Annotated in this window: 49 protein-coding genes and 1 riboswitch (1 of these 50 only partly in view); of the genes, 34 read left to right on the forward strand and 15 right to left on the reverse strand. The window is 62.8% G+C overall.

Going from position 1 to position 57671, the window contains the following annotated elements; all coding sequences use genetic code 11:
- Positions 1-2173, forward strand: partial view of a TonB-dependent receptor gene (locus FXN63_RS03315; protein WP_246165017.1) — the 3' portion only. It extends 383 nt beyond the left edge of the window; only the last 2173 of its 2556 coding nucleotides appear in the window; its start codon lies beyond the left edge, outside the window; it ends in the stop codon at positions 2171-2173.
- Between the two features lie 30 nt (positions 2174-2203).
- Complete coding sequence (locus FXN63_RS03320; protein WP_148812819.1) at positions 2204-3403, forward strand: PepSY-associated TM helix domain-containing protein; 1200 nt, start codon at positions 2204-2206, stop codon at positions 3401-3403.
- Here the strand turns inward: FXN63_RS03320 and FXN63_RS03325 are convergent.
- The 3 genes from FXN63_RS03325 to FXN63_RS03335 form a co-directional block, all read right to left on the reverse strand.
- Complete coding sequence (locus FXN63_RS03325) at positions 3324-5741, reverse strand: molybdopterin-dependent oxidoreductase (RefSeq protein WP_148812821.1); 2418 nt, start codon at positions 5739-5741, stop codon at positions 3324-3326. The genes FXN63_RS03320 and FXN63_RS03325 overlap by 80 nt on opposite strands.
- A 194-nt stretch (positions 5742-5935) precedes the next feature.
- Positions 5936-7117, reverse strand: coding sequence for an NAD(P)/FAD-dependent oxidoreductase (locus tag FXN63_RS03330; RefSeq protein WP_148812824.1), 1182 nt, complete (start codon positions 7115-7117; stop codon positions 5936-5938).
- A 234-nt stretch (positions 7118-7351) separates the two neighbouring features.
- Positions 7352-8011 carry a GntR family transcriptional regulator gene (locus tag FXN63_RS03335; RefSeq protein WP_148812826.1) on the reverse strand — a complete coding sequence of 220 codons (660 nt, stop codon included), beginning with the start codon at positions 8009-8011 and terminating at the stop codon, positions 7352-7354.
- 290 nt (positions 8012-8301) lie between these two features.
- Here FXN63_RS03335 and FXN63_RS03340 point away from each other — a divergent pair, with 290 nt between their 5' ends.
- Positions 8302-9363 (forward strand): sensor domain-containing diguanylate cyclase, encoded by a 1062-nt coding sequence (locus tag FXN63_RS03340; protein WP_148812838.1) that lies wholly within the window; start codon positions 8302-8304, stop codon positions 9361-9363.
- A 4-nt stretch (positions 9364-9367) separates the two neighbouring features.
- Here the strand turns inward: FXN63_RS03340 and FXN63_RS03345 are convergent, their stop codons facing one another.
- A complete protein-coding gene (locus tag FXN63_RS03345) occupies positions 9368-10375 on the reverse strand; it encodes a zinc-binding alcohol dehydrogenase family protein (protein WP_148812840.1) in 1008 nt (335 codons plus the stop codon).
- Positions 10376-10484: 109 nt separating this feature from the next.
- Here FXN63_RS03345 and FXN63_RS03350 point away from each other — a divergent pair, with 109 nt between their 5' ends.
- Entirely contained in the window at positions 10485-11399 is a 915-nt protein-coding gene (locus FXN63_RS03350; protein WP_148812842.1) for a LysR family transcriptional regulator, read from the forward strand.
- Between the two features lie 74 nt (positions 11400-11473).
- On the opposite strand, the gene FXN63_RS03355 is transcribed toward FXN63_RS03350, so the two are convergent.
- The gene (locus tag FXN63_RS03355) at positions 11474-11797 is read right to left on the reverse strand and encodes an EthD family reductase (RefSeq protein ID WP_148812844.1); all 324 of its coding nucleotides are present in this window, start codon (positions 11795-11797) and stop codon (positions 11474-11476) included.
- Between the two features lie 377 nt (positions 11798-12174).
- Here FXN63_RS03355 and FXN63_RS03360 point away from each other — a divergent pair, with 377 nt between their 5' ends.
- Positions 12175-13074: a hypothetical protein gene (locus tag FXN63_RS03360; RefSeq protein ID WP_148812846.1), complete on the forward strand. Its 900-nt coding sequence runs from the start codon at positions 12175-12177 to the stop codon at positions 13072-13074.
- Positions 13075-13206: 132 nt separating this feature from the next.
- Positions 13207-13695 (forward strand): hypothetical protein, encoded by a 489-nt coding sequence (locus tag FXN63_RS03365; protein ID WP_148812848.1) that lies wholly within the window; start codon positions 13207-13209, stop codon positions 13693-13695.
- 26 nt (positions 13696-13721) lie between these two features.
- Here the strand turns inward: FXN63_RS03365 and mntP are convergent, their stop codons facing one another.
- On the reverse strand, positions 13722-14288 hold the full coding sequence (gene mntP, locus FXN63_RS03370; RefSeq protein WP_148812850.1) for a manganese efflux pump MntP: 567 nt from the start codon (positions 14286-14288) through the stop codon (positions 13722-13724).
- A gap of 58 nt (positions 14289-14346) precedes the next feature.
- Positions 14347-14482: riboswitch (yybP-ykoY riboswitch) on the reverse strand.
- A 316-nt stretch (positions 14483-14798) separates the two neighbouring features.
- On the opposite strand from mntP, the gene FXN63_RS03375 reads away from it, so the two are divergent.
- The gene (locus FXN63_RS03375) at positions 14799-15209 is read left to right on the forward strand and encodes a hypothetical protein (RefSeq protein WP_148812852.1); all 411 of its coding nucleotides are present in this window, start codon (positions 14799-14801) and stop codon (positions 15207-15209) included.
- A gap of 172 nt (positions 15210-15381) precedes the next feature.
- Positions 15382-17061 carry a phosphoethanolamine transferase gene (locus FXN63_RS03380; RefSeq protein ID WP_187395091.1) on the forward strand — a complete coding sequence of 560 codons (1680 nt, stop codon included), beginning with the start codon at positions 15382-15384 and terminating at the stop codon, positions 17059-17061.
- A 25-nt stretch (positions 17062-17086) separates the two neighbouring features.
- On the opposite strand, the gene FXN63_RS03385 is transcribed toward FXN63_RS03380, so the two are convergent.
- The 3 genes from FXN63_RS03385 to FXN63_RS03395 all read right to left on the reverse strand — a co-directional run bounded on the left by FXN63_RS03385 (position 17087) and on the right by FXN63_RS03395 (position 21941).
- Positions 17087-18286, reverse strand: coding sequence for an FAD-dependent monooxygenase (locus FXN63_RS03385; RefSeq protein WP_148812856.1), 1200 nt, complete (start codon positions 18284-18286; stop codon positions 17087-17089).
- Positions 18287-18427: 141 nt separating this feature from the next.
- Positions 18428-19822, reverse strand: a complete 1395-nt coding sequence (locus FXN63_RS03390) for an MFS transporter (protein WP_148812858.1) — start codon at positions 19820-19822, stop codon at positions 18428-18430.
- The gene (locus FXN63_RS03395) at positions 19812-21941 is read right to left on the reverse strand and encodes a TonB-dependent receptor (protein ID WP_148812860.1); all 2130 of its coding nucleotides are present in this window, start codon (positions 21939-21941) and stop codon (positions 19812-19814) included. Before FXN63_RS03395 ends, FXN63_RS03390 begins: the two co-directional genes overlap by 11 nt.
- 99 nt (positions 21942-22040) lie before the next feature.
- On the opposite strand from FXN63_RS03395, the gene FXN63_RS03400 reads away from it, so the two are divergent.
- From FXN63_RS03400 to FXN63_RS03410, 3 genes are all read left to right on the forward strand, one after another.
- Positions 22041-23003, forward strand: a complete 963-nt coding sequence (locus FXN63_RS03400; RefSeq protein ID WP_148812862.1) for a helix-turn-helix transcriptional regulator — start codon at positions 22041-22043, stop codon at positions 23001-23003.
- A 58-nt stretch (positions 23004-23061) separates the two neighbouring features.
- On the forward strand, positions 23062-23757 hold the full coding sequence (gene rutR / locus FXN63_RS03405; protein ID WP_148812864.1) for an HTH-type transcriptional regulator RutR: 696 nt from the start codon (positions 23062-23064) through the stop codon (positions 23755-23757).
- A 306-nt stretch (positions 23758-24063) separates the two neighbouring features.
- Positions 24064-24726, forward strand: coding sequence for a hypothetical protein (locus FXN63_RS03410; RefSeq protein ID WP_148812866.1), 663 nt, complete (start codon positions 24064-24066; stop codon positions 24724-24726).
- A 68-nt stretch (positions 24727-24794) separates the two neighbouring features.
- On the opposite strand, the gene FXN63_RS03415 is transcribed toward FXN63_RS03410, so the two are convergent.
- Entirely contained in the window at positions 24795-25571 is a 777-nt protein-coding gene (locus FXN63_RS03415) for an SDR family NAD(P)-dependent oxidoreductase (protein WP_148812868.1), read from the reverse strand.
- Between the two features lie 190 nt (positions 25572-25761).
- On the opposite strand from FXN63_RS03415, the gene FXN63_RS03420 reads away from it, so the two are divergent.
- From FXN63_RS03420 to FXN63_RS03465, 10 genes are all read left to right on the forward strand, one after another.
- Positions 25762-26757 carry a LysR family transcriptional regulator gene (locus FXN63_RS03420; RefSeq protein WP_148812870.1) on the forward strand — a complete coding sequence of 332 codons (996 nt, stop codon included), beginning with the start codon at positions 25762-25764 and terminating at the stop codon, positions 26755-26757.
- Complete coding sequence (locus tag FXN63_RS03425; protein ID WP_148812872.1) at positions 26754-28289, forward strand: NAD(P)-binding domain-containing protein; 1536 nt, start codon at positions 26754-26756, stop codon at positions 28287-28289. Before FXN63_RS03420 ends, FXN63_RS03425 begins: the two co-directional genes overlap by 4 nt.
- Positions 28290-28362: 73 nt before the next feature.
- Positions 28363-29337 carry an ABC transporter permease gene (locus FXN63_RS03430; RefSeq protein ID WP_148812874.1) on the forward strand — a complete coding sequence of 325 codons (975 nt, stop codon included), beginning with the start codon at positions 28363-28365 and terminating at the stop codon, positions 29335-29337.
- Positions 29334-30230, forward strand: coding sequence for an ABC transporter permease (locus tag FXN63_RS03435; protein WP_148812876.1), 897 nt, complete (start codon positions 29334-29336; stop codon positions 30228-30230). Before FXN63_RS03430 ends, FXN63_RS03435 begins: the two co-directional genes overlap by 4 nt.
- Positions 30227-31267, forward strand: coding sequence for an ABC transporter ATP-binding protein (locus FXN63_RS03440; protein ID WP_187395092.1), 1041 nt, complete (start codon positions 30227-30229; stop codon positions 31265-31267). The genes FXN63_RS03435 and FXN63_RS03440 overlap by 4 nt, the downstream gene beginning before the upstream one ends.
- 8 nt (positions 31268-31275) lie before the next feature.
- The gene (locus FXN63_RS03445) at positions 31276-32316 is read left to right on the forward strand and encodes an ABC transporter ATP-binding protein (protein WP_148818882.1); all 1041 of its coding nucleotides are present in this window, start codon (positions 31276-31278) and stop codon (positions 32314-32316) included.
- A 103-nt stretch (positions 32317-32419) separates the two neighbouring features.
- Positions 32420-33982, forward strand: coding sequence for an ABC transporter substrate-binding protein (locus FXN63_RS03450; protein ID WP_148812879.1), 1563 nt, complete (start codon positions 32420-32422; stop codon positions 33980-33982).
- Between the two features lie 91 nt (positions 33983-34073).
- Positions 34074-35396 carry an acyl-CoA thioesterase/bile acid-CoA:amino acid N-acyltransferase family protein gene (locus tag FXN63_RS03455; protein WP_148812881.1) on the forward strand — a complete coding sequence of 441 codons (1323 nt, stop codon included), beginning with the start codon at positions 34074-34076 and terminating at the stop codon, positions 35394-35396.
- 21 nt (positions 35397-35417) lie between these two features.
- Complete coding sequence (locus FXN63_RS03460; protein WP_148812882.1) at positions 35418-36572, forward strand: CMD domain protein; 1155 nt, start codon at positions 35418-35420, stop codon at positions 36570-36572.
- The gene (locus FXN63_RS03465) at positions 36569-37096 is read left to right on the forward strand and encodes a YbaK/EbsC family protein (RefSeq protein WP_148812884.1); all 528 of its coding nucleotides are present in this window, start codon (positions 36569-36571) and stop codon (positions 37094-37096) included. Before FXN63_RS03460 ends, FXN63_RS03465 begins: the two co-directional genes overlap by 4 nt.
- A gap of 61 nt (positions 37097-37157) precedes the next feature.
- On the opposite strand, the gene FXN63_RS03470 is transcribed toward FXN63_RS03465, so the two are convergent.
- Complete coding sequence (locus FXN63_RS03470; RefSeq protein WP_148812886.1) at positions 37158-37538, reverse strand: hypothetical protein; 381 nt, start codon at positions 37536-37538, stop codon at positions 37158-37160.
- A gap of 234 nt (positions 37539-37772) precedes the next feature.
- A complete protein-coding gene (locus FXN63_RS27370; RefSeq protein ID WP_425468654.1) occupies positions 37773-38759 on the reverse strand; it encodes a TetR/AcrR family transcriptional regulator in 987 nt (328 codons plus the stop codon).
- A 96-nt stretch (positions 38760-38855) separates the two neighbouring features.
- Here FXN63_RS27370 and FXN63_RS03480 point away from each other — a divergent pair, with 96 nt between their 5' ends.
- The 4 genes from FXN63_RS03480 to FXN63_RS03495 all read left to right on the forward strand — a co-directional run bounded on the left by FXN63_RS03480 (position 38856) and on the right by FXN63_RS03495 (position 43561).
- Positions 38856-40115, forward strand: coding sequence for a Tm-1-like ATP-binding domain-containing protein (locus FXN63_RS03480; protein WP_246165018.1), 1260 nt, complete (start codon positions 38856-38858; stop codon positions 40113-40115).
- Between the two features lie 86 nt (positions 40116-40201).
- On the forward strand, positions 40202-41167 hold the full coding sequence (locus FXN63_RS03485; protein WP_187395093.1) for a mechanosensitive ion channel family protein: 966 nt from the start codon (positions 40202-40204) through the stop codon (positions 41165-41167).
- A gap of 52 nt (positions 41168-41219) precedes the next feature.
- Complete coding sequence (locus tag FXN63_RS03490; protein ID WP_148812890.1) at positions 41220-42491, forward strand: FAD-dependent monooxygenase; 1272 nt, start codon at positions 41220-41222, stop codon at positions 42489-42491.
- 230 nt (positions 42492-42721) lie between these two features.
- Positions 42722-43561: a DsbC family protein gene (locus tag FXN63_RS03495; protein WP_246165019.1), complete on the forward strand. Its 840-nt coding sequence runs from the start codon at positions 42722-42724 to the stop codon at positions 43559-43561.
- A gap of 111 nt (positions 43562-43672) precedes the next feature.
- Here FXN63_RS03495 and mltA read toward each other — a convergent pair whose 3' ends face one another.
- Together mltA and apaG are read right to left on the reverse strand one after the other, a co-directional pair.
- Complete coding sequence (gene mltA / locus FXN63_RS03500) at positions 43673-44998, reverse strand: murein transglycosylase A (RefSeq protein WP_425468717.1); 1326 nt, start codon at positions 44996-44998, stop codon at positions 43673-43675.
- Positions 44999-45222: 224 nt separating this feature from the next.
- Positions 45223-45597, reverse strand: a complete 375-nt coding sequence (gene apaG, locus FXN63_RS03505; protein ID WP_148812894.1) for a Co2+/Mg2+ efflux protein ApaG — start codon at positions 45595-45597, stop codon at positions 45223-45225.
- A 123-nt stretch (positions 45598-45720) separates the two neighbouring features.
- Between apaG and rpe the strand changes: the two genes are divergently transcribed.
- From rpe to FXN63_RS03550, 9 genes are all read left to right on the forward strand, one after another.
- Positions 45721-46428, forward strand: a complete 708-nt coding sequence (rpe, locus tag FXN63_RS03510; RefSeq protein WP_148812896.1) for a ribulose-phosphate 3-epimerase — start codon at positions 45721-45723, stop codon at positions 46426-46428.
- A gap of 74 nt (positions 46429-46502) precedes the next feature.
- Entirely contained in the window at positions 46503-47186 is a 684-nt protein-coding gene (locus FXN63_RS03515; protein ID WP_148812898.1) for a phosphoglycolate phosphatase, read from the forward strand.
- Positions 47187-47553: 367 nt separating this feature from the next.
- Positions 47554-49074, forward strand: a complete 1521-nt coding sequence (trpE, locus tag FXN63_RS03520; RefSeq protein WP_148812900.1) for an anthranilate synthase component I — start codon at positions 47554-47556, stop codon at positions 49072-49074.
- An 83-nt stretch (positions 49075-49157) separates the two neighbouring features.
- Positions 49158-49727 (forward strand): anthranilate synthase component II, encoded by a 570-nt coding sequence (locus FXN63_RS03525; protein ID WP_148812902.1) that lies wholly within the window; start codon positions 49158-49160, stop codon positions 49725-49727.
- A gap of 40 nt (positions 49728-49767) precedes the next feature.
- A complete protein-coding gene (trpD, locus tag FXN63_RS03530; protein ID WP_148812904.1) occupies positions 49768-50796 on the forward strand; it encodes an anthranilate phosphoribosyltransferase in 1029 nt (342 codons plus the stop codon).
- 265 nt (positions 50797-51061) lie between these two features.
- Entirely contained in the window at positions 51062-51850 is a 789-nt protein-coding gene (trpC, locus tag FXN63_RS03535; RefSeq protein ID WP_148812906.1) for an indole-3-glycerol phosphate synthase TrpC, read from the forward strand.
- Between the two features lie 118 nt (positions 51851-51968).
- Complete coding sequence (locus tag FXN63_RS03540; RefSeq protein WP_148812908.1) at positions 51969-52811, forward strand: uracil-DNA glycosylase; 843 nt, start codon at positions 51969-51971, stop codon at positions 52809-52811.
- A 292-nt stretch (positions 52812-53103) separates the two neighbouring features.
- Positions 53104-54276, forward strand: coding sequence for a YjgN family protein (locus FXN63_RS03545; protein WP_148812910.1), 1173 nt, complete (start codon positions 53104-53106; stop codon positions 54274-54276).
- 5 nt (positions 54277-54281) lie between these two features.
- Positions 54282-55505 (forward strand): M48 family metallopeptidase, encoded by a 1224-nt coding sequence (locus FXN63_RS03550; protein ID WP_148812912.1) that lies wholly within the window; start codon positions 54282-54284, stop codon positions 55503-55505.
- A 117-nt stretch (positions 55506-55622) separates the two neighbouring features.
- Here the strand turns inward: FXN63_RS03550 and FXN63_RS03555 are convergent, their stop codons facing one another.
- Positions 55623-57389, reverse strand: coding sequence for a M61 family metallopeptidase (locus FXN63_RS03555; protein ID WP_148812914.1), 1767 nt, complete (start codon positions 57387-57389; stop codon positions 55623-55625).
- Positions 57390-57671 lie beyond the last annotated feature (282 nt).

Genomic DNA, 57671 nt, shown 5'->3' on the forward strand with positions numbered 1-57671 from the left:
CTCTTCAGGTGCACTGGGCATCCGTCGCCGCACGGCGGCCGATGCTGCGTCCGTCACGCCGGCTGCACAGCCCGCTGTGACCAGCACCTTGCCTACGGTAACCGTGACCACGCAGCGCTTCGGTGGTGAACTGATGCAGCCGACGCGTCAGGTCACGGTGATCGAAGACCAGGAACTGGACGCCCTGCGCGCCACCTCGCCGAATCTGGCGACCATGCTTACCAAGAGCGTGCCGGGCCTGTCGGATTCCAGCCGCAACCTGACCGATTTCGGCCAGACCTTGCGTGGTCGAAATGTGCTGGTGCTGGTCGATGGTATTCCGCTCAATACCAACCGCGATTCCTCGCGCAACCTGATCAATATCGAGCCGGGCCGCATTCAGCGCATCGAAGTCATGCGCGGCAGCAACGCCATTTACGGCAGCGGGGCCAGCGGTGGCATCGTCTCCGTGACTACGCGCCCTGTGGGCGGCGAACCCGTGGTGGAAACCACCGTGTCCATGGACGCCGCCTTGTCGCATCTGAGCCGCGAAGGCCTGGGCGCACAGGTGCAGCAATACTTCTCGGGCAGGGGAGACGTGGTCGATTACGAGATCGACGCATCCTACCGTCGTATTGGCGGTTCTTTTGATGGCAACGGCGACCGTATCGCCCCCGACGCCAGCCAGGGCGACCTGTTCGATTCCAACACCTACAGCATCGGCGGCAAGATCGGCCTGCGCATCGACGCCAACCAGCGTCTGCAATTCGCTGCCAGCTACCTGCGTGCGCGCCAACAGACCGACTACGCAAGCGATCCCACCGTGTCGGCCACGCCGCTGGGCAGCACCACGGCACGCGCCATCAAAGGGCTGGATCTGGCTGAACAGAACCAGGTCGAGAACGCGATGCTGAGCGTCAACTACGACAACAAGGACGTGTTGGGCAGCTCGCTGTCTGTGCTGGGCTACGTGCGGGACAACAGCACGCGCTTTGCGCCCTCGGATTCGCGCACCAACACCAACCGGGGCAACAACGTCGATCAGGTCTTGCAGAACAACAAGGTCTTCGGCGGCCGCGTGACCATCGATACGCCTTTCGGGGCCGACCGCGACACGCGCCTGGTATGGGGCACGGACTTCATCCAGGAACGCAGCAACATGCCGCTGGATGTGTTCGACCCTGCCATCTACGACGCAAGCCGTGGCCTGGTTTTCCGCACCACCCGACAGCAGACCTATCTGCCGTGGACCACCACGCGCAGCCTGGGTCTGTTCGGCCAGTTGCAGCACAAGTTCAACGACATGTGGTCGGCCGAAGGCGGACTGCGTTATGAACGCGCCAGCGCATCCTTCGACGACTTCCAGCCGCTGTCCCAGTCACGCCGCCCCAACCCGGTCAGCGTGCGGGGCGGTGAAGTGACCTACGACGCCACCATGTTCAACGCCGGCCTGGTGTTCAAACCCGTGACCGGGCACGAGCTGTACACCTCGTTCAGCCAGGGTTTCGACCTGCCCGATGTGGGGTTGCAACTGCGCAACGCGCAGGCCGGTTTCAGCATCAATTCCTCGCAGCTGGAACCCGTCAAGACCGACAACTATGAACTGGGTTGGCGCGGACGTTTTGGCAACACGATGGGATCGCTGGCCGTGTTCCGGTCCACGTCTGATCTGGGCGCTGTGCAGTCCTTCAACAATGGCTTGACCCTGACCCGCACGCAGGAACGCATTCACGGTGTCGAGGCCACCATTGATCATTACAGCGACGACGATGTGTGGGCCACGGGCGGTACCCTGACCTGGATGGAAGGCCGCGAAACGCCGCAGGGTGCGACGCAGGACCGGATCATGACCGGCTACCGCATTCCGCCGCTGAAGCTTACTGGCTACGTGCAATACCAGCCTTCCGATCGCTGGAGCACACGCATGCAGCTGACCTGGTTCGGTGCTCGTGATTACCGGCTTGCCGATGGCCGCACACAGTTTGCCCGCGCCGATGTGAAGAGCTATTACACGGTCGATCTGGTCACCCGCTACAAGCTGAACAAGAGCGACACCATCACCGTCGGGGTGCAGAACCTGTTCAACCGTCAGTACCTGCCGCTCTACAGCCAGTTGCTGCGCAGTGGCAACAACAATAGTCGCCTGCCGGCAGCGGGTGCGGTGCTGACGGCCAGTTATACGCATCGTTGGTAAGTGGGACGCTGACGCGCTGACGCTGCGCCCATGATCGTGCGCAAACACTGGGTCACCTGCCACTGCTACGCAGGCTTGCTGGTGATGCTGCTGTTGCTCGTGAATGCACTCACGGGCAGCCTGATCACGTTCGCGCACGAGATCGATGCCTGGCTCAATCCGACGCTGCTGCGCACCGGGCACGTGCTGCCGGCCTTGCCGGCAGACGTGCTGATCGAACGGGTGGAACACGCAGACCGCCGTTATCGCATCGGCTTGTTTCCGCTGGATGTACAGGCCGGAGAATCGGCTGAACTGCGGGTCTTGCCACGCATCGATCCGGCGACTGGCAAGCCTTACGTCCTGGGTTTTGACCGGGTGTTCATCGACCCCGCCACCGGCGCGGTGCTGGGCCAGCGTCAATGGGGGGCACTCAAGCTTGATCGAGTGCACCTGATGACGTTTCTGGACATGCTGCATCGCAAGTTTCATCTGCCCGGTCAGTGGGGCATGTGGCTGACCGGGGGCGTGGCGATTGTCTGGCTGCTGTTGTCTTTGCTGGGTGCCTGGCTGACCTTGCCGAAGATGGCCACCTGGCACAAAGGATTCTGGCAGCGCTGGAAACCGGCCTGGCAGATCAAGCGTGGGGCTTCGTCGGTGCGCACCACGTTCGATCTGCATCGTTCCGCTGGCTTATGGAGCTTGCCGGTGGCGTTGATGCTGGCCATATCCGGTGTGTATTTCAGCCTGGGCAACGAGGTCTTCCGACCGGTGGTGCGGTGGTTTTCACCGATTACCCCACACCCGGTGCAAAGCCTGCCGAAACGTGTCGGGCCACCTGTGGCGCCGGCGTTTTCCACGCAGGCCGCAGTCGCCCGCGCCCGGCATTACCTGCCGCCCGAGGCCCGGGACTTTCTGCCCTGGTATGCCAGCCATATTCCCCAACTGGGCAGCTACCGCATTGCCTTCAAGGAAGACGGCATGCGAGAACGGGTCTGGCAACTGCGTTATGAACAGGTGTTCATCAATGACCAGACCGGTGAACTTCAGGGCATGACCGGTTACGACAGTGGCAGTGCTGGCGATCGGTTTCTGATCTGGCAGTACCCCTTGCACACCGGCCGAATCCTGGGCTTATGGGGAAGGGTGCTGGTGTTCGCCGCAGGGATCGTCACCGTGTTGTTGTGTGTGACGGGCCTGATGGTGTGGTGGCAGCGGCGGCGGGTGCCACAGCGGGTGGCGCAACGGTGAACGTATAGGCCGTCACTGGCGGCGCAGCATGTTGCCATCGCTCGACCTCCACCAGGCAAGTCTGCGCGGTGCATCCCTGCGAGAACGACGACGCGGGAACGTCTGCCGTCAGCGCATTCGGGTTGCCATGCTTGTCGAAGACGGGGGTATCGACATTAGCCGCATCTCCGTCGTCTGCATGTATGCGCGCGGGGTCGAACCAGGCCCCGGTCGACAGGCGCACTACGCCGGGTCGGATGTCTGGTGACGGCACCGCTGCCGCCAGGCAACTACCGCGCGCATTGAACGTACGTACCAGCGTGCCGTGCTCGATACCACGCGCCTGCGCGTCTTCTGCATTCAGATAAATCGGTTCGCGTTCGTTGATCCGGTCGCCCCGGCTATGCGGGCTGTGGTCCAGCTGGCTATGCAGCTTGTTCTTGGGCTGATCGGAAATCAGGTGCAAGGGATATTGGTTGACAAGCGGGCTGCCCAGCCACTCATGCGGTTCGCGCCAGCAGGCGTAGCCCGGGCAATCGGCCAGCCCGAAGTCGGCAATCGTCTTCGAAAATATCTCGATGCGGCCAGACGCCGTACGCAGTGGGTTGGCGACCGGGTCCTGGCGAAATGCGTCCAGCAATACCACGCGCTCGCCGGTCTGGGGCAGGGTGTGAATGCCTTGCTGCCAGAAGGTGTCGAAGGGTGGCAGAGTGACATCCGTGCGCGCCGCCAGCTGATCGCGCCACGTGTCGTACAGGCGAGTCAGCCAGGCGGTGGCATCCAGCCCTTCTGTAAATGTGTCGCCGAAGCCCAGTCGCGCGGCCAGGTCTGCAAAGATCGAATAGTCGTCCCGTGCTTCGCCGACAGGGGCTTGTACCTGCTTCATCGCGGCAATCACAGGTTCACGCGTGGCGTAGAAAATGTCGTCGCGTTCCAGCGTGGTGGACGCCGGCAAGACGATGTCGGCCATCTTCGCTGACGGTGTCCAATACTGCTCGTGCACGATGATGGTGTCTGGTTTTTGCCAGGCTTGTGTCAATCGCGCCAGGTCTTGGTGATGATGGAAAGGATTGCCGCCCGCCCAGTACACCAGCCGAATATCCGGGTAGGTATGCGTCGCGCCTTGGTAGGTGAACGACTCGCCCGGCTTCAACAGCATGTCGGCAATGCGCGCCACCGGGATAAAGGCTTTCACCGCGTTTCGACCCTGATCGAAGGTCGGGCCGAACAGACGACGGTGAGGGCTGCCCATCAGGTTCGCCGCGCCGTAGCACACCGCAAACCCGCCGCCCGGCAGGCCGATCTGCCCCAGCATCGCAGCCACCGATATCAAGGCCCAGAACGGTTGTTCGCCATGATGGGCGCGTTGCAGCGCCCAGGCCATGTTGATCATCGAGCGGTTCGCGGCCAGGTCCAGGGCCAGCTGTTCAATGTCTGCGGCGGGCAGGCCGGTAATGGCGGCAGCCCAGGCGGGTGTCTTGGGCTGGCCGTCGGTTTGGCCCAGCACGTATTGCTCGAAGACCTCGAAACCCACGCAGTGGGTGTTCAGGAAAGCGGTGTCGTGCAGATTGCGCACGCACAGCGTGTGTGCCAATGCCAGCAGCAAGGCCGTGTCGGTGTTCGGGCGAATGGGCCACCACTCGACCTCGCCACCGGTGTCGATATCATCACGCACCGGGCTGATGTTGATGAAGCGCACGCCCGCCTGCCGCATCTTCGCCAAGCCTGGTCGCACCCGATGTTCAGCCGTGCCGCCCACGGCGATCTGCGCATTCTTGGCAGGCACGCCACCGAAGCTCAGGAACAGTTGCGTGTGCTCGGCCAGCGTGTCCCAATCGGTGTGCGAGGCAACCAGTTCATCCATCGACGCCACCAGGTAAGGCATCAAGGCGCGCGCTGCTCCCAGACTGTAAGAATCGACGTGTCTGACGTAGCCGCCGAAGCCATTCAGGAAACGATGGATCTGGCTCTGTGCATGGTGAAAGCGCCCGGCACTGGCCCAGCCGTAAGAGCCACCGTAAATGGCTTCGTTGCCGTGTGCGCTGCGCACGCGCTGAAGTTCTTCAGCAACCAGATTCAGCGCCTCGTCCCACTCGATTTCCAGGTACTCGTCGCTGCCGCGCGGTGTGCCTGGTTCACCTTTGCGCACTGCCAGCCATCCCTTGCGCACGGCAGGTTTTCGCACGCGCAGCGCTTCCACGTCGGGGTGGTTCAGGTAGAGACCGATGGCAGTCGGGTCGGCGTCGCCCGCGTAGGGCGTCAACTGCATGTCGGCGCTGTTCGGGTTCTGCACTGCGTACAGCCCCCAGTGCGAGGCGGTGTAGACGGGGGCGGCGGCAGCGCGTTCGGTATCGGACATGCACGAACCTTGCAGAAGTCAGCGGGGTGCGAAGGGCTTACCTGCGCGCTGTCATCTTAGGCCTGTGGTCTGGTCATGGGGACGTGGGCTGTTACGCGGGTGCCATGTCGTGCCTACTCAAACACCCGGAGGCTAGTCAAAAAGCAGACGTCCCGGTGCCTGTTCAAACAAGTCCTTATTCCGATCTGAAACGACTACAGAATCCCCGCCTCTGCATAAGCCTGGTTCGCCGTGACCCGCTCATACCCCAGGCGCGTCAAGTCCAGCGTCTGGAACTTCCCATGCACCACCAGTTCCGCAATGCCGCGCCCCGCTGCGGGCGCGTGCATCATGCCGTGGCCCGAGAACCCTGCCACGGTGTACAGGTTGGGCAGGCGCTGGTTCCAGGCTCCGATCACGGGGTTGCCGTCCAGCTCGTTGACTTCGTACAAGCCTGACCAGGTGCGGTGGCATTTGGCGGCTTCGAAAACGGGGAAGCGCTCAGCCACTGCCGGCCACATTACCCGTTCGAAGTAGTCGTGATCGACCTCGAAGTTGAAACCGCGCTGCGCGCTGCCATCTACCAGGCCACCCGAGAAGCCGTTGCCTTCCGAGCGAAAGGCCATGCGATTGACGTCCTTCACGTAGGGCAGGCGTTCGACCGGTGATCCGGCGGTGAAGTAGTGCTCGAAGCGGCGCATGGGGGTGATGGGCAAGGGCATGCCGAACTTCTCGGCCACCAGGCCGGACCAGGCTCCGGTGGCGTTCACGAAGGCGTCGGCGTGCAGCGTTCGCCCGCTGGCAAGGGTGACTGATTTCACCTTGACGGCATCGACCTCGGCTGATTCGACCCGGTCCTGGATGTAGACCGCACCGAGCTCGACCGCTTTGCGGCGAAAGCCCCACAGCAAACCGTTGGGATCACACCAGCCGTCGTGCGGGGTGTGTGCACCCGCGCCCAGGTCGTCCACGCGCATGGACGGAAAACGGGCTTTCAGTTCCGAGGGCGTCAGCAAGTCCACCACGCAACCATGCGAGCGCTGGATGTTGACGTTGCGTGTCAGATTGGGGATTTGTTCGGGCGGCACGATGAACAGATACCCGCCCTCTATCCATTCCACGTTGGCGGGCCGGTCCCGGGTGCCCATGTTTGCGTCGAACTGCTTGATGAAATCGATGCTGTACAGCGACATCTCGATGTTTTCCGGGCAGGTGAACTGCACGCGGCATCCACCCGAGGCGCGCAGCGCGGACGCAAATTCGTAGGTGGGGTCAGGTTCGATCACCGCCACTGACAGCGTGGGTGATTCTCTTAGCAGGTAGTACGCAACACTGGAGCCAACGATGCCGCCGCCCATGACAACAACGTCGAATTTCTGATCGGGGAGCATGGTCATGAGTGGTGGCCGGCAGGAAATGGGTTGAATCACTGTATCCGTGATTGGATCCAATCGTCAACAAATCAAGAAGGGAAGGCCTGGGCAAGACATGCATCCAACCCCCGACACGACTACGACAAACCTTGCTTGATTCCCAGACGATAGTCAGCAGACCACCTGCCCAGATAGCCGCGCGCGACATGACGTCAGCGCCTCGCAGCAGTCGGCCGAAGACGGAATAAATACTGCCGTTCAGCTTTCCTGCAAGGCCTGCTGGGTATGTTCGATGTGCTGTTCCAGCAGGTCAACCGCCAGGCTCACATCGCGCGCCATGCAGGCCTTCAGCAGTGCGCGATGCTCGGATTGCGGCAGCTTGCGGCCTATCTGATAGGACTGGCGTGCGCGCATGTGGATGCCAGTGCCACGCACCAGTTCCTCGATCATTTTCAGTAGCTTGGGTTTGGCGCAAGGCCGGTACAGGCACAGGTGGAATTCAAGATTGAGTTCTGCCCAGTCCAGCGGTGAATCGCTGGCGTCATACTTTGCCATGATCGCGCGCGCGGCTTTGTGGTCAGCCGTCTTCATCAAAGGAATGGCCAGCTTCAATGCACGGGTTTCCAGACCGATGCGGATGTCCAGCGTCTCGATCAGTTCGTCCACCGACAGGCTGGCCACGATCGAGCCTTGGTGCGGGGTGTGGGCAACCAGGCCTTCGGCTTGCAGCCGCTTGAGTGCTTCGCGCACAGGGATGCGGCTGACGCCGAACCGTTTGGCCAGCGCCTCTTGTTTGAGCTGCACGCCAATACCCAGCTCGCCTGACAGGATCAGATCACGCAAGGCCAAGGTGACTGCATCGGCAGACAAGACATGTCCGGGCGCGGCGGGCGCCGACGCTTGCTTGAGTTCAACCATCTGCATTCCAGGTCCACTGAGTCGAGCGGGCATCTTACTGGGGTTGCTGCATTGTGTTGCCGCATCGATATGCATTCAGGATCCATCATTGCATCCGATCAAGACTGGGCCGCTATCTATTTTCCAGACGTATACCTATGGCCGCCGTGTGCGCATGGCCTCAGACCACGGATGCGTCAGGCTGTGCCCACGCTTTGCCGCTTATCGGTTATGCATCGAAGATGCATTTTTCATGCGGGTTTTCAGTACCATAGGCGTGGCCTTCCCGGCCTTTCTTACGGTTTTCATCGATGAACTTTCCCGCTGTCGTACTGATCGCAGCAATCGCCTTTCTGGTAGGTATTGGCGCTTGCTGGTGGGTCTTGGGACGGTGGTACGCCACCAGGCTTGCCCAGGCCACTGCCAGATCCGACAAGGCCTTGCACGAACTGGAAGACAAGCTGGATTGGTATTCCAAGACCATGTCCTTCGCTGACATCGGCATCTGGGAATGGACGGTCGCCACGGAAAGCTGGCGCTGGTCCGACGAGCTGTATCGTCTGTTCGGCCTGGTGCCGGGCAAGGACGTTCCCGACACCAAGCGTTTCTTCGCGCAACTTCATCACGACGATGCAGCGGAAGTGTTGTGGCGTGAAATGGCGTGTGCGGCTGGCAACGCACCCTTGCGTGTCGAATATCGCTATTTCCTGCCCTCTGGCGAGATGCGGTGGATGCGTGGTGGTGGTGATGTGCTGCGTGACGCGGACGGCAAGATCGTGCGCATGATGGGCGTGGTGATCGATATCACCGACGAGAAGCGCAGACTTTCGCAGACCTCGAATCTGGCCAACTACGACGAGCTGACCGGTTTGCCGACGCGGGCTTACTTCATGCGTCAGCTCGATGGTTTCATCAAGGCGTCTTTCGGCACCCGGCATGCGGTGGCCGTGGCGATCATCGACCTGCTGGCGTTCAAGCAGATCAACGATGTGCATGGGCACCTGATCGGTGATCGGGTGCTGCAGCAGGTGGCGCAGCGGCTGCGCCGCGCCACGCGTGCTGAAGATGTGGTGTGTCGCATCGGTGGCGACGAGTTTGCGCTGCTGTTCAATGTCGACGGCGAGGATCAGTCCGCCGTGCAGGCGTTCGTCTGGCAGGTCATTGCCACCACCTTCCTTCCGATGGACATCAATGGCATGACATTCGAGGTTGGCGCAAGCGTTGGCATCAGCATCTATCCCACGCTTGCTTCCACCTTGGAGTGCCTGCTGACGACGGCGGACCACGCCGTGCAGCAAGCCAAAACACGGGTAGGCCCCTTGGAACTCGTGACCTACGCGGCCAGCGAGACGCCTGCTGCACGCGAAGCGTAGCCGCTCAGAACCCCGCCAGCACCACTTTGCCGCGTGCACGATTGCTTTCCAGCAGCGCATGGGCGCGGCGCAGGTTGGCAGCGTTGATGGTGCCGAAGGTCTCGGCCAGCGTGGTCTTCAGCACGCCCTCGTCGAGCAGGGCAGATACGCGCTCCAGCAGTTTGTGCTGCGCGATCATGTCGGGTGTCTCGTAGATCGACCGGGTGAACATCAGTTCCCAGTGCAGCGAAATGCTCTTTGATTTCAGCGGGCGTGCATCCAGTGTTTCCGGGTCGTCGATCAGCGCCAGTCGGCCTTGCGGCAGCAGGGCGTCGATGATCTGCGTGTAGTGGCTGTCGGTGTGCGTCAGGCTGGCCACCATGTCCACTTGCGGCAGGCCGGCCTTGTTGAGTGCGTCGGCCAGCGGCTGGGTGTGGTCGATGACATGATGCGCACCCAGTTCACGGACCCAGTCTGCCGTCTCGGGCCGGGAGGCGGTGCCGATGACCGTCAGCTTGGTGAGCTTGCGTGCCAGCTGCGTCAGCATGGAACCCACGCCGCCGGCTGCACCGACGATCAACAGGCTCTGACCCTCGCCGCCGCCTTCCTGCACGCCCAGACGGTCAAACAGCAGTTCCCAGGCGGTGATCGAGGTCAGCGGCAGTGCAGCGGCTTGGGCGTCATCAAGGCTGCGCGGCTTGTGGCCGACGATGCGTTCATCCACCAGGTGATATTCGCTGTTGGTGCCCGGCCGCAGGATGGACCCGGCGTAGAACACGGCGTCTCCGACCTTGAACAGGCTGACATCGGCACCGACTGCCTGCACTACACCGACGGCATCCCAACCCAGCACGCGCGGCTCTGTCACGGCCGAGTTCTTGCGGATCTTGGTGTCCACGGGATTGACCGACACCGCATGCACGTGCACCAGCAAGTCGCGCGGTCCGGGCACCGGCGTGGGCAGATCGATGTCGATCAGGGACTGCGGATTGTCGATGGGCAGACCGTTCTGGGTGTAGGCAATGGCTTTCATATGTATGTCCGTTGAAGAGAAGTGGTGAAGTGCATGACCGCATCATCCACCTCGTCGGCTTGTTGAAAAATAGGCAAAATAAGTCAACACTTTCTGCAAAACAGTGAAAATGCTACGCATCGATGATCTGCAGTTGTTTGTGCGCTCGGCAGCGCTGGGTGGTTTTTCCGATGCCGCCCGTGAGGCCGATCTGTTGCCGGGTCAGGTCAGTGCCGCCATCAAGCGACTGGAGCGTGACCTGGACATTCGTCTGTTTGCACGCTCGACCCGCAGCTTGCGGCTGACGGCCGAGGGCGCGCGTTATCTGCCTTATGCGCAACGTGTGTTGGCAACCCTGCGCGAAGGCCAGGAACAACTGCACGACGATTGCAGCGAACTCAGCGGTCAGCTGCTGATCGCCGCACCGTCCGACTTGGGCCGCAACGTATTGCTGCCGTGGTTCACAGCGTTTCGGCGGCAGCATCCCAAGCTCACCATGCGCCTGTCTTTCTCGGACCGGGTGACCGATGTGTTTCGTGATCCGGTGGATGTGGCCATCCGTTATGGCGAGTCCGAAGACGCCAGCTACGTGGCGCTGCCGCTGGCTCCGCGCAATCGCCGGGTGCTGGTCGCATCCCCTGACTATCTGCAACGACGCGGCCATCCGGCTTCGCTGGATGCACTGGCGCAGCACGACTGCCTGTTGTACCTGATGCGCGACCGGGTCTATGACAAATGGGCCTTTGTGGTCGATGGTCAGCGGCGCACGGTCAATGTGCGCGGGCCTTTCCAGAGCGACAACGCAGACGTGGTGCGACGCCTGGCGCTGGAGGGCGAGGGCATCATCTACAAGTCCTGGTTGGATGTCAGCGATGATGTGCGCGCCGGCCGGCTGACGCTGTTGCAGGGGGACTGGCTGGGTGACCCGACACCCCTGTCGCTGGTGTGTCCGCACCGCAAGCAGTTTTCGCCTGCGGTGCAGGTGCTGCATCAGTTGCTGCGGCAGAAGTGTAAGGCGCTGAGCGCAGGTATGCCGGACGCATAGCCGCCGTCAGCGCCATGGCAGCAAGTACCGGCCGCGCTGCATTGCCAGTCAACGCAGCACGCCCGATCCCTCATTCAAGCGCTGCGCTCAACCACCACCGCGCTGATCTGCTGGATGGGTATCAGATCGGTGTAGTTGGCGATATCCGCGCCGATCTCGGCCGCGTGCGGTGCGATGCCTGCCGTCAGGTCATCTAGCGAATCGCAATACACATGGCACATCGCCACATAGGCCGGCGGGCTGCCCGGCTCGGTGCCGCCAAGACCTCGCTCCACCGTGTAGTACTTGCAGTACTTGCCCATCCGGCTTTTCAACATGGGCATGTGCTGGTCACGGTAGTAGTCGTGATCGAAGCGTGCGCCTTCTTGGTAGGGGTACATCACACTGAGTTTGATCATGGATTGTCCTGGGCAAAAAAAGGCTGGAATCACGGCGCTTCAAAGATAGCTCATGTCCTTGTCCGTGTTTGCGGCACACCAGAAAATCCTGCCGATACAGGAACGTGTAAGGGTCGGGAACGCGCCTTGCAGATAGGCGGCATACCCACCCGATCGACGTAAGCACGTCGAACACCCACCCAGTTGGATCAACGGCGGTGGACAACTTTCTGGAGAAACTTCATGCCATCCATCCTGCTTTGGCTTCTCGGTGTGCCAATCCCCATCATTCTTTTGCTCTGGTTCATCTTCTGATACCGCGCTTGAGCACGGCGGGGCGCGTGCAACGCAGCTCCCCGATCCGCCAGATCCACGACTGAAGAAAAATCGAGAACAACATGTCTAGTACAACTACGCACCCGGCTGCTTACCCCACACGGGGCAACGTCGAATCGGCGGTGTCCGCCGTATCGTGGGGCGCCGTGATTGGCGGCGCATTCGTGGCAGCTGCGCTGTCACTGGCACTGCTTGCGGCAGGGACCGCATTGGGCTTTGCAACCAGCTCGCCTTGGCGAGATTCCGGTGCAAGCGCCACCACCATTGGGGTAGGCGCAATCGTCTGGCTGATCATCGTGCAGATCGCATCTGCTGGGATGGGCGGCTACGTGGCTGGTCGCCTGCGTACCAAGTGGGTCGATGTGCATGCAGGTGAAGTCTATTTCCGTGATACCGCACACGGCCTGCTGGTCTGGGCAGTGGGTGCGGTGATCGGTGCCTTGCTGATCAGCTCGGCTGCTACTTCGTTCATCGGTGGTGCTGCCAAGCTGGCTGGCGGCGCTGCTGCCGGTGTGGGTGGCGCGGCTGTGACTGCAGTCGGTGCCGCTGCGCAAAATGCGCCGTCTGCTGACTACCTGACCGACACGCTGTTCCGTCGCGATACGCAGGACGCCGCCAACGCGCCCAGCATGGCTGATGCACGTGCGGAAGTCGGCCGTATCCTGACCACCAGCCTGGCTAATGGCGAGATGACCGCTGAAGACAAGGCCCAGGTCACGCGCATCATTGCACAGCAAACGGGTGTGGATCAGGCCACGGCTGAAAAGCGCATCAATGACCTGACCGAGAAGGCCAAGGCCACGGCTGCGCAAGCCAAGCAGAAGGCGCAGGAAGCTGCTGACGCTGCACGCAAGGCTGCCGCCGCTGCTGCACTGTGGATCTTCGTCTCGCTGCTGGTGGGTGCGCTGAGTGCTTCCTACTTGGCAACGGTCGGTGGTCGTGCTCGTGATCGGATGAACTGATCGTTGAAACTTCCTTGGTGGGCACCCAGCCTGCCTTTGAAGATCATGGCCCCACACGCGCAAGCGGTGGGGCCATTTTTCATGCGAGCATGCGTTGATGGTTTGTCTGCCCATCACCAACAAACAAGGCCTATGCAAACACCGCTCTGGTTGGACATCGTCTTATTTTTGATCGGCATGGCGATGATGGTGCTGATCTTCTACGGCTTCATCCGGCTTGGTCGCCGTGTAATGCGCAAGCCTACCGAACTGGCGTTCGTGGGGCGTATGAAGGGGCCATCGGTGCCCGTGGCAGCGAGTTTCACTGGGCTGACGTTTTTGCCTTGGGTGGCCATTACGTCAAACAATTTGAACCCGCTGCTGGCGATTCATCCCGACCGTATTGAATACCGCGCGCTGCGGCTTCGCACTCGTCCCATATCCGACATTGCCGATGTCGATGTGCAATTGGCGCGAGGCACGGTCAACCTGGTGTTTCGTTTCCGCGATTCGTCGATGACTTTCATTGCGAACGTGGGGCAGCAGGCGCTGGCGGCGCAGGCCCTGGCTGCGTTGCCGGAAACCGTCAGCCTGACACCGGCCGCGCGCAAGGTCTTGGATAAGGCGGGGCCGGTGACCTGATCAGGGTGCCATATCAGGCTGCAATATCAGGCCGCATGCAGGTGTTGATACACGATGGTTGCGCCGACGATGATCAGCACCACGCCGCCGATCATCTCTGCGCGTTGACCGATTGCCTTGCCCACCACGCGTCCCAGCATGACGCCGACGGTGACCATCAGCATGGTGGCCAGGCCGATGGTGACGGCGGCACTGGCAATGTTCACATCGATGAATGCCAGGCCCACGCCGACAGCAAGTGCGTCGATGCTGGTCGCAAAGGCGGTGACGGCCAATACCCAGAAGGTGTGCTTGGTGGGTTTCTGTTCTGCTTCGTCAGGTTTGCGCAAGCCGGCAAGAATCATGCGGCCGCCAAGCACCAACAACAGCGTGAACGCAATCCAGTGATCCCAGGCCGTGATGTAGCGCGCAGCGCTCAAGCCAATCGCCCAACCGATGACGGGCGTGATGCCTTCGATCACACCAAAGATAAGACCCGTGCGCAGTGCTTCGCGCAGCTTGGGTTTGTGCAGCGTGGCCCCCTTGCCGATCGCTGCGGCAAACGCATCGGTCGACATGGCGAAGGCCAGGAAAATAACAGAAAGGTAATTCACAACAGAAGTTCCGGCCGGGCGTGAGTCCACGACAGCCCGTGCGCCCGACCCCGGCACAAGCTATCGATGGTCTCGCCAGACACCGCGCCGGTTAATACCAGGCCGATGGTGCACGTGCCACGGCAGACGCCGAGAATGTTGACACGCGCGCTTCCGAATTCTTCGAAAGCAGGCTACTCCCCACAGAGGCCCGAATCATACATTTTGAATATGCGATCTGTCACGCAAAAAGATCACGCAAGTGGTTGATTTTAATAAAGAAAGTCAAAACGATGATTAATAGCCTGGGCTAATTTCTCAGCTATCCAACAGGTTATTAGCACGGGTAATCAGAAGCATTTTCAGCTGCCTGTCGGCTTGCACGAATACACCTCGAATTTGTCTCTTGAATTCGGTTTTTCTGCGGGTACACTGCCGCCCATGATTGCACTCCCAACACGTCGATTCATGCGTTCTGCGAACAAGCCGCAGAGACGCGCGACATTTTCTCGATGTGTGGGATGGGCGACGTTGGCATTGCGTTGGGCCTTGCTCTTGTTCGTGGTCTTCGACCAGATGGGAGCCCCCTTGCATGGTCATCGCCATGACTCGGGCATCGACGGCCGTGTGTTGGCGCAGATGCGCCAGACCGATGGCGTGCTGGTGGCCGCCGGCGCTGCTTTTGTAGACCGCTTCGCGCCGAACGGTGTGCATCCGTCGACACCGATCCAGATCCATACGGCCTTGTCCGTGGTGGAAATTCCTTTCAAAGAACCGCTTTCGTCATGGCTCGGCTGGCTGGCCTGGCTGTCTGCGTTCTGGCCCGATTGGCCTGACACCAAGGCAGCATCTGACGACTTTGTCTCGGTCGATTTGCCACCCCCTCGTTGGCATCCTGCCAGTGCGCCGCTGCACACGCGCGCGCCGCCGCTGCGCGCCTGAATCCCTGCTTTCTTGTTGATGCGTCGTTGCGTACTGGTACATGCGTGTGCCGGTGCGCTGCGTCTGACCATACCTGTCCTGCGTGGATGGTGCGTGGTCATTGGTTCAGTGCAAATCCAGGCACACGGCAGCTATTGCGTGCCGCATGTCTGGCCGGCTAGACGAGTATGTGATGACTTTTTCCCTGTATGCCAAAGATGGATCCGGCCCGCCACGCGCGGATCGACAGACGCGCTGGTTGATGGCGGTGGCTTTGATGGCGATTACCACGGTGTTCATCGTCAACGGGCACGATGGGCGGCGCTTATTGCAAATGTGCGCGCTGGTCTTGCCGGTCGTTGCATGGCAGTTGTGGCCGGTACGCCATGTGGCATGGCGCACCCTGCGGGCCTTGGTCACCTGGTTGGTGACCGTAAGCTTCGTGATCGATGGTGCCGTGCGTGCCTACATCTCCAACACCTATCAGGCCGCACCCGATGGGTCGATGGTCTTGGGGGCAATCGCCAATACCAGTCGTTCGGAAAGTGCGGAATATTTGCAGATGTACTGGCAACAATGCCTGACAAGTGCGATTGCCGTGCTGGTTGCGGTGGTGTTGCTTGGCGTGTGCGTTCGTTTGGGCGCACGGCCGCCAGCAGCCAGCAGCGCCGACCGTATGGCGATGGGAAAAGGTGGGCGTCGCGTGCTGGGTGCGGCACTGGCCGCATGCCTGATGGTCAGCGCGCTGGGGTACATCAGCAAGCCCTGGCGTCGTCTGCATCCGATGGTGTTCTGGCCTGCCTGGAGTGAATCGGTGGCAGGCGTGCGTGCCAGTTGGCATCACCAGGAAACCGCGCGCCAATATGCATTGAACGACGCCATCGCCGCAAAACCCACGCTGGGAAACAACGATCCTGCGACGGTGGTGCTGGTGATTTCCGAGAGCATCAATCGCGACAATCTGGGCGTGTACGGCTATGCGCGGGCCACCAGCCCTGCAATGGCTGCACAGAAGCAGGTGCTGGCCGATCAATTGTTGAAGATGCGCAATGCGTGGTCGGTTGAAGCGACCACGATTCCTTCCTTGCAAGGCATGCTGCACTTGCGCAATGAAGAGCCGTCGCCGCTGCACATACTTGCGCTGGCGCGCGCGGCTGGCTTCAAGGTCTGGTGGATCGGCAATCAGGACGATGTTGCTATCGAGAACCTGCACGCCAAGCTTGCCGACGAAGTTGAACTGGTGAATCGCACACCGGGCCGAGCCAGCGCTTCGCCCGATACCGCCGTGCTGGCCCCGATGCGTGCCGCCATGGCTGATCCCAGTCCGCGCAAATTGATCGTGGTGCATCTGATCGGCGCGCATCCGCATTACTTGCTGCGGTTCCCGAAAGGCGCGAATCCGTTCGATCACGCCGATGATGCGGTAGACCAGGCCATGCGCGAACAGGGGCGTGCTGCCTGGGTGCGCGAGTTTCGACAAGACTACGATGCCGCCTTGCTCAATCACGATAGTGTGATGGCCGAACTGTTGACCACCTGCCAAAAAGGTGCAAAGCCAAAGGAGTATCGGGCCTGGATGTTCCTGTCGGATCATGGGCAGGAAGTTGGCCATGTGATGAACCATGCCGGCCATAGTCAATCCACCCCGGCCGGTTATCGGATTCCTGCTTTCATCTGGCAGAACACGCCGCGCCACGCCCTGCCCGCAGGGGTAAGTGAACGGCCGTTCCGGGCAGACTGGGCCAGCATGACGCTGGCCGGTCTGATGGACATTCGATGGGACGGGTATCAGCCGTCGCAGGATGTGTTGAACGCCGGCTACCAGTGGCAAGCGCCGACCTTGGGCACGCCGATCAAGTCGTTTGTGGATTGAAGGGGTGAGCGAGCACGAGTGACGCTTATCGCAGGGCTGCCATCGCCTCTGCCTCGGACTTCAAGCCGCTCAGGAAGAAGCGTTTGATCATCACGCCCGGCATGGCGCGCAGTGCCAGGTTGCGCAGGTGGAAGGCCCATGCGGTGGCGGGCACGAATGCTGGCGCAAGCTTGCGGCTGCGTTGCTGCAGTTTCAGCACCGACGGCCGCAAGCGCGCGTCGTGGGTGCTGAGTGCGGCATCCAGTTGCGTGGCATTGGGCGTCTGGCCATGCCCGGCCGCGCGCTCCAGTTCGTTTGCCAGCACGCTTGCCGAGGCCAGCGCCATGCCTGCACCCTGGCCGGAGATCAGCGACAGACTGTGGGCTGCGTCACCCAGCATCACCACCCGTTGGCTGCGCCACGATGGCAGTTCCACCATCGCCAGGTCGTCGATGACCAGCTCGGCATCGGGTTCGAGCGCAGCCAGGGTGGCGCGCACGAACGGGTGGCTGCGGGTGCTCAGGCTTTGCAGTAATGCGCGTCGCTCGGTTGGGGGAACAAAGCCATCGACTTGGCTGCGCCATACGTGCAGCGCGGCCAGCCGGCCTTGGGTCAATCCGTAGTATTCGCTTTGAATGCCGGGTTCGGGGTACGAGATGAAGCCTTCGCCCAGACTGCCGGCGTCGGGCACGTCGTAGGCGGCGTAGCGGTAGCCAAGCGGACGCAGGCATGCCGCATCGGGCACGAACACCTGTCGACGCAAGGTGGAGTGCACGCCATCTGCGCCGATCAACAGGTCTGCGTCTAGTTGACTGCCATCGGACAATTGCACGCCGATGCCGGTGTCCCGGTTGTCGAATGCGGTGATCGTGGTGTTCAGGCGCAAGTCGGTACAGCCGGCAGTTTCTTCGTGCAGGATGCGAACCAGTTCGGTACGGCGCAGCGTGATCCACTCGATGCCGGTCAGCAGATTCCGATAGTCGACACGCAAGATGTCGCGGTCGTTGCGGCTGCGATAAATGTGCGGGCCTCGGTCGGGATAGGCCACCGTTTGCAGGCGCGGCACCAGGCCCATTTTTCGCACCGTGGCCAGGCCCGGGCCAGACAGGCCCATCATGTGACCGCTGTCGCGCAAGTGGGGCGCGCGCTCGACCACCACGGTGCGCCAGCCGGCACAATGCAACCACCAGGCGGCGGCCAGGCCGGCAATGCCAGCGCCGCTGATCACGGCGAGGGGAGAACTCATGAGATATCTTCCAGAAAGTCGGGGAAGCGAAGGGGAAACTCAGGGCACGGGCTGATCGAATTGGGGAAGCGATGCCAGGCTGTGCGCGCATTGGCTTGCATGGGCGCTGGTATGTCCCTGTTTGGTCATTTGTCTTGCCGTTTATTTGTTTGCGCGTGTGGTTGTTCTTGTGTTCATTCCTGCATTCGTTCCTGCATTCGTTCCTGCATTCATTCGCATCCACCGCGCCGCACCCACACCCGCACACGTTGACAAGGCCGCGGCCAGACCCAGGCACAACGCGTATCCGCCCTGTTGCGCAAGCCAGCCGCCTGCCATGCCGCCGAGCATGGCGATCATCGCGTCGGCGCACTGGAACAAGGTGAAGTCCAGACCGGCTTGGCGGGGTGACACCAGCCCCATCAAAAACGCGTAGATGGCGACAAACCCACTGGCCATCACGGCGAACAAGACGCCCGTCAATACGATCAGCGTGTCCAGGCTGGCGATGGGGGCGGCAACAGCCAATGCCAGCAAGGCGAGCGCTTGCATGCCAAGCACGCAGGGCACGGCGCGGGATGCCCCCAGTTGCCGCACCAGCAGACCGCCCAGCACCGTGCCGCCCAGGCCGGCACCGATACCCATCACGCCGTGCACGGTGCCCAGCAATGCGAGGCTGGCACCGCGATCGATCAGCAGCGGACCCAGCATGCCGCTGGCCAGCCGGATGCCCGCGCCCAGGCAAAGCACCAGCACCAGACCATGACGAATATCCCGGTTCATCCATGCCGCGCGCAGACTCGGACGATGACGGGTTTGCTCAACCGCGCGCGGTGCTTCGGACACACCCAGCAGCGGCAAAGTCAGCAGTGCAATGCATACGCTCATCACCGCCATGGCGGCCGGCCAGCCATAGCGGGAAGCCAGCAGCAGAAAGCCGCTGCCGCCAATCGCAATGCCTACGTAGCTGCCACCTACCTGGGCCACGTTGCCCCAGCCGCGTTGGCGCGTGGGAAGCTGGTCGATGGCATAACCGTCGCAGGCAATGTCGATGCTGGCGGCAAGCATGGCGGCCAACAGCAGGCTGGCCATCAAGCCCAGTGTGGGCACGCCAAGTGGTGTGCCGGCCGGGGCGGGATACCAGGCACCAGCCGCCGCCAGCGCCAGCAGGCAGGCAGCCAGCAACCATTGGCCGATCAACACGATGCGGCGCGAACGCCGTTCTGCCTTGCCCGCTGGCAAGCGCCAGCGTTCGACTGCCGGTGCCCACAGAAACTTCAGCGCCCACGGCAGCATGAACAAGGAAGCGAGTCCCACCAGCTGCAGCGAAGCACCCGCAGCACGCAGCAAACCGGGCATCGACTGCATGGCCACGCCGGTGACCAGGCTTTGTGCCACGTAGATGCCGCCGATGGCGGCAAGCAGACGGCTCAACCCGTTCGCGTCCTTGCCTGCGTCCGGCGAACCAGGCTTGGCATCCGGTGCATGTCCAGCCTGGTCGTGCGGGTCCGATCCGTGCAAGGCCTGCACGCGCAGATCCGACGCGTCAGTACGCATACGACACGGTCATGCCCAGTGTGCGGCCGGTGGCACGCTGGGCGAAGTTGCCCATCGGCCCGCCTGCGAAGCCATAGGTGCGGTATTGCCGGTCGGTCAGGTTGTGCGCGTAGACCGTCAGTTCGACATTGGGCTGCACGCGCCATGCGAGCGACGCATCAGCCACGGTGTACGCCCCTTGTCGCAAGGTGTTGGCGGTGTCGAAGTATTGGGCCCCGGTGCTGCGCACGGTCAGGCGCGGTCGCATCATGCCCAGGCGGGTGGGCACAGAGCCTTTCACGCTGAACGACAGGCCATGGCTGGGGGCGAAAGGCACGTCGTTGCCCTGGCAGTTGGCGCACAGTGCCGGGTCGTCGTAGCGGCGGAAGCTGGCGTCGTTGACGAAGCCGGCAAGACCCAAGGTCCACACGGGATTCACATCCCATTCCAGGTCGAATTCCGCGCCGTTCGAACGCGAGTCTCCGGCGTTGCGCAGTGTCTGCGTGCCGGCTGCGGCGTCGCCCCGATACAGCTGCACGTCTTTCACGTCGATGCGGTACAGCGCAAAACTGCCGCGCAAGGCCCCGCTGGTGTAGCGCGCCCCGGCCTCGTAGCTGATGGCCGTTTCGGGTTGGTATGCAGCACTGTCGGCAGCGCTGGACGGTGCCAGATTGAAGCCGCCCGGCTTGTAGCCTTGCGACAGGTTGGCGTATGCGCGCCATTGCGAATCAAGCCGATAGCCCGCCGACAGGCGGCCCAGCACACGGTCGCCTTCGGTCTGGCTGGCCCCCGAAAAACCTGCGGGCTGGAAGGTGTTGAAGTCCAGTGCCGAGCCTGCAAACACCGTTTTCGCCTTGTCACGCGAGGCACGCAGCCCGGCCGACAGATCCAGCGCCGATGTTGCGTGCCAGGTCACGTCGCCATAGATGGCATAAGACTGGCTTTCGTTGTGTGAACGCGTGGTCAGCGCGTTGGCCGTCATCGGCGTTTTCAGGTCGTTGATGTAAGTGCGGGTCTGGTCGGTGCTTTGTCGATACAGGCCGAACACGCCATCCCAGCTGCGCCCGGGTGCCTTGGTGGCCAAACGCAATTCCTGCACATCCTGACGCCAGTCTTCCGGTTGCTGCGAGAAGTACGGGCCCAGCGCAAAACGCCGCTCGATATCCACCGTCTGCCGTGCCGCCATCGCGGTCAGTCGCCAGTCACCCAGGTCGTAGCTGCCGGTCAGTGCCTGGCTGTCGGTGCAGCGGCGCATGTAGGGGTCGGCAAACTGTGCGGGCATGCCCGCCATGATGTAGGTCTGGCGGCTGCCTGGGTCATCAAAAGGCACGTAGCTGTCTTGTGTCGCCCGCGTGCAGTCGCGGCCCACGGACAAACCGGCTTGCCAAGGCGCGCCAGCGGGAGCCAGGCGCAGCTTCACCGTACCGGTCTCGGATCGAAAACCGCCTTGATCGTCCGCACCCGTGGCCGGATTGTGCAGGTCACCCGGCGCATCTGATTTGGCGAGCGATACCGAGGCATACAACATGTCTTTCACCAGCGGACCGGCGACCTCGCCTTGCAACTGATGTCCGCCCCGGCTGGACACACCGCCCAGCACGTTGAAGCGGGTTTCGTTGTCCGGTTGGCGGGTGACGATGTTCAGTACGCCGCCTTGTGCGCTTTTGCCGTAAAGCGTTGCTTGCGGGCCCTTCAGCAACTCGACCCGCTCGACCCCGATCAGCGGCTGCGACGCGAACACCGGCAGTTGCGGAATGCCATCCACATACACGGTCAGTGCCGGGTTGTAGAAGTCCTGTGCCGAGGTGATGCCACGTACCCCGATCACCGAATACAGCAGCGAACCGCTGGACGACATCTGCACGCCGGGCAGTACCCGCGCCAGATCGAAGGTACTGGCAACCTGTGCGTCGTCGAGGTCGGGCTGTTCGATGACCGTGACGGCGCCGTTGATGCTGGCAAGCGACTGCTCGCGTTTGCTGGCGGTCACGGTGATGGGGCGCAAGGTGCTGGCTTCGGGCTGTGCGTTGCCTGCGGAAGCCGCCTGCGCAAACGCGCCCGAGGACAGCGCCGCGAGCAGCACGGCGGTGCCGGCACGAAGGGGGAAGGGCGCTGAAGTGTGAAAGATATCGGCCGGCATGAATAAGATCTCTTAAAATCTGAATGAGAATTATTCCTGAGAGAGTCGCGGGCGACTGACGATTTCAGGCTGCGGCAAACGGTTTCGGGGCGAAATTGCATGGATTTGGAAAATGGGTCGGTTCAACGGGCGTCGGACGGCGGCTTGCGCGTCAGCGGCCATCGCCTGCTGCCCAGCCTGAGCATCCCTGCCGACTGGAGCCGGATGCTGCGCGTGCACGACCTGCTGGGCGACATCACCATCAGTTGCTGGCATGGCCAGCCCAGCGCAGACCTGGATGTCGAAGCCAACGGTCCGGCCATGTTCTGCATCGGCATCTTCCTGGCGGGCGAGGCGCGCATGGCGCTCGATGGTGGCCCGATGCTGACGGTCAGTTCGGGCATGGCGGTGATCCAGACCGCGAACCGGCCGGCCGTCGGGCGTTTTGCGATGAAGGGCGGTACGCCCATCCGCCTGGTGGATATTCGCTTCACGCCGCAAGGTTTGCTGCACGCGGGTGGGCGACCCTTGATGGCATTGCAGGGGCAGTTCCTGCAAGACTGCAGCCTGCCGCTGGCCAATACGCTGTTGGGTGGTTTTCCGGCCCCGGCCGCATTGCTGCGCGTAGCCACCGACATTCTTGCTTGCGAATATGAAGACGAAGCCATACGCGGGCTGTATCTGCGCGCCAAGGCGCTGGAAGCGCTGGCCCTGGCCTTGAGCACCGTCAGCCAGCCGGCCGAAACACGGGTGGTGTCACGCGAGCGCCGCCAGTTGATGGCAGCGCGCAGTCTGCTGGATGCGCGTTATGCCGAGGATTGGACGCTGGACCGCCTGGCGCGCGCAGTGGGCTTGAACGAAAAGAAATTGCAGGCGGGCTTTCGGGTGATTGCCGGGCGCTCTGTGCATGGGCACCTGCGCGACGTGCGCCTGGCTGCGGCGGCTGCCATGCTGGCCGGTGGTGCCAGCGTGACCGAAACCGCCTACGCAGTGGGCTTTTCCAGCCTGAGCCATTTCAGCAAGGCGTTCCGCGAAACCATGGGCGCTGCGCCGCGAGAGTGGGCAGAAGCCCGGCGCAGTTGAATGGCTGGGACGGTGGGCTGATGGTCTATCCTCTGACCCCTTGAGGAGATCCAACACAATGCCGAAGCCAAGGGTGCCCGATGCGAACAGCGGCCTGTCTGACCAAGCCGTATCTCGCGCCGCCCGTGTATCTCGTGTGTCCCGCGCGGACAAGCCGGTTCGTCCGGACAAGCGTGCGGCGATTCTGGACGCAGCACTTGGCCTGTTCTCCCGCTTCGGGCTGCATGGCACGTCGATCGACCAGGTAGCCACGCGCGCCGAGGTCACCAAGGGCAACCTGCTGTATTACTTCGCCAACAAGGAAGAGCTGTACGTCTCGGTGTTGCGCGACTTGTTGGATGTATGGCTGGCTCCCTTGCGCGAGTTCAGCGTCGATCAGGCTCCCGAACAGGCCATTGGCGACTACATTCGCCGCAAGCTGGCCATGTCACGTGACCGACCAGATGCCTCGCGCCTGTTCTGTCTGGAGATGATCCAGGGTGCGCCTTTGCTGGGCACGATTCTGGATGGTGAACTGCGTACGCTGGTGGAACAGAAGTCGGATGTGATCCGCGCCTGGGTGGCGGACGGAAAACTGGCACCGGTCGATCCGCATCATCTGATCTTTGCGCTGTGGGGCACCACGCAGCACTACGCCGACTTTGCCGTTCAGGTCAGTGCGCTGACCGGCAAGACGCTGAAAGACGTGGCCTTCTTTGCGCAGACGGTAGAGAACGTGCAGCGCATAGTGTTGCAAGGTGTTGCAGTCCGCTGAGCGCAATTGAATCCAAGCTGGATTGCCGCTTTCCGCCCGCTGCCCATCTTCCATGCTTGGGTAATCGACGCCAGCACAAGCATGCCGTTACACCTGTATACCAGTCCTAATAAGTCATTAATATCCAAGTGGTTAATCTGGCAGGCTTAGCCTCGTCCTGATCAAACGTTCCGTTTTCGCGAATGCGCTGTGCCTGTTCATAGGGGCATGACCTCGCTTCCTGCGCGACAGGGAGCATCTCGTTGCCACACGCAAAGTAGTTCGCATGGCAGCGATGAGGTCAAACCGCTTCTATGAGTTGTCATCATGATGAAACGCAATCCGAGCATCGCTTTGTTCGTATTGACCGTTCTGGCCGCCGCCATCGTCGGCGCCCTGACCCCGTCGATCTTCCCTGAAAATCTGTTCTCCGAAGGCGGCCCGATCGAGGAGCTGACCCTGGTGCTGTACGTCGTGGGCATCATCGCCGTGCTGATGGCACCTGGCCGCGTGGTCGGCAAGGTCGACAAACTGGCTACCTGCATCTTGCTCGCCGCGTTCGCCGCACGGGAAATGGACCTGCACACGGCCATGTACGGCACCAGCATTCTGAAAGCCCGCTTCTACAACCGCGATGGCACTGCCGCGCAGATTGCCGGTGCCTTGGCAGTGCTGCTGCCGATCTTCGCGTCCATCGGCTGGTTGCTGGTCAAGCACGGCAAGCAGTGGCTGCGCGCCTTGCGCGAGCGTCAGCCGGCAGCTGTTACCTTCCTGGTTTTCGGGGTGGCGCTGGTCGTTGCCAAGCTCAGCGATCGGGCTCCCGACACCTTGTCTGGCTGGAACATGACGGTGTCGATGACCGTGCGCCACATCATGCAAGGCATTGAAGAAAGCCTGGAAATGTTCCTGCCGATCTTCATTGCGATGGCGGTGTGGCAGGCGGCGCGCTATGCATTGCCGCGCGCTCAGTCGGCCATGCGGGCTGTCTGAATCTGCGTTTTTTAAACGTGGGTGGTTGGATGCGTATTGCCTGAATACGCATCCACGGACACGCTGCCTCAGATGCCGCGTGCCCCCGAGGCCATGAATCCTCCATCGACCGGAATCGCCGTCCCGGTCACGTAAGACGCGGCATCAGACGCCAGGAACGCCACCACGGCCGCCACCTCATCCGTGCTGCCATATCGGCTCATCGGGATCGCCTTGGCATATTCCGCACGGAACTGCGGCGTGTGCATGGTCTCGGTCATGGCGGTGTCGATCGGGCCCGGGCACACCGCGTTCACGGTAACGCCGTGTTCCGCCAATTCCGCCGCAATCTGCCGCGTCAACCCGATCACAGCTGCTTTGGATGTGCCATAGGCCGTACGCCCGCTGCCTACGGCGCGCATGCCGGCGACCGAAGCCAGATTGACGATGCGCCCCCATTTCCGCTCGACCATCATCTGCGCTGCGTACTGGCTGCACAGCATGGTGCCGGTCACGTTGATGTTCATCGTGGCCAGCCAGTTGTCCAGGGGGAACTTCAAGAAGGGGATGACCTTGGCGATGCCGGCGCTGTTCACCAGCACATCGCATCGACCGTGGTCCTGGCGCAAAGCGGCGAAACCTTGTTCGATCGATGCGGGATTGCCCACGTCCATGACCAAGGCAGTGGCTTGGTGGCCAGCCTGCCGCAGTACCTCTGCGCTGCGAGCGGCAGCGTCGCCATCGATGTCGGCAATCACTACTGTCATGCCTTGTTCGGCCAGCAGGCGCACGACCGTCGCGCCGATGCCGCTTGCGCCGCCGGTGACCAGGGCAACACGGTTCTGGGTGTTCAGTTCGTCTGACATGGGCTTCATTTCCTGGAGTGAGCGGTGCAAAAAAGACGCGCGATACGAAGGCGCTATATATAAGTCATGCATCCAGGCATCTGTCTACATAACTAAAAATGCTATCAAAATGCATAAGTTAATTGCTTTGAAGTATTTGTAATACGCATACAAGGCCACCATGATTGCGAATTACGCATGAAGCCGCATCATGGAACTTCGTCAGCTCGAAGCATTTGCAGCCACCTTGTCGACCGGTAGCGTCACGGGGGCGGCTCGCCTGCTCGATCGGTCGCAGCCTGCCATCAGCCGCTCGATTCAAGAGCTGGAAGCCCAGATCGGTTATGCCTTGTTCACGCGCAGCGGACCGCGCGTGACCCCCACCACACAAGGCTTTCTGCTGTATCAGGACGTCGAACGTGCGCTGGGCAGTCTGCGCCAGATCCGTACCCGTGCTGACGAAATCGCGCGTGGTGACGGTGCCCCGATGCGGCTGGCGGCGACCTTTGCCATGTCCAGCGGACTGGTGCCCCTGGCCCTGAAACGCGTTGCCGACCGTCACGGCGCAGGTCACACCCAATTGCGCAGCATGCCGGCCGAACAGGTCGTGCATGCGGTATTGACCGGCACGGCGCAGATCGGTGTCAGCAGCCTGCCGCTGGAACATCGCGGCCTGTGCGTCAATTGGATCGGTCAATCGCGTTGCGTGGTCGCCCTGGCCGAGCACGATCCCCTGGCTGCGCTCGAGGTCGTGCCCTTGGCGGCCTTGGGCGGTCGTCCTCTGGTGACGCTCAGCAACCCGTACCGGCTGCGTCGCCGTCTGGATGCCGCCATGGTGCGCATCGGCAAGGACGTCAGTGCACGCGGGCCGGGCGGCTTGATCGAGACGAATTCTTCGATCAACGCCATGTCTGCGGTACGCGCCGGCCTGGGCGTGTCGGTGCTGGAACCCGTCACCGCTTACGGTGCGCCGATGCAAGGCGTGGCGGTGCGGCCGCTCGATACCGAGATCCCGTATTTTTTTGGTGTCATCACCCCGCAGGCGTCGCCGCTGGAAGAACCCGTGGCCGCGCTGGCCGAGGCCTTGGCCGACGCGGCCGCCGCCTTGTTGCCCGCGTTTGTGCGCCACGACGCATCTGCCCACGCAAGCCTGCTGCAATCGATTTATGACGGCGAAGTCGCCGCCGAACCGGAATCCCCACAATGAGTGCTTCGACCGCATCCCCGCTGGTAGTCAGTCAGGAAACCTCCACGCAAGACGTTTCCGCCAAGCTTCCGACCCCGGCAACGCCGCCAGCGGGTCTGGCTGCGCTGGAGACGCGCGTGCGCCAGGACTTGTCCTGGCTGGAACTGCCGGCCAAGTCCTGGACCGTGCAACGCACGCACGAAGGCCAGCCGGTGCTGGACGTGGCGATCATCGGCGGTGGCATGGCGGGCTCGGCTGCGGTGGCTGCACTGAAGCATGTGGGCGTGAAGGCCGTGGTCTTCGATCGCAGCCCGGCCGGGTTCGAAGGCCCGTGGGCCACGACCGCGCGCATGGAAACCCTGCGCTCGCCCAAACAACTGACCGGCCCGGCGCTCGGCCTGCCCGCGCTGACGTTCCGCGCCTGGTTCGAGGCGCAATTCGGTGTCGAGGCCTGGGACGCGCTGGACAAGATTCCGCGTCTGCAATGGATGGACTACCTGCGCTGGTTCCGTCATGTCTTGCAGCTGGACGTGCGCAACCAGCACAAGGTCACAGCGGTCAAGCCGCGTGCCGACAAGCTGGTGCAGCTTGAACTGGACACCCCGAACGGTGCCATTACCGTCTTCGCCCGTCGTGTGGTGCTGGCCACCGGTCGCGACGGCCTGGGCGCAGGCTGGGCACCGGACTACGCGTTGGCCTTGCCGCGTGACCGCTGGGCGCATTCGTCCGACGTGCTGGACTACAACACCTTGGCCGGCAAGCGTGTGGGTGTGATCGGTGCAGGTTCGTCGGCGATGGACAGCGCAGCAACCGCGCTGGAATCCGGCGCGGCGCGGGTCGACCTGCTGGTGCGTCGCACCGACTTGCCGCGCATCAACAAAGGCAAGGGTGCAGGCAGTCCGGGCATGACCTTCGGCTATCCGATGCTGTCGGACGAATGGCGCTGGCGCATCCGCCACTACATCAACGTGCAGCAAGTGCCGCCGCCGCGTGGCAGCACGCAGCGCGTGTCGCGCAATCCGAATGCGCACTTCCAGCTGGGCTATGCTGCGCGCAATGCCTATGTGGAAAACGACGAAATCGTGGTCGAGACCTCGCAAGGCAAATTCGCTTTCGACTTCCTGGTATTCGCCACCGGTTTCCGTACCAACTGGGAACGTCGCCCGGAATTCGCCGCGCTTGCTCCGCATATCCGCCTGTGGGGTGATCGCTTCACGCCCGATGCATCCGAGGTCGACCAAGAACTGGCCGAGTCGCCCGACCTGGGCCCGGTGTTCGAATTCCTGCCGCGCGACCCCGAGGCCTGTCCCGGTCTGTCGCGGGTGCATTGCTTCTGCTGGCCGGCTGCCGGTACGCACGGCGCAGTGTCGGGCGACATTCCTGCGGTCAGCGACGGCGCGAAGAAACTGGCCCAAGGCCTGGCCGGGCTGTTGTTCGGCGAAGATATCGACACCCACTTCGCGCGCATGGAAGCCTGGGACGACCCCGAGCTGCTGGGCGATGAATGGGTGCCGTCGGCCGTGCCGCCGCCTGCGGTAAAGGGGTCTGCATGAACCATTACCGTGCAAGGTCACGCCTGAACCAACCCATAGATGCAGGCCCGGCCCCGGGCCGGGTGGTGCAGCCATGACAGGCTGGCTGATCCGCCGCCTGATTCAGGCGTTTTTTGTCGTGCTGGCAATGAGCCTGATCGTGTTTGTCGGGCTGCACATCATCGGCAACCCGGTGGACATTCTGCTGTCCGACGACATGAATCAGCAGGACCGGATCGAGGCGATTGCGCGCCTCGGTCTGGACCAGCCCCTGTGGCGTCAGTACCTGTCCTTCCTGTGGGCAGCAGTACACGGCGACCTGGGCAAGAGCTTCGTGTATCACGAGAGCGCCATCGGCCTGATTCTGGGTCGTTTCCCGGCCACGCTGGAACTGGCGATCGCCGCGATGGTGATTGCGGTGGTGGTCGGCGTGCCGCTGGGCATGTTCGCGGGCCTGAAGCCTGAAAACCCCATTTCGCGTGCGCTGATGGCCAGCAGCATTGTGGGATTCTCGCTGCCTTCGTTCTGGGTCGCCTTGATGTTCATCATGGTTTTCGCTGTTCAGCTAGGCTGGTTCCCGGCCAGCGGACGCGGCGAAACCGCCAGCCTGTTCGGCATCCAGTGGTCGTTCCTGACACTGGACGGCTTGCGTCACCTGATCCTGCCCGCCATCACGCTGGCTTTGTTCAAGATGTCGCTGGTGCTGCGCCTGACGCGCGCCAGTGTGCGTGAAGTGCTGCCGCTGGACTTCGTGAAGTTCGCCCATGCCAAGGGCCTGCGCCCGGTGCGCGTGGTGATGATGCACGTGATGCGCAACACCATGATTCCGTTGGTCACCGTGCTGGGGCTGGAACTGGGATCGACCGTGGCCTATGCCGTGGTCACGGAGAGCATCTTTGCGTGGCCCGGTGCCGGCAAGCTGATCCTGGACAGCATCTACACGCTGGATCGCCCGGTGGTGGTGGCTTACCTGATGGTGGTGGTGTTGCTCTTTGTGGTGCTGAATCTGCTGGTGGACCTGGCCTACCGCGTGCTTGACCCACGCGTGCGTGTGGAGGCCGCCCAATGAGCGCGCTCGGACTTGACCTGGCGTCGCCGTGGCGGCGTGCCATCATCGACTTCTGTCGATCGCCCGTGGCGCTGGGGGCCTTGGTACTACTGGTGCTGATTGCCCTGGCCGCCATTTTTGCGCCCTGGCTTGCGCCACAGAATCCCTATGATCTGATGCAGCTGGACGTGCTGGACGCCCGCCTGCCGCCTGGTTCCTTCAGCGAAGGCGGTGGCTACACCTATTGGCTGGGTACCGACGGCCAGGGTCGTGATCTGGTGTCCGGCATTTTGTACGGCCTGCGTATCAGCCTGTCGGTGGGTATCGGCTCGGCATTGGCGGCGGCCTTCATCGGCACCATGGTTGGCTTGTTTGCCGCCTGGGCGGGTGGGCGCGTGGATGCCGGCCTGATGCGTCTGGTCGACCTGCTGCTGTCCTTCCCGACCATCCTGATGGCCTTGATGATCCTGGCCTACATGGGCAAGGGCGTCGGCAACGTGGTGTTCACACTCGTCATGCTGGAATGGGCGTATTACGCCCGTACCGCGCGTGGTCAGGCGCTGGTGGAAGTGCGCCGCGAATATGTGGATGCCGCGCGCGGGCAGGGCGTACCGGGCTGGCGCATCGTTACCGGTCACCTGCTGCCGAACTGCATGCCGCCGCTGATCGTGATCGGCACTTTGCAGATCGCGCGCGCCATCACGCTGGAAGCCACGCTGTCCTTCCTGGGCCTGGGCGTGCCGGTGACGGAACCGTCGCTGGGCCTGCTGATCGCCAATGGTTTCCAGTACATGCTGTCCAACGAATACTGGATCAGTCTTTTCCCCGGCCTGGCGCTGCTGGTCACCATCGTTGCCATCAATCTGGTCGGTGACCAGGTGCGCGACGTGCTCAACCCGAGGTTGCAACGATGAGCGCGCCCAAGCAATCCATTGGCGGTGTGCCGACCTTGTCGGTGCGCAATCTGCGCACGGTGTTCGACACCCGCGCCGGCGAAGTCGCCGCCGTCAACGAGGTGTCCTTCACGCTGGAACGTGGCCGGGTGCTGGGTCTGGTCGGCGAATCCGGTTCGGGCAAATCGGTGACCGGCTTTTCCATCATGGGCCTGGTCGATGCACCGGGCCGCATCGCGAGCGGCGAAATCCTGTTCCAGGGACGTGACCTGGCCAAGCTGCGCCGCGAAGACATGCGTCAGCTGCGTGGCAACCGCATTGCCATGGTGTTCCAGGACCCGATGATGACGCTCAACCCGGTGTTGCGCGTCGACAAGCAGATGATCGAAGCCGTGCAGGCACACCAGCGTGTAAGCCACGCGGTGGCGCGTGACCTGGCGCGCGACACGCTGGGCCTGATGGGCATTGCCAGCCCCGAAGAACGCCTGCTGGCCTATCCGCACCAGTTGTCGGGCGGTATGCGTCAACGGGTGGCGATTGCGATTGCCATGCTGCACCGGCCCGACCTGATCATTGCCGACGAGCCCACGACCGCACTCGACGTGACCATCCAGGCGCAGATTCTGTCCGAGATGCAGAAGCTGGTGGAAGAGCAGGGCACGGCACTCATCTGGATCAGCCACGACCTGTCGGTGGTGGCCGGACTGGCCGATGACATTGCGGTGATGTACGCCGGACGCATCGTCGAACATGGCACCGTGGACGATGTGCTGGACCGTCCTTTGCACCCCTACACCCAGGGCCTGATCGGCAGCTTGCCGCGTCGGGTGCCGGGGCAGAAACGCGGTACACGTCTGCGCCAGATTCCGGGCATGACGCCGAACCTGCTGTCCTTGCCGCCGGGCTGTGCGTTCGCGCCCCGCTGCTCGCGCCGCACGGCGGTATGCGACACCCATCCTGCGGTCACCCGTCCGACCGATGTGCAGGAAGTACGCTGCTTCCACCCTGGCGCGCCCGCGCTTTATCCCGACTCGGCAGTCCAAGGAGTCGGCGCATGAGTTCGTCCATGAATTCCAAGTTGTCGCTTGATTCGACACTGCTTGACCCGAGTGCCCCCCTGGCCGAGTTGCGCAATGTCAGCCGCCGATTCGGCGGGCGCGCAGCCGGTCCATTTGGCCGCGTGCTGCAACGCATGGGCCTGGAAAAGCCCGCGCCGACCACCCACGCTGTTGATCGCGTAGACCTGAGCATCAAACGCGGCGAAGTGGTTGGCCTGGTGGGCGAATCGGGCTGCGGCAAATCGACGCTGGGCCGGATGGTGGCAGGCTTGCTGCCCGCATCCGACGGCCAGGTGCTGTTGAGCGGCAAGCCGATTGGCGAGCTGAGTGCCGAGGAACGCAAGGCAGCGCGTCTGCGGGTGCAGATGATCTTCCAGGACCCGTATGCCAGTTTGAATCCGCGTCTGCGCGTGGACCGCATCGTTGGTGAAGGCGCACTCCTGCATGGTCTAACCGACCGCGCGGGTTCCGATGATTACGTCAGCGCACAGTTGCAGCGCGCCGGGCTGGACCCGTCCTTGCGCCATCGTTATCCGCACCAGTTCAGTGGCGGCCAGCGTCAGCGCATTGGCATTGCACGCGCGCTGGCGGTGCAGCCGGAATTGCTGGTCTGCGACGAAGCCGTGGCCGCGCTCGACGTGTCGATCCAGGCGCAGATTCTGAATCTGTTCATGGACTTGCGCGAAGAGCTTGGCCTGACGTACCTGTTCATCAGCCACGATCTGGGGGTGGTCGAACACCTGTCGGATCGGGTGGTGGTGATGTACCTGGGCCGGGTGGTGGAAAGCGCGCCGGTCGATGAGTTGTTCGAGCATCCCGCGCATCCGTACACCCAGGCGCTGTTGGCAGAAATCCCGCGCCTGGACGTGCGTCGCACGAAGTTCCAGACCATTCGTGGCGAGATCCCCAGCCCGCTTGCGCCGCCCTCGGGCTGTCATTTCCATCCGCGTTGTCCGCATGTCATGCCGCGTTGCAAGGTGGAAGCGCCCACCCTGCGCGGCATTGCGATCAACCATGTCAGCGCCTGTCATCTGCACGACGGTACGTGATCTGCCAAGTAACACTGCATCACTGATTTCCCACGCATTACCTCTGTCCCCGAGCACCGCGTTTTCCTTGTCGGCCACCGACACGCACCAGAAAGGACTTTTCATGAATCGCTTCCTGCTAACCGCCCTGACCGCCGCTCTGCTGGGTACCGGCGCGGCTGCGTCTGCGCAATCCGTTTCCATCGGCTTTGCCGATCCGGTTTCGTCCATCGATCCGCAACTGAACAACCACGCCGGCGACCGTTCGCTGGCCTTGCACCTGTTCGACAGCATCGTTGATCGTCGCGATAGCGGCGTGTTGCCCTCGTTGGCACTCAGCTGGAAAACCCTGGACGACACAACCTGGGAATTCAAGCTGCGCCCGAACGTAGTCTGGTCCGACGGCAAGCCCTTTACCGCCGACGACCTGGTGTATTCCTTCGAGCGTGCCCGCAAGGTGCCGGGCAGCGTGGCGTCTTACGCCAGCTCGCTGCGCACGGTGGAATCGGCCACGGCCAAAGACCCGCTGACCCTGATCGTCAAGACCACCATGCCGAACCCCGAACTGCTGAACAGCATCGGTGCCGTGCACATCGTCAGTCGCCACGTGGGTGAAAAGGCCACCACCGAGGACTACAACGCCGGCCGCGCCGCCATCGGTACCGGCCCGTATGTGCTGACCTCGTGGACGCCGGGCGACCGCGCGGTCTTTGCGCGCAACGACAAGTTCTGGGGCCCCAAGCCCACCTGGGAAAAGGTCACCTACCGCTACATCAACAACGCCGCCGCGCGCACCGCTGCACTGCTGGCCGGCGACGTGGACGTGATCGACAAGGTCTCGGCCGCTGACGTGGCGCGCCTGCGCAAGACGCCGAACATCACCGTCTATCCCTATCCCGGCCTGCGTGTGCTGCTGGTGCAGCCCAGCTTCCGCAAGGGACCGAACGAGTTCATCACCGACAACGATGGCAAGCAACTGGCGGAAAATCCGCTGACCGACGTGCGTGTGCGCAAGGCGCTGAACATCGCCATCAACCGCAAGACGCTGGTTGATCGTGTGTTGCAGGGCACGGCAACCGAAGCCAACCAGTGGATGCCCGCCAAGACCTTCGGCTACAACCCGGACGTCAAGGACATCGCCTTTGACCCGACCGCTGCCAAGAAGTTGTTGGCCGAAGCCGGTTTCCCCGATGGTTTCAAGCTGACCGTGCACGTGCCGGGTGATCGCTATCCGCTGGGCGCGGAAACCCTGCAAGCCGTGGCGCAGTTCTGGACCCGCGTGGGCGTGAAGACCCAGCTGGAAGTCGTGCCATGGTCGGTGTACTCGGCACGTGCCAACAAGAACGAGTTCGCGATCAGCATCGTGGCCTGGGGCAATGGCACGGGTGAGGCCGGTTATGGCCTGCAGAACGTGTTCGCCACCGCCGACAACAAGAAGGGCCTGGGCAATTCGAACTGGGGTCGTTACAGCAACATCGACGTAGACAAGGCACTGGATGCCGCGACCGTGGAATTCAACACCGAGCGTCGTGCTGCCATCCTGCGTCACTCGGTCAAGCTGGTGACCGACGATGTGGCCGCCATCCCGCTGTTCCACTATCAGAACATCTGGGCCGCGAAGAAGGGCTTTAAGGTTGAGCCCTACGTCAGCGACCGCACTACCGCCTTGCAAGTGACGAAGCAGTAAGCCTGAACGGCGGCGCTTGACCAGGGCGCTGCCCGGTCATGTGCCGCCCCCCTTGCCGCGTGATGCGGCAGGGGTGTTGTCCGGAGCATGTATGACCGAGTTTTCCTCTTTTTCTCTGCGCGTCGATCCGGCCCATGCCCGCATCGACGTGCCCCGCCAGATCACGGTTGACGGCCTGAACCCAGGCGAGACCGTGACGATTGCCGCAGTCACGCTGCGTGCCGGTACCCCCTGGCAGTCCACGGCAAGCTTTGTCGCCGACGCGCAAGGCCACATCGATCTGACGCGTGATGCCCCGATTGCGGGCGACTACGCAGGCGTGTCGCCAATGGGCCTGATCTGGTCGCAAAGCCTGCTAGACCCGAAGGTAGGCAATGGCCGTGTGCTGTTCAACGACGACATGTTCGCAGGCCTGGACACCACGCTGACCGCCACGCGCCAATCCGGTTCAACTGCCACCGCAAGCCTTCATCAACAGCTGGCGACGGATGGTGTCACCCGTCGCGAAGTCCGCGAAGAAGGTCTGGTCGGTACCTTGTTCCTGCCCGCAGGCCCCGGCCCGCATCCGGCTGTGGTCATCGTCAATGGGTCGGGCGGCGGCATCAACGAGCCGCGCGCGGCGCTCTACGCCTCGCAAGGCTATGCCGCCTTTGCGCTGGGCTATTTCAAGGCACCGGGGCTGTCCGACTACATCTCCAACACCCCGCTGGAATACTTCGAGACGGCACTGAACTGGGTGCATCGCACGCTGAAGCCGCTGCATGGTTTCGTGGCCCTGAGCGGGCAGTCGCGCGGCGGTGAGTTGGTGCTGCTGCTGGGCTCGATGTTTTCTGAGCTGGTGTCGGCGGTCATCGGCTACGTGCCGGGTGCGGTGGTGCACGGCGCACAAAGTGCCTGCGATCCGGCCACTGGCCGAGACGGCCCGGCCTGGTTGTATCGCGGCGAGATCGTGCCGCATGTCTGGCAGAACAATCGCACCGCCACCTGGGCAGCGCTGAACGAAGTCGATGCAGACGGCGTGTCGCGCCGCCATGCGGAAGCCGTATCCACCGCACTGAACGACCCCGACGCCGTGGCCCGCGCACGCATTCGTGTCGAGAACATCCGCGGCCCGGTCATGCTCTTGTCCGGCACGGATGACGCCGCCTGGCCGTCCAGCCGCTACAGCCGCATGGTGCGCGAGCGTCTGGCTGAAGTTCAGCACCCGTACCCGGTCGGCTACGTCGATGTCGACGGTGCCGGCCACAGCATTCTTTTCCCCTACGTGCCCACCACCCAGCTGAGTTTCCCGCACCCGGTTTCCGGGCGCATCAGCACCAGCGGCGGCACGCCGGCCAACAACGCGCACGCCGACGAAGCCTCGTGGGCAGCGGTACAGAAATTCCTGGACGATGCCGTTGCGGCACGTCGTTAATCTTTTTTCGGAAACACCCCTATGTCCGATCTCATCGATTCCGCCGCCGGCCTCGTCGCCGGTGCTTCGCTCCAGACCACCCGCGCCAAGCGCGACAAAGTGGCCGCCGCCACGCAAGGCAGCTACGACGCCATCTTCGATCCGGTGCTGCCGGGACTGACGCTGGCCGAGCGTTTGCTTGTGGCCTTCGACATTGCCTCGCTGTCCGGCGTTGAACCGGTGGCCGCGCAATACCGCGCGCAGCTCGAGCAATTCATGTTGAACGAAGCCGAGCGCAGTGTGTTCACCGGCGGCCCCACCGTGCTGCCCGAAGAACCGCGCCTGCGCGCCATCCTGACCTTCTCGCGCACGCTCACCTTGGCCCCGGTCGAAGGCGACCGCGAGGCCCTGCTGAAGCTGCCGGCCGCCGGCCTGAGCACCCCCGCCGTCATCACGCTGGGCCAGCTGATTGCCTTCGTGTCCTACCAGGTGCGCCTGGTGGCCGGCCTGCGCGCACTGACCGCGCTGGGCGACCCGGTGCCGGGCGAGGCCGAGCTGCCGGTCGAAACCAACTTCGTGCACCCAGCCACCTTGCCGCCGCCGGGCGAACCGCTGCGCATCAACGGCTACACCAGCGAAACCCTGGGCTGGTCTTCGTGGCTGGACGTGCTGGACGTCAACACCGCCCGCCCGGATCAACTGGCCGTGCTGGATGCCAGCCACCCCAAGGCCCGCACCTCCGACTACTACCTGGTGCTGTCGCACCAGCCGCGCATTCTGGAACAGCGCGCACTGGCCTTCAACGCCATCATGTACGCCCCGGGCGGCATGTCGCGCGCCGAACGCGAACTGGCCAGCACGGTGGTATCGCGTGTGAATGGTTGCGTGTACTGCGCGTCCGTTCACGCCCAGCGTTTCGAACAACTGACCCGCCGCAACGACGTGATCGCACAAGTGTTCACCGAGCCGGTCGGCGCAGGCACCAACGCACGCGAACGCGCGATTGTCGACGCGTCGATTGCGCTGACGCTCAAGCCTGGCAGCTTCGGTGCCGATGACCTGCGCGCCTTGCGTGCCGCCGGTCTGTCCGACCTGGAACTGCTGGACATGATCCACGCCATCGCCATCTTTGCGTGGGCCAACCGCCTGATGCTGAACCTGGGCGAGCCAGTCTTCCCGCAGCAAGCCGCAGCGTGAGCACCGCGCCCGAACTGCTTGCGGCCGGCGCGCTACCCGGGCTGTTGCCCGAGCACGTGATTGCCGCATTGCCCGCCGATGGTGTCGGTGTCTTCCGGGTCGATGACGACGCGTCGGACACCGCCGCCTTCAGCGAGCGCTACGGGTTTGGTCTGGACGATTGCGCCAACACCATCGTGCTGCGCTTCAAGAAGGGCGGTGCCGAGCACTACGCTGCCCTGGTCTCGCTGGGCTCGCGTCGCCTGGATATCAACGGCGCGGTGAAAGCCGCGCTGGGCGCGCAACGCCTGTCGTTCGCCAAGCGCGAAGATGCGGTCGAACTCAGCGCGATGGAGTTTGGTGGCATCACGGCTTTCGGCTTGCCGGAAGCCTGGCCGGTGCTGGTCGACGAGGCGGTGATGACGCGTGAGCAGGTGGTGATGGGGGCGGGCATCCGGCAGGCGAAGTTGCTGCTGGCACCGGACCTGTTGCGTGGCTTGGCGACCGTGCAGGTGGCGGCGCTGACGCTGGCGGAAAGCGAGTAAGAGAAAGCGAATAGGAAAAACGCGGCAGCAACCCTGCCGCGTTTTCTTTTACCCCTCCACTTCACACGCCAACAGCCGGTACCCCGCTCAACCACAACACACTGCGCAGCATGGCGTAGATCAGCAGCGCCCCCAGCCCGATCAGCATCGCCAATCGCAGTGCAGCCCAGCCTGTCTTGGGTCGCCACCGTCCTGCCGACACCCGCCAGCCAATGGCGGCGGCCGACACGCTGTACAGCACACACGCCACATTCAGAATGCTGCCGCGCATCAGCGCAAAGCCCAGCATGAACGTCGCCGTGCCCAGAATGAAGGAAGGAAGCCCGACGACATAGCCCAGGGCACGTGAAATCGTCAGCGCATCCACATCCCAGCCCGCCGCATTGGGCGGGCGCAGGGGCGATGATGAAAGGTCTTCGGGCGCGGGCGGCGGTGTGGGCATTGGGGCAAGGTACGTCTTTTGATGCGCAGACGAAACCCGGATTAACTCGGCTTCATCTGGCGGATCGCAGACCGTCAAAGAAGGCTGTCTTGGTAATTCAACGCCTCAAGCGGCCGACAAACTACCACCGAATGGTCAGCACATTTTCCCGGTTTGCGTTATCCACAAGCAGCCCTGTCGAACTTGTCCCCGCCACGCACCGATTCCCGTCTTATCCCCGCCGAATTCGCGGTATCAACGCCCCGGTTTGCGACGTGATGTCTGTGTAGGCGGTCTGGCTGCGCGTGGCTCGGCCGACAATGCTCTTCCCGCTGTGCCAGATGTGGCGTTGTCCACAGATGCCGGTGTTTTGCGGCGAGCAATCTTGTCTGACTGCGCCATGCTGCTTGCCGTATCGGCTTCATGTGTCGCAGCCGCAGACCTTGTTGCCACCTTCGCCGCCTCTTTCGCCAGCTTTTCCACCTTCTTTGCCGCCACGCCAATACCCGCAGCCTTGCGCACCGGGACTGTCTTGCGTGCTCGGCGTGGCGCGGGATCAACTGTCAGCTGCGACGTCGCACTTGGTGCCGTCACAGGTTTTTCCCGCTCCGCCCGTTGCAGAATCGCGCCTGCTGTCCAGCGCACCACATCAAGAATCTCGTCCAGCTCCAGCCGCCAGATATCCTTCAGCACCAGGAAAACCTCGGTGCCGTACAACAGCGACAAGGCCTGCACCACGCGGTCGAACTGCGCCTCGTCCAGCTGATCGCGCAGCGGTTGCGCAGCACTACGCAGTCGCTGCACCCGATAACCCCGCACAAACGGGCGTTCGGTTGCCGGCACGCCGGCCCGTTGATGCGCGATCTGCTGCAGGGATACCTGTATAGCCGCGCGCAGCGGGACCTCGTACGCTTCAAGTCGTGGGTAGGTGGCGCAGAAAAGCGCATCGACGCGCTCAGCGGCGGTCGATGCGTCTGACTGCCACTCCAGCATCGGCCCCAGGCTTTCACCCACAATGGCCGAAATCAGCTCGCCTTGCGTAGCAAAATATCGGTAAGCCGTTGCACGCGATACGCCAGCAGCCTCGGCAAGTTCGGCAATCGACGGAGTGATGCCGCGTGCCATCATTTCCATGGCGGTTGTCAGCAGTGCCTTGCGCATGCGCGCACGGGGGCCGCGTGCAGGTGCAGCGGTGGTGTCCGGGCTGGATGCCGGGGGTGCGTCAGGCGGTAGGTGTTTCATGTAGGTCCCGTCGCATGGACGAGAGAGGCGTATGCGGTGAGGTGTAACTAGATATCGCATAACGATACATCGTGTAACGACAATCAGGAAATTCCGTTGAGCAATCCCGGTCGCCGCCCACCTGCCCATATCTATCTTGTGGGCACGTTTGATACCAAAGCCGCCGAGCTGCTGCACCTGGCGGCGCTCATCCGTGGCCTGGGCGCACCGGTGACTACGGTCGACGTATCCACGCTGCACAGTGATCCGCGCGCAGACATTCCCGCCGATCAGGTTGCCGCCGTGCATCCGGGTGGGGCCGCGGCGGTCTTCACGGGTGACCGTGGCTCGGCGATCAGTGCAATGAGCCAAGCCTTGCCGCGTTGGCTGAGCCAGCGCAACGACATCGGCGCGCTCATCGGCATTGGTGGATCCGGTGGCGTTGCGTTGATCATTCCCGCCATGCGCGCCTTGCCGGTCGGTTTGCCCAAGCTGATGGTGTCGAGCATGCTGCGGCAAGACCTTGGCCCGGCTGGCGATCGGACCGACATTGCGACCATGTATTCGGTCACCGACGTGGCCGGCATCAACCGGATCTCGCGCCGCATATTCGCCAATGCCGCGGGCATGATCGTGGGCGCTTTTCATCAGGCCCAGCGCCAGGCCGACGCAGAGGACAGCCGGCCAGCCATTGGCCTGTCGATGTTCGGGGTCACCACGTCTTGTGTCCGGGCGGTCTCCAGCCAGTTGGAAGCCGACTACGACTGCGTGGTGTTCCATGCCACCGGCAGCGGTGGCATGGCAATGGAAAAGCTGGTGGACAGTGGCTTGTTGAGCGGCTTGATCGACCTGACCACGACCGAAGTCTGCGACTACCTGTTCGGTGGCGTACTGGCCTGCACGGCAGACCGTTTCGGCGCGGTCGAACGTACCCGCATTCCATACGTGGGGTCGTGCGGTGCGTTGGACATGATCAACTTCGGCCGCCCCGAGACCGTACCGGCGCAGCATCTGGGTCGCCGCTTCTACCCACACAACACGAACGTGACGCTGATGCGCACAACGCCTGTTGAAAACGCCGCGATCGGTCGCTGGATCGGTGAACGTCTGAACCGTTGCGACGGGCATGTGCGTTTCCTGCTGCCGCAGGGCGGCGTGTCGGCGCTGGATGCCCCTGGCCGTGAATTCCATGACCCGGAAGCCGACCAGGCGTTGTTCGACGCATTGACCGCCACCGTCAAGCAGACCGACCGCCGTCGCCTGGTGAGGGTGCCGCATCACATCAACGACCCGGAATTCGCTGCCGTTGCCGTGGCGCATTTCAGGTCGATCATCCAGGCGGACGGCACCCCAGTGCCATTCGCGACAAACGTGTAGCCCATCACAAACCTCGTTGCAGACCCGATGTCGTTGCCCACAAAGCATCATCTATCATCGGGACATTGCCTTTTCCCAACACCCACATGCTCGACGAGTTCTTCCAGGGTTTTTCAATGCGCGCGCTGCTGCTCAGCCTGCGCGCCGGTTTCACCCAGCTCAGCTTCCTGGGCCACCTTGCGCTGACCGTGTTCGTGCTGATCACGGCCATGATCGTGTCGCGCCTGATCTCACGCTACTACCGCAAGCCAGGTACGGGCACGACCGAGGCCAAACGCATGGCCTACCTGGTCGCCCGCAACACGCTGGGCGGGGTCACGGCCGTGTTGCTGCTGTTCATCTGGGCGGGCGAGCTGCGTACCTTCGCCTTGTCGATCGCGGCCCTGGCTGCGGCAGTGGCCATCGTCTGCAAGGAATTCTTCATGAACGGCCTGGGCTCGCTGATGCGCGCGGTGGCCCGGCCGTACTCGATCGGTGACGTGATCGAACTGGGCGCAATGAAGGGTGAGGTGCTGGAAATCGATTTCCTGTCGACCCGCCTGCTGGAACAAGGCCCGTCCGGCTATGTCACCGGCCGCACCTACGAATTCCCGAACATGATGGTGTTGCTCAATCCCATCCGCAAGCTGTCTCACACCGGTCGTTTTGTGCATGAACTGGTGCGGGTACCGATGGACCCGGCAGGCAATGTCGCGCGTGCCGAACGTCTGTTGCGGGAAGCCGGCGAGACGGTCTGTGCCGACTGGATCGAAGCTGCCGACGCCCACTTCCGCCGCCTGGAATCGTCGCACCTGATTGCTTTGCCCGAATCCCGTCCGTTGGCCATGATCGAACCGGTGGACCCCAAGCGGGTAGACATCCTGCTGCGCTTCCCATGCCAGTCGAACCGTCGCCTGGCCACGTCGCAAGCAATTCTTCACGCCTACTACGTGCTGGCCAAAGAGCCGGACCCTGACGAGTTGCCAGACGAGCAGGACACGCCTTCCGCTGAGGTGCCTGCGCCGGCTGCGGCCCCCGAGTCCATGGCTGCGCCCATCGGTAAAATCATATGAGCCTGCCCGGTCGCTGTCGTGCGGCCGGACGCATGGCATCAAGGATCTCTCCATGAACGCAATTCCCTCTTCCAGCGGTGCGCTGGTGGTCGGCACCGGCACTGCCGGGCTGGCAACCGCGCTGGCGCTGGCCCGCCAGGGCATCCCGGTGTCCCTGCTCGGCCCGCGTGCGCCGATCCCGGCGGCTGCCGGCGACACCTACGACCCGCGCGTCTACGCCGTCTCGCCAGCCAGCCAGGCATTCCTGGCCAAGCTGGGCGTCTGGGACCTGTTGCCGCCCGAGCGCATTGCGCGCATCGAATCCATGGATGTCATGGGCGCAGCACCGTCGACCGCGCCCGTGCTGACCGACGATGCGCCGTCCAGTTCCGCCGCCAGCACCTCGTCGACGCCGGGCCGCATTCAACTCAGCGCCTGGCAGGGCAATCTGCCCGCCTTGGCCTGGGTAGTCGAAGGCCGCGAGCTGGAGCGCGTGCTGCGCCAGGCGGTTGGCGTGCTGGGGGTGGCCTGGACGCAGGAGCGTTTTGTCGCGCTCGGCATGGGTGATCCCAGCGCGCCGCTGGAGGTCACCACCGACGCGGGGCGCATTCTGCGCACCGAACTGGCGATTGGTGCCGACGGGGCCGAATCGCCGCTGCGCAAGGCCGCAGGCTTGAGCAGCCACGGATCGGACTACGAAGCCACCGGGCTGGTCGTTCACCTGGACGTTGAACAGCCACATCAAGGTGTCGCCTTGCAGTGGTTCACGCCAGACGGCGTGCTGGCCTTGCTGCCCATGCCGGACACCGCCGACGGCGCGCAGGTGTCGATGGTGTGGTCGATGGAAACCACGCAAGCCAACGCCTTGCTGGCCTTGCCCGCCGCCGAGCAGGCAAGTGCCCTGGCCGCACGTCTTCAGACTGTGGCGGGTGACCGGGTCGGACGCATCCGGGTACGCGGCACATTGCACGGTTTCCCCCTGCGAGTGCGCAGCGCCAACCCGATGGTGATGGCACGCGTGGCCCTGGTGGGCGACGCCGCCCACCTGATACATCCGCTGGCCGGGCAGGGCTTGAACCTTGGTCTGGGCGATGCGGCCGGGCTGGCGGCAGCCATCACCGAGCGGGAACATTTCCGCCGTATCGGTGATCTCAGGGTACTGCGCCGCTATGCGCGTGCACGCGCACCGGCCCTGCTGGCCATGCGCGCCGCCACCGATGGCCTGTATCGTCTGTTCACGCCGCAAGACCCGCTGCTGGGCTGGGTGCGCAACACCGGCATGGCGCTGGTGGACCGCTTGCCGCCGATCAAGCGTGCGCTGATCGCCGGGGCGTCGAAATTCTGATGCATTGAAACTCGGGTGCGTTGAGGGTCAACTGCATCGAAGTTTCAAAAACATCGAAGTTTCAAAAACATCGACATTCCAACGCGCTGAAATTCCACCCCCGGATTTTTTTGTCTGATTTCCAGATCCGGCTTCGACTAAGGTTCAAGTTCAGACGCAAGCCCGGATTTCAGCAAACTCCATATCAAGCCATGACCTACCCCGTCATGGATCAAGAACACAGGACAGTCGTGCAACACACCAAGGCAAGCATGGAAACGCAGACGGCGGCCCAGCAGATCGGCAAGCGTCTGGGACTGGCACTCGCCAGCATCGCGATGGTCGCAGCCAGCATGATGGGGGCGGTTTCACCCGCGTCAGCGCAGACGCCTGCCGCAGCAAAAGCACCAACGACTGCTGCGGCACCCGCCACCCCGACCGCTGCCGAAGAATCCGTGCGCAAACGCTTCATCGAACGCTTCGACGGTGCCGAGATCGACAGCGTCACGCACACGCCTTACGGCCTGTACGAACTGCGCCTGGGTTCCCAGCTGATCTACACCGACGAAGCTGTCAGCTACGTGTTGCAAGGCAACCTGATCGACGTCGCTACCCGCCGCAACGTCACCAAGGAACGCATCGACGCGCTGATGGCGGTGCGCTTCAAGGACCTGCCGCTGGACTTGGCGATCAAGCAGGTACGCGGCAACGGCGCACGCAAGGTGGCACTGTTCGAAGACCCCAACTGCGGCTACTGCAAGCAGTTGCGCCAGTCGATGGAAGGCGTGGACAACGTCACCATCTACACCTTCCTGTACCCCATCCTGTCGGAAGACTCGATGACCAAGGCGAAGAACATCCTGTGCTCGGCCACGCCGGGCAAGGTGTGGGACGACTGGATGCTCAAGGGCCGTACGCCCGCGCGTACGGCAGGTTGCGACACCAGCCCCATCGATCGCACGCTGACCTTCGGCCAAAGCATCCAGGTGCGCGGCACGCCCACCATCATCTTCTCGGACGACACCCGCGTAGGCGGTGCCATCCCGGCAGACCAGTTCAAGGCCAAGCTGGATTCCTTGCCCAAGAGCTGATCTCGTCGCCGCTGCAAACGTCGACACCAAACGTCAAAAAGCCCCGAATCTCACGATCCGGGGCTTTTTGACGTGGGCTGCCTGTTTGGCGGCCGGGTCAGCGCATCAAGCTCAACGCGCCGACTGCGGCGCACTGCCGCGTGGCCACAGCACCCACATCTTGCCGGGCTGCTTCATGCGGCCAGCCTGTTCACCCGCTTGGGCACCGAAGCCCCAGAACATGTCGGCCCGCGCTGCGCCCTTGATGGCCGCACCCGTGTCCTGCGCAAACGCCATGTGGGTCAGCGGCTGATTGGTGTTCGGATAAGTCGTCGCCAGGAACACCGGGCTGCCCAGCGGCACGATGCTTGGGTCGACCGCAATCGAACGTCCGGGCGTCAGCGGCACACCGAACGCACCGCGTGGGCCATCGCCCACATCGTTGACCGCTTCTTCACGGAAGAACACCATCGCCGGATTGGCGTTCAACATCTCGCGCACGCGACCCGGATTGGCGCGTGCCCAGGCCTTGATGTTCTGCATCGAGGCCTGCGCCAGCGTCAACTGGCCCTGGTCAACCAGCCACTTGCCGATCGACACATACGGATGACCGTTGTGATCGGCATACGCCACGCGAATGACACCGCCCCGGTTCGGGCCATCGACCAGCTCGGCACGGCCCGAGCCCTGCACCTGCAGGAAGAACGCATCAACCGGGTCATTGACCCACACAATGGCAGGCGGACGCTGCGGGCTGTTCTCGATCTCGGCGCGCGAGTCGTAAGGCACCACCCGGTTGCCCACCAACTTGCCGCGCACCCGCTTGCCCGTCAGTTCCGGGTACATGCTACCCAAGTCGATGGTCAACAAGTCGGCCGGCGCGGTATACAGCGGCCACTGATAGACGCCGCCTTGCACACGCGACGCCTGCACCAAAGGTTCGTAATAGCCCGTTACCAGCCCAGTGACCGCATCGCCACGCGCCGTGCCAACCACCCAGGGTTCCAGCCGTTCTTCCAGGAAGCGTCGCACCTGTCCCGCCTGGGGACCACGACGCGCCAAGTCTTTGGCGGCGGCGCAAACCGGCATCCACGGGCCGGTGGCCACCCAGGCCGATGCATTGGTCGCCACCGTCTTGCCCGCGCGCGCCACGATCGCATCGCAATTGCGCTGGAACGCCACCCAGGTGTCCTCGACCGTATCGGTATGCCAGCCGGGCAGGGAATTCCAGGGACTGCGCACGAAGCGTGCAGTGGTCGGCAGGGGCAGGGTGGGGGGCGGGGGGCTTACGCCACCGGTGCTCGGCCCGGGGGGCGTCAGCACGAAGGGCGGGGGGCTGGACGTGCCAGGTGTGCTCGGGGTGGCCGGAACGGGTGTAGACGGGGCCACTTCCACCTCTTCGTCACCATCGGCGGCGGGCGGGGTAGAGCAAGCTGCCAGCCACAGCGCGCCAGTCATCGCGACGGCCAATACTTTAAGACGGGGAATCAGGATGCCGGGCAGGCGTGCGGCCAGCGTGCGATCGGACATTGGGGATGAACTCCAGGGTACGGCAAAGCCCGGTTCGGTCGCCTGCACGTCTGGGACGCGCGGCGGTGCCGAGTGGTCGGGCGGATAAGCGTGAATCGGGACAGGTGCCCAGGGCAAAAAACGCCCAAGGCAAAAAGGCGCGCGCGGGCTGCTCAGTGCAGCGTACGTGGCATGGCCAGCACAAATTCGGGGATCAAGGCCTCGAAGGGAGTGCCGTCCTCGCCGACGCAATGATACGTGCCTCGCATGGAACCGACCGGCGTCTTCAGGGGACAGCCGCTGGTGTACTCGAAACTCTCGCCGGGTTTCAGCAGGGGCTGCTGCCCGACCACGCCCAGGCCACGGACCTCTTGGACGGCTTGTTCGCCGTCGACGATGGTCCAGTGGCGGCTGATCAGTTGCGCAGGCTGCGAGCCGGTATTGGTGATGCGGATGGTGTAGGCAAAGACGTACTGCTGCCGGGCCGGATCGGAGTGTTCCGCCAGATAACGCGGCGAAACGGTGACGGACAATTCAAGAGTTTTCATGCTGTGCTCATACCCGGTGTGCGGTGCTACTACAATTCGAGCCGGCGTCGCCCGAAACGTTCGCAGGATCTTCCGACGAGGCGTGTGACGATCCCGTTATTCATCAAGCCACGGAAACCGCTCATGTCCGCGTCCAGCCAAACCACGACTCGCATCGCCCCCAGCATTCTATCCGCCGACTTCGCCCGCCTGGGCGAAGAGGTCCGCAATGTCGTTGCTGCCGGTGCCGACTGGATCCACTTTGACGTGATGGACAACCATTACGTACCAAACCTGACGATCGGTCCGATGGTATGCCAGGCCATCCGTCCCCACGTGGACGTCACCATCGATGTGCACCTGATGGTCGAACCCGTTGATGCGATCATCCCCATGTTCGCCAAGGCGGGGGCCAATGTCATTACCTTCCATCCGGAAGCCTCGCGCCACGTCGATCGCAGCCTGTCGCTGATCCGTGAAAACGGCTGTCAGGCCGGGCTGGTGTTCAACCCGGCCACGCCGCTGTCCTTCATGGACCACGTGATGGACAAGCTCGACATCGTGCTGCTGATGTCGGTCAACCCGGGCTTCGGCGGGCAGAGCTTCCTGCCGGGCACACTCGACAAGCTGCGCGAAGCGCGTCAGCGCATTGATCGCTGGCAGGAAAAGACCGGCAAGACCATCCTGCTGGAAGTCGATGGCGGCGTGAAGATCGACAACATCGCGGAAATCCGCGCAGCCGGTGCAGACACCTTCGTGGCCGGCTCGGCCATCTTCGGCAAGCCCGACTACGCCGAGGTCATTCGCCAGCTGCGTGCGGAAATCGTGCGCGGCGAGACCAGCTCGGCGTAAGCCTGGCGCGATTATTCTGCGAGGCTGGCCGGTTTCCATCGGCCAGCCGCTTTTTCCTCTTGAAAGGTTTTCCCATGGCCCTGCGCGCTGCATTGCTCGATCTCGATGGCACCCTGATGGACACCATTCCCGATTTGGCGAGCGCCGCCAACGCGATGCGTGTCGAGCTGGGCATGTCTCCGCTGCGCGAAGACGTGATCGCCACCTTTGTCGGCAAAGGCATCGAAAACCTGGTGCGTCGCACCTTGGCCGGTGCACAGGACGCAGAAGAACACCCGGTTGGTTTCGACGACGCGCTGGCTTCCTTCAAGCGCAACTATCACGTCATCAACGGTGAAAAGAGCGTGGTCTTCGATGGCGTGCTCGACGGCCTGATGGCCATGCGCGCCATGGGATTGAAGCTGGCGGTGGTCACCAACAAACCCGAAGAATTCACCTTGCCCTTGTTGCGCAACACCGGCATTGCGGGTCTGTTCGATGCCGTGGTGTCAGGTGACACCTGCGCCCGCAAGAAGCCCGATCCGCTTCCCATGTTGCACGCATGCGAACAGCTTGGCGTGGATGCGTCTGATGCCGTGGCCATCGGCGACTCGATCAACGACGCCTTGGCTGCACGGGCTGCCGGGTGTGCGGTGTTGGCCGTTCCCTACGGATACAACGAAGGCCGGGACGTGCGCACGCTCGATGTCGATGCTATAGTTCCCACGCTTGTTGATGCTGCCGACTGGGTACGTCGTCGGCAAGAAAGTCCGAAGTAAAAAATCTGGTTAGGTGCAATCGACGTCAGGTACAGTCGTTTGCAATCTTCTTGACCAGATTTTCGTAAGATCCTGCTTACCCAAGCATTAATACCCAAGCACTACCCAATTCGAGACGACCGCCTTTCCATGACCGCCCTGGTTCAAACGCTCGCACTATCCAGCCCCTCGTGGCGCTGGTGGCGTTCGTCTGCCGGGTGGTGGTGATTCCCCGGCTGGTCGCTCGATGCGCATGACACACACGCGTCGCCCGGCCAGCCAAGCAAGATTTCCCAAATTCAAGAATCCCCCCACCTGTGCCTGATGCGGCGCGGGGATCAGCATGCCCGGGTTGCTCAGACACAGGTCCAGAGATCACGAGGAATGCATGACCGAAATCGAATTCAACGCGCTGGCCGCTCAAGGCTATAACCGCATCCCGCTGGTCATCGAGACCTATGCCGATCTCGATACCCCGTTGTCGCTGTACCTGAAGCTTGCCCATGCCGGCCCCGCCGGCGGTGCCATGAGCTGCCTGATGGAATCCGTGGTGGGCGGTGAACGCTTCGGCCGCTACTCCTTCATCGGTCTGCCGGCCAAGCGCTGGATTCGTTCACACGGCAAAAAGACCGAGGTCTTCGAGAAAGGCCAGGTCGTTGAAAGTCACGAAGGTGACCCGCTCGCCTTCATCGCCAGCTACCAGCAACGTTTCAAAGTGGCCCTGCGCCCCGGCATGCCGCGCTTCGTCGGCGGCCTGGCAGGCTACTTCGGCTACGACATGGTGCGTCACATCGAGCCGCGCCTTGGGCCGAACACCAAGCCCGATCCTGCCGGCATGGAAGGCGGCACGCCCGACATGCTGCTGCTGCAGATCGACGAACTGGCGATTGTCGATAACCTGGCCGGTCGCCTGTATATCGTCGTGTACGCCGACCCGGCCCTGCCGGAAAGCTACGCCCGCACCCGCAACCGCCTGCGCGAACTGCGCGCGCAACTGCGCAAGCCGGTGGAAATGCCCTACGGCCAGTCCAGCCTGCCGACCGAGGCACGCCGCGACTTCGCCAAGGAAGACTATCTGGCCGCCGTGCGCCGGGCCAAGGAATACATCGCTGCCGGTGACCTGATGCAAGTGCAGATCGGCCAGGTCATCGCCAAGCCCTTCCGCGATTCGCCGCTGTCGCTGTATCGCGCACTGCGCTCGCTGAACCCGTCGCCCTATATGTACTTCTGGAACTTCGGCGACTTCCATGTCGTCGGTGCCTCGCCAGAAATCCTGGTGCGCCAGGAAATCATCGCAGCCGACGGCGACGCCGCTACCCGCGTCACCATCCGCCCCTTGGCCGGCACCCGTCGCCGTGGTGCCACGCCGGAAGAAGACGCGGCACTGGCCGACGAACTGCGTGCCGACCCGAAGGAAGTGGCCGAACACGTGATGCTGATCGACCTGGCCCGCAACGACGTGGGCCGCATCGCTCGCACCGGCACGGTTGAAGTGTCCGACAAGATGGTGATCGAACGTTATTCCCACGTCATGCACCTGGTGTCGAACGTGGCCGGTACCGTCAATGCCGACATGACCGCCATGGACGTGCTGCGCGCCACCTTCCCGGCTGGCACGCTGACCGGCGCGCCGAAAGTCCGCGCCATGGAAATCATCGACGAGCTCGAACCGGTTCGCCGTGGCATCTACGGCGGCGCAGCCGGTTACCTCAGCTACGGTGGCGAGATGGACGTGGCCATTGCCATCCGCACTGGCGTGATCAAGGACGGCACCTTGTACGTGCAGGCCGCTGCCGGCATCGTTGCCGACTCGGACCCCGAAAAGGAATGGCAAGAAACCGAAGCCAAGGCCCGCGCCGTGTTGCGTGCGGCCGAGCAAGTCCAGGTTGGTCTGGACGAAGGTTTCTGATATTTCCGTGCGGCCACCCGCCGCACCATTTCCTGATTTAGGTCCGTGGCGCGCAAGCGCGCCCATCCTGCCCGGAGCATCCCATGCTGCTGATGATCGACAACTACGACTCCTTTACCTATAACCTGGTCCAGTACTTCGGCGAGCTTGGCGAAGACGTGCGCGTGGTGCGCAACGACCAGATCACAATCGAAGAAATCGAGGCGCTGGCCCCCGAGCGCATCTGCATCTCGCCCGGCCCCTGCTCGCCGAACGAAGCCGGCATCTCGGTCGCGGCCATCAAACATTTCGCCGGCAAGGTGCCGATCCTGGGCGTGTGCCTGGGTCACCAAGCCATTGGCGCAGCCTTCGGTGGCAAGGTCATCCGCGCCAAGCAGGTCATGCATGGCAAGACCTCGCCGATCACCCACACCGGCACCGATCTGTTCACCGATCTGCCTTCGCCCTATACGATCACGCGCTATCACTCACTGGCCATCGAGCGCGAAACGCTGCCCGACTGCCTGGAAGTGACGGCTGAGACGGCCGATGGCGAAATCATGGGCGTGCGTCACCGCAGCCTGCAGGTGCTGGGTGTGCAGTTCCACCCGGAATCGATCCTGAGCGAACACGGCCACGCCTTGTTGCGCAACTTCATCACGCACACCGCCTGAGCGACGCGTAGACCTGACAATATTAAGGAAGTCCGACTCCATGATTACCCCGTCCGAAGCGCTGGTTCGCTGCATCGAGCACCGCGAAATTTTCCACGACGAAATGCTGCACCTGATGCGCATGCTGATGCGCGGCGAAGTCTCGCCGCCAGTTGCCGCCGCACTGATTCTCGGCCTGCGCGTGAAAAAGGAAACCATCGGCGAAATCGCCGCTGCCGCATCCGTCATGCGTGAATTCGCCGACAAGGTGGAAGTCGCCAACCCCGACGATCTGCTGGACTTGTGCGGTACGGGCGGCGACGGCAGCCACACCTTCAACATCTCGACCACCGCCATGTTCGTGGCGGCCGCCGCCGGTGCGCGCGTTGCCAAACACGGCAACCGGGGCGTGTCGTCCTCGTCGGGCAGCGCCGATGTGCTGGAAGCACTGGGTGTGAACCTGGCGCTGAATTCCGCCCAAGTGGCGGAAAGCATTGAAGCCACCAACATCGGCTTCATGTTCGCGCCCGCCCATCACAGTGCCATGAAGAACATCGCCGTGATCCGCAAGGAATTGGGCGTGCGCACCATCTTCAACCTGCTGGGCCCGCTGACCAATCCGGCCGGTGCCGCCAACCAGTTGATGGGTGTGTTCCACGCCGATCTGGTCGGCATTCAGCTGCGCGTGCTGCAACGTCTGGGTTCGCGCAACGTGCTGGTGGTCTACGGCAAGGACGGCATGGATGAAGCCTCGCTCGGGGCTGGCACCCTGGTGGGCGAACTGCGCAACGGCGAGATCAGCGAATACGAAATTCACCCGGAAGATTTCGGCCTGTCGATGGTGTCCAACCGCGGCCTGCGTGTGGCAAACCGTGACGAGTCTTGCACCATGGTGCTGGAAGCCTTGTCGGGCACACCCGGCCCAGCCCGCGACATCGTGGCATTCAATGCTGGCCTGGCGCTGTACACCAGCAACCGTGCCGATTCGCTAGATGCCGGCATTCGCCTGGCATTCGAGACCATCGCCAGCGGTGCCGCACGCGCCAAGGTGGATGAGTTCGCCCGCTTCACGCAGAAGTTCGCGAAGTGAGATGTCACGGTCGACAGGCTTCACGGCCTGACGACCGCATGACAATGAATACGTCATGACATGAATACGTCATGACATGAAGAAGTCACAACCGACATCGACCTGATCACGCCAACACCACGACGCCGTTTTACGCAGATCGGACCTGCGGGTTAATCGCAAGGCGGCATCGGGCAATCGGTGTTCCAATGCCGACATCCTGACCGGATCGCATCCGGTTCTGTTCAAGCTGGCCTTGGCCGGCATCTGTATCGAGTTTTGCCCCATGAGCGATATCCTGCAGCGCATCCTGGCCGTGAAGGCTGAAGAAGTTTCCCGTGCACGCCAACTTCGCAGCGAATCCGACCTGCGTCGCGAAGCCGAAGCCCGGCGCGACGTGCGCGGATTTGCCCAGGCCATCGAAAACAAGATCGCCGGCGGATCGGCCGCCGTCATCGCCGAAATCAAGCGTGCCTCGCCGTCGAAAGGCCTGCTGCGCGAACGCTTCGTGCCCGCCGAGATCGCCGCGTCCTACGCCAAAGGCGGCGCAGCCTGCCTGTCGGTGCTGACCGACGTGCAATTCTTCCAAGGCGCAGCCGACTTCCTGCGTCAGGCGCGCGCGGCCTGCACGCTGCCGGTCCTGCGCAAAGACTTCATCATCGACAGCTACCAGGTGGTCGAAGCCCGTGCGATGGGTGCCGATTGCATCTTGCTGATCGCCGCCGCGCTCCCGCCCAGCGCACTGCACGACCTGGAAGCCTTGGCCATGGCGCTGGGCATGGACGTGCTGATCGAAGTCCACGACGCTGCCGAGCTGGAAGTGGCGCTCACCATGAAGACGCCTTTGCTCGGCATCAACAACCGCAACCTGCGCAGCTTCGAAGTGTCCTTGCAGGCCACGGTCGATCTGCTAGGCAGCATTCCCGCAGGCAAGCGCGTGGTTACGGAAAGCGGCATTTTGAACCGAGACGACGTGCAATTCATGCGCAACCACGGCGTCGAAGCCTTCCTGGTTGGCGAAGCCTTCATGCGCGCCGAAGAGCCGGGCACGGCCCTGTCGGAACTGTTTGCGTGAACGCGTTGGTAAGCAGGGTTGCAGGCAGGGTTGAAAGCAGGCTGGGCTGCGACGTGCGTCGCAGCCGTCATCCGGCATGTTGCTTGCGCGTCGCCTGCCCTGAACAGGGGAGCGCGCAATGAGCAAACAGAACGAATTGTTCGGCGACATGCCGGCAGAAAGTGCCGGCGTGGGCAAGGCAAAATCCAGTGAAGCACCAGCCAGTGGTGCGCAAACCATCGTGCAAACTGTCAAGCACACACAGCCCAACACAAGCAGCAATCGTCTGGTGCAACCGCTTGCCAGCTTCATTCCCAAGCTGCCCGCCGACTGGGCCGACGCGCTTGCCCCGGTCTTGCAAGGCGATGCGTTCGACAAGCTTGCCGCCCACGTCGATGCCTGCGTGGCGCGCGGCACAAGCGTCTACCCGGCCGACCCCTTTCACGCTCTGCGACTGACTCCGCTGTCCTCGGTCCGTGTGTTGATCCTCGGCCAAGATCCGTATCACGGCCCCGATCAGGCCCAAGGCCTGGCGTTTTCAGTCCCGACTGCCGCCAAGCGCCCACCCAGTCTGCGCAACATCTTCAACGAAATCGCTGCCGAATTCGGCGGGGTGCCAGGGTCCTTCGACAACGACCTGACCCGCTGGGCCAAGCAGGGAGTGCTGTTGCTGAACACCGTACTGACAGTTGAAGACGGTGCCCCCGCATCCCACGCCAAACGCGGTTGGGAACGCATCACCGACGCCGTCATCGAGCAGGTGGCGCAACACGCACCCACCGCTTTCCTGTTGTGGGGCGCACATGCGCAATCCAAACGCGCATTGATTCCCGCCGATCACGGACATCTTGTCCTGACTTCGAACCACCCGTCACCCCTGTCGGCACGCCGTCCGCCCGAACCCTTCCTGGGTTGCGGGCACTTTGCCAAGGTTGACGACTGGCTGCAAAGCCGGAACGAGTCGCCGATCGCCTGGCGATAGACAGGAAAGTCCACGCGCCCGGCTTTCAATCGGGGCGTGGGCAGCTTCGACGCTGCCGGTTTTCGCGTGAACGCTGCTTGCATCGCAATGCATGCCTTCGTATCCCCCATAGATTTGCATGCATGAATCGATATGCATAAGGCCATGCGTCAAGCGGCATGGACCGTCACGTCCCATGCCGTTTTCTTACATGCAAACCTTTCGCGTTCAGCTCGTTTTGGGCTAGCCTGCGCGTGGCTGCCATGCGGCCCAGGCATCGCCCACGATGCCACTTTCTTCAAAGGAAAGCTGAATGCAAGAAAACCAGGCGCTCGCACCGCGCCCGGCGGCCGACGCGCTGCCTCGTGATGTTTCCACTGACTTATCCGCCGAGTTGCCCATTCGGTTCACCGGCAGCGGATCGGAATACTTCCGAATCTGGATCGTCAACCTGCTGCTGTCGATCCTCACGCTCGGTATCTACTCGGCCTGGGCCAAGGTCCGGCGACTCAAATACTTCTACGGCAACACCTTGATCGACGGTGCGCCGCTGGATTATCACGGCACCCCCATCGCCATCCTGAAAGGGCGCATCGTCGCCGCCGTGTTGCTGGCAATCTGGATGGGCGTGCAGCAGTTCGGCAGCCTGGAACTGATCGGTGGCGTATTCCTCGTCGGCCTGGCGATCTTGCCGCTGCTGCTGGTGCGCTCGCTGCGCTTCCAGTACTTCAACACCAGCTATCGGGGTGTCCGCTTCGGGTTTGGCGGCACCACCTTGCGCGCCTACATGGTGTTCCTGTTGTGGCCGCTGCTGCTGTTCCCCGGGGTGGCGCTGTCCTTCGTCTCTATCTACCTGATCCCGGTGGTGATCTTGGTCGTGCCGTTTGCGCACCAGCAGCTGCGCAAATATCTACATGACGGCGTGCGTTACGGCAACCTGCCCGGCAGCATGCACGCCGGTGTCGGCGCGTTCTACCTTATCTACCTGTTCACGGTGCTTATCGTGATCGGTGCCTTGGTCGGTGCAGGCTTGGTGGTTGCCGCCATCCCCGGCTTGGTCCGATCGGTCAATGCAACCGTCGCATCGCTGGGTGGCGATATTGGCCTGGGAGCAGGTGTGCTGGCACTGATGGTGGCGATTGCGCTGGGGGCGATGCTGATCTTCGTGCTGATTGCCGGTCCGTTCTTTGTTGTGCGCATCCGCAATCTGGTGTGGAATCGCAGCCGCCTTGGCGAGCACCAGTTCCGCTCGCGCGCCAAGGTCTTGCCCTTCATCTGGATTGCCGTTTCCAACTTCGTGCTGATCGTCTGCACGTTTGGTCTGTTCACCCCGGCTGCGCAAATCCGCAAGGCCCGCTACCTGATACAGACCATGGCGCTGGTGCCAAAGGGTTCGCTCGATGAAGTCGTTGCCGTACAGCAGGACCGTGTCAACGCGGTCGGCCAGGAAACCGCCGATCTCTTCGACATCGACGTCGCGTTGTGATCCCCGTGTCGTCAACACCAACGCCAGGCATGCTTGCCGCCGCCGACCACGAGCCAGGCGGCACGGGCTTGCCGCCGGGTGCCTCGGCGAATCTGCCTCCAAGCGGGCTTGGAAGCGCACCTTCGGGTGCACCGCCAAGCCCGCCCCATGATCTGCTCCCAAACCCCGGGGGCCAGATCGAAGGTTTTTATTTCGACGGCGTGCAGTCCCGGCGGCATGTGGTCATCATCACCGTCGGAGCAGACGCGATCTCGATTCGGGGGCAATCCGTCGACCGGACCGATGCCTGGTCCACCTGCCAGGTTTCCGAGCGCACTCGTCACGGCCCGCGACAGATCGAGTTCAGTGATGGCGCACGTGTCTCGATCCCCGAGCCTGCCGCGTTCAACGCGGCCCTGGGGGCCTTGGGCAAACGAGATTCCATCGCCGTGCGCATGCAGCAGTCTTGGCGTATTGCACTGATATCGCTGGCAGGCTGCGTGCTGGCTGTCGCCGCCGCGTATCAATGGCTGTTGCCCTGGGCAGCGGGCGTCGCCGCCGACCAGATTCCGCGCACGGTGCTGATTGCAGTCAGTGACCAGGTCATGGAAACGCTTGACAAATACGTCATGAAGCCAAGCGCTATGCCAGACGCCCGGCAGGCGCGCCTGCGTCAGCGGCTGGCGGATATTTCCCAGAAACTGGGTCCGGCTGAACTATTGTTCCGCGACGGGGGCAAATTCGGTGCGAATGCGTTTGCGTTGCCGTCCGGCAAGATCATCATCACCGACCAGCTTGCTGCCATGCTGGACGATGAACAGATCGTCGGCGTCCTGGCGCACGAACTTGGCCACGTCGTCTACCGCCACGGCATGCGCGCCGTGTTGCAGAACAGCGTGGTGGCCCTGGTGGCCGGTTGGTACATGGGCGACGTCAGCTCCTTGCTGGCCGGCTCTGCCGCCGCCTACGTCAACCTGCACTATTCACGCGACTTCGAGTTCGAAGCCGATGCCTACGGTGCCAGTCTGCTGCGCGCCAACGGCATGTCGCCCACCTTGCTGGCAGACGCCCTTGAAAAGCTCGAAGCCAGTCATACGATGCGCCGATCCAAGGCCGGCGCATCCAATGACGCGAAAAAGGGTGGCAAGCCAGACGCGGACGAGAAGGGCTCCAAGGAAGACACTGATTACTGGTCCACCCACCCCGGAACCTCGGATCGCATCAAGCGTCTGCTGACCCACGAGAACTGAAAAGGGCGGTCAGGCCTGCGATTGAATGCACAAATCCAGGCCCGCCGTACCCGCGCAGTCATTTGACTGTTCAGTCATTCGCCTGCGCAGGCGTGCACCCCTTCAGACGTAAGGTCCTCAGATCCGAGTCAGGCTGCAGCTGACCGGCTCATCCACCGCCAACCGAACACGGAAGTGACGCAGTTCATCACGGCGAAACGCGTAAACATCCACCTGGTCGCCCGCCTGGTGCCGGCTCAGATGCGCATCCAGACCGCCGCTGCCACTGACCCGCAAGCCATCGATCGCAACCAGTACGTCATGCGCCGACAAGCCTGCGCGATGCGCCGGGCCACCTTCGTACACCGTGGCAAGCCGCCAATCCTCACCCTGACGCGCCGCGCGAACGCCCAGCGAGGGCACTTCCGACGCTGCTTTCAGCGTCATCACAATGCCGTGCTGCGGCAGCATATCGGCCAGCGGTACATCTTCAGTGCCATCGACGTGGCGACGCACGAAGTCCGCCACGTCCACCCCGGTCGCCTCCAGGATCAAGGCCGGCATGCCTTCCTCGGGTATCCCATGCGGCTTGCCGGTATAGAACTCGCGGCCAAACCGCTGCCACAACAAACGCATCACATCGTCCAGCGACTTTGCACCCGAAGTCTTCTCGCGGATCAACAAGTCCAGGCCCAGCGCCACCAACGCACCCTTGGTGTAGTAGCTGACAATCGCGTTCGGTGAATTCTCGTCCTGCCGGTAATAGCGCGTCCATGCATCGAAAGAACTCTCCGCCACCGACTGCTTGTGACGCCCGCCCGCGCGCAACACACTGCCAATCGTGCGCGCCAGGCCTTTCAGATAGTCCGCATCTGTGATCACGCCCGCACGTAGCACCATCAGATCGTCGTAGTAAGACGTAAAGCCCTCGAACACCCACAGCAGACGACTCGTGTTTTCGCGGTTCAGGTCATAGGGGGCAAAAGCCGCCGGCTTGATGCGTTTGACGTGCCAGGTATGGAAATACTCGTGGCTCACCAGCCCCAGGAGATTCCGATACCCCTCGCTCTGCGCAGGCTGACCAATTACCGGCAGGTCAGCGCGTGAGGTCATCAAGGCGGTGGACGCCCGATGTTCCAGTCCGCCATAACCATCACCGGTCACCATGGTCATGAACACATAGCGGTCCGATGAATCCAGGAAAGGAGCCCGCAGCGTCTCCGGTTCGAAAAGCGCAATCTGTGCCTCGCAGATGCGTTTCGCATCCTCGGCAATCCGCGCCAGGTCCAACCCGGGTGCCACGCCGGTGAACACCAGCTCATGCAAGGTGCCGTGCGCATGGAAGCTGGCCACCTGGGGGGTGCCCATCTCGATGGGATGATCGATCAGCGCATCGTAGTCCGGTGCTTCATAGCGACCGAAACGATGCTCTTTCGCGCCGCCCACTTTTGCGCGCGGCAAGCTGGTGTAGACACGCCAGTCTTTCGACCCGGCATGTGTCGGCGCGATCAGTTCCAGCAGACATGGTGTTGCTTCATGCCCGTGCGCGCGCAGGAAAACACTGGTGCCATTGAAGAAGCCATGTGTCTGGTCCAGGTGCGCCGCCCGCACCGACAGATCCCAGGCATACACCACGTAGCGGATTTCAAGCGGACCGGCGCAGGGTGCTGCCTGCCAGGTGTCCTTGTCCAGCTTATGCAGGGCAACCGAGATGCCGCCCGCACTGGCTTCGATCGTCTCGATCTGACGGGCAAAATCGCGAATCATGTAGCTGCCCGGAATCCACGCGGGCAAGGACAGACGTTGTCCTTCAGCGGTCGGATTCGGGATCGTCAACGAGACGGTGCAGCGGTGGCCGGCCGGATCGGTCAGGGCCAGGCGATAGGAAATTGGTTTGATAGGCATAGGCACTATCGTAACCGTCGCGACTTTCACCACCGAGCGGGTGGGCAAGAGCAACATGAAAGCGAATGCACGCTGCCAGTGGCCGGGCAAGGAAGATACCGCCCCATCTTTCTGCTGCGCGGGTGCCAGTGCATGGACACCTCTGGTGACGCTGCGGGTCGCTACGAGTAGGCGAGAAGCAGAGGCCTGGTCTATCGTAGGGAGCTGTGCTTGCCGCCAAGGTGCGGCAGCCGGAATTGCCCCTCTATATATAGAGGGGTCATTCCCGCCTCTATATATAGA

It is taken from the genome of Pigmentiphaga aceris (genome assembly GCF_008119665.1).
Taxonomy (GTDB): domain Bacteria; phylum Pseudomonadota; class Gammaproteobacteria; order Burkholderiales; family Burkholderiaceae_B; genus Pigmentiphaga; species Pigmentiphaga aceris.

Excerpts from the sequence above, each read along its gene's own strand:
- FXN63_RS03430 (WP_148812874.1), top strand. The coding sequence starts at position 28,363 with ATGACAGGCTGGCTGATCCGCCGCCTGATTCAGGCGTTTTTTGTCGTG.
- FXN63_RS03400 (WP_148812862.1), top strand. The coding sequence starts at position 22,041 with ATGGATTTGGAAAATGGGTCGGTTCAACGGGCGTCGGACGGCGGCTTG.
- FXN63_RS03410 (WP_148812866.1), top strand. The coding sequence starts at position 24,064 with ATGATGAAACGCAATCCGAGCATCGCTTTGTTCGTATTGACCGTTCTG.
- FXN63_RS03470 (WP_148812886.1), bottom strand. The coding sequence starts at position 37,538 with ATGCCCACACCGCCGCCCGCGCCCGAAGACCTTTCATCATCGCCCCTG.
- FXN63_RS03395 (WP_148812860.1), bottom strand. The coding sequence starts at position 21,941 with ATGCCGGCCGATATCTTTCACACTTCAGCGCCCTTCCCCCTTCGTGCC.
- FXN63_RS03415 (WP_148812868.1), bottom strand. The coding sequence starts at position 25,571 with ATGTCAGACGAACTGAACACCCAGAACCGTGTTGCCCTGGTCACCGGC.
- FXN63_RS27370 (WP_425468654.1), bottom strand. The coding sequence starts at position 38,759 with ATGAAACACCTACCGCCTGACGCACCCCCGGCATCCAGCCCGGACACC.
- FXN63_RS03545 (WP_148812910.1), top strand. The coding sequence starts at position 53,104 with ATGCAAGAAAACCAGGCGCTCGCACCGCGCCCGGCGGCCGACGCGCTG.
- FXN63_RS03365 (WP_148812848.1), top strand. The coding sequence starts at position 13,207 with ATGCAAACACCGCTCTGGTTGGACATCGTCTTATTTTTGATCGGCATG.
- FXN63_RS03390 (WP_148812858.1), bottom strand. The coding sequence starts at position 19,822 with ATGCGTACTGACGCGTCGGATCTGCGCGTGCAGGCCTTGCACGGATCG.
- FXN63_RS03320 (WP_148812819.1), top strand. The coding sequence starts at position 2,204 with ATGATCGTGCGCAAACACTGGGTCACCTGCCACTGCTACGCAGGCTTG.
- FXN63_RS03335 (WP_148812826.1), bottom strand. The coding sequence starts at position 8,011 with ATGGTTGAACTCAAGCAAGCGTCGGCGCCCGCCGCGCCCGGACATGTC.
- FXN63_RS03490 (WP_148812890.1), top strand. The coding sequence starts at position 41,220 with ATGAACGCAATTCCCTCTTCCAGCGGTGCGCTGGTGGTCGGCACCGGC.
- FXN63_RS03385 (WP_148812856.1), bottom strand. The coding sequence starts at position 18,286 with ATGAGTTCTCCCCTCGCCGTGATCAGCGGCGCTGGCATTGCCGGCCTG.
- trpE (WP_148812900.1), top strand. The coding sequence starts at position 47,554 with ATGACCGAAATCGAATTCAACGCGCTGGCCGCTCAAGGCTATAACCGC.
- FXN63_RS03340 (WP_148812838.1), top strand. The coding sequence starts at position 8,302 with ATGAACTTTCCCGCTGTCGTACTGATCGCAGCAATCGCCTTTCTGGTA.
- rutR (WP_148812864.1), top strand. The coding sequence starts at position 23,062 with ATGCCGAAGCCAAGGGTGCCCGATGCGAACAGCGGCCTGTCTGACCAA.
- FXN63_RS03380 (WP_187395091.1), top strand. The coding sequence starts at position 15,382 with ATGACTTTTTCCCTGTATGCCAAAGATGGATCCGGCCCGCCACGCGCG.
- FXN63_RS03345 (WP_148812840.1), bottom strand. The coding sequence starts at position 10,375 with ATGAAAGCCATTGCCTACACCCAGAACGGTCTGCCCATCGACAATCCG.
- FXN63_RS03555 (WP_148812914.1), bottom strand. The coding sequence starts at position 57,389 with ATGCCTATCAAACCAATTTCCTATCGCCTGGCCCTGACCGATCCGGCC.
- FXN63_RS03440 (WP_187395092.1), top strand. The coding sequence starts at position 30,227 with ATGAGCGCGCCCAAGCAATCCATTGGCGGTGTGCCGACCTTGTCGGTG.
- rpe (WP_148812896.1), top strand. The coding sequence starts at position 45,721 with ATGTCCGCGTCCAGCCAAACCACGACTCGCATCGCCCCCAGCATTCTA.
- FXN63_RS03360 (WP_148812846.1), top strand. The coding sequence starts at position 12,175 with ATGTCTAGTACAACTACGCACCCGGCTGCTTACCCCACACGGGGCAAC.
- trpD (WP_148812904.1), top strand. The coding sequence starts at position 49,768 with ATGATTACCCCGTCCGAAGCGCTGGTTCGCTGCATCGAGCACCGCGAA.
- FXN63_RS03330 (WP_148812824.1), bottom strand. The coding sequence starts at position 7,117 with ATGACCATGCTCCCCGATCAGAAATTCGACGTTGTTGTCATGGGCGGC.
- FXN63_RS03485 (WP_187395093.1), top strand. The coding sequence starts at position 40,202 with ATGCTCGACGAGTTCTTCCAGGGTTTTTCAATGCGCGCGCTGCTGCTC.
- FXN63_RS03540 (WP_148812908.1), top strand. The coding sequence starts at position 51,969 with ATGAGCAAACAGAACGAATTGTTCGGCGACATGCCGGCAGAAAGTGCC.
- FXN63_RS03350 (WP_148812842.1), top strand. The coding sequence starts at position 10,485 with ATGCTACGCATCGATGATCTGCAGTTGTTTGTGCGCTCGGCAGCGCTG.
- FXN63_RS03455 (WP_148812881.1), top strand. The coding sequence starts at position 34,074 with ATGACCGAGTTTTCCTCTTTTTCTCTGCGCGTCGATCCGGCCCATGCC.
- FXN63_RS03435 (WP_148812876.1), top strand. The coding sequence starts at position 29,334 with ATGAGCGCGCTCGGACTTGACCTGGCGTCGCCGTGGCGGCGTGCCATC.
- FXN63_RS03515 (WP_148812898.1), top strand. The coding sequence starts at position 46,503 with ATGGCCCTGCGCGCTGCATTGCTCGATCTCGATGGCACCCTGATGGAC.
- FXN63_RS03325 (WP_148812821.1), bottom strand. The coding sequence starts at position 5,741 with ATGTCCGATACCGAACGCGCTGCCGCCGCCCCCGTCTACACCGCCTCG.
- FXN63_RS03425 (WP_148812872.1), top strand. The coding sequence starts at position 26,754 with ATGAGTGCTTCGACCGCATCCCCGCTGGTAGTCAGTCAGGAAACCTCC.
- FXN63_RS03420 (WP_148812870.1), top strand. The coding sequence starts at position 25,762 with ATGGAACTTCGTCAGCTCGAAGCATTTGCAGCCACCTTGTCGACCGGT.
- FXN63_RS03355 (WP_148812844.1), bottom strand. The coding sequence starts at position 11,797 with ATGATCAAACTCAGTGTGATGTACCCCTACCAAGAAGGCGCACGCTTC.
- apaG (WP_148812894.1), bottom strand. The coding sequence starts at position 45,597 with ATGAAAACTCTTGAATTGTCCGTCACCGTTTCGCCGCGTTATCTGGCG.
- FXN63_RS03525 (WP_148812902.1), top strand. The coding sequence starts at position 49,158 with ATGCTGCTGATGATCGACAACTACGACTCCTTTACCTATAACCTGGTC.
- trpC (WP_148812906.1), top strand. The coding sequence starts at position 51,062 with ATGAGCGATATCCTGCAGCGCATCCTGGCCGTGAAGGCTGAAGAAGTT.
- FXN63_RS03445 (WP_148818882.1), top strand. The coding sequence starts at position 31,276 with ATGAATTCCAAGTTGTCGCTTGATTCGACACTGCTTGACCCGAGTGCC.
- mltA (WP_425468717.1), bottom strand. The coding sequence starts at position 44,998 with ATGACTGGCGCGCTGTGGCTGGCAGCTTGCTCTACCCCGCCCGCCGCC.
- FXN63_RS03450 (WP_148812879.1), top strand. The coding sequence starts at position 32,420 with ATGAATCGCTTCCTGCTAACCGCCCTGACCGCCGCTCTGCTGGGTACC.
- FXN63_RS03460 (WP_148812882.1), top strand. The coding sequence starts at position 35,418 with ATGTCCGATCTCATCGATTCCGCCGCCGGCCTCGTCGCCGGTGCTTCG.